Annotated in this window: 47 protein-coding genes and 2 pseudogenes (1 of these 49 running past the window's edge); 25 read left to right on the top strand and 24 right to left on the bottom strand. The window is 73.3% G+C overall.

What is annotated here, in order from left to right:
- From AC3EVP_RS16010 to AC3EVP_RS15990, 5 genes and pseudogenes are all read right to left on the bottom strand, one after another.
- Positions 1-190: the 5' portion of a right-handed parallel beta-helix repeat-containing protein gene (locus AC3EVP_RS16010; RefSeq protein ID WP_435130615.1), read on the bottom strand. Its footprint begins 1832 nt before the window's first position; 190 of the gene's 2022 nt are visible here — the first part of the coding sequence; the start codon lies at positions 188-190; the stop codon falls past the left edge of the window.
- Between the two features lie 49 nt (positions 191-239).
- Positions 240-1151 carry a carbohydrate ABC transporter permease gene (locus AC3EVP_RS16005; RefSeq protein ID WP_335972266.1) on the bottom strand — a complete coding sequence of 304 codons (912 nt, stop codon included), beginning with the start codon at positions 1149-1151 and terminating at the stop codon, positions 240-242.
- A gap of 9 nt (positions 1152-1160) precedes the next feature.
- Positions 1161-2135 (bottom strand): carbohydrate ABC transporter permease, encoded by a 975-nt coding sequence (locus AC3EVP_RS16000; RefSeq protein WP_435130613.1) that lies wholly within the window; start codon positions 2133-2135, stop codon positions 1161-1163.
- On the bottom strand, positions 2114-3310 hold the full coding sequence (locus tag AC3EVP_RS15995; RefSeq protein ID WP_435130611.1) for an ABC transporter substrate-binding protein: 1197 nt from the start codon (positions 3308-3310) through the stop codon (positions 2114-2116). Before AC3EVP_RS15995 ends, AC3EVP_RS16000 begins: the two co-directional genes overlap by 22 nt.
- 369 nt (positions 3311-3679) lie before the next feature.
- Positions 3680-4948 (bottom strand): annotated as a pseudogene (locus AC3EVP_RS15990) (alpha-L-fucosidase); the annotation flags it as partial.
- Between the two features lie 138 nt (positions 4949-5086).
- On the opposite strand from AC3EVP_RS15990, the gene AC3EVP_RS15985 reads away from it, so the two are divergent.
- Entirely contained in the window at positions 5087-5857 is a 771-nt protein-coding gene (locus tag AC3EVP_RS15985; protein WP_335972263.1) for an RraA family protein, read from the top strand.
- A gap of 53 nt (positions 5858-5910) precedes the next feature.
- On the opposite strand, the gene AC3EVP_RS15980 is transcribed toward AC3EVP_RS15985, so the two are convergent.
- Positions 5911-6792 (bottom strand): SDR family oxidoreductase, encoded by an 882-nt coding sequence (locus tag AC3EVP_RS15980; protein WP_435130609.1) that lies wholly within the window; start codon positions 6790-6792, stop codon positions 5911-5913.
- Positions 6793-6881: 89 nt separating this feature from the next.
- Here AC3EVP_RS15980 and AC3EVP_RS15975 point away from each other — a divergent pair, with 89 nt between their 5' ends.
- The 11 genes from AC3EVP_RS15975 (at position 6882) to AC3EVP_RS15925 (ending at position 19776) form a co-directional block, all read left to right on the top strand.
- Entirely contained in the window at positions 6882-7463 is a 582-nt protein-coding gene (locus AC3EVP_RS15975; protein WP_435130607.1) for a TetR/AcrR family transcriptional regulator, read from the top strand.
- Positions 7464-7689: 226 nt separating this feature from the next.
- The gene (locus tag AC3EVP_RS15970) at positions 7690-8445 is read left to right on the top strand and encodes a (5-formylfuran-3-yl)methyl phosphate synthase (protein WP_335972260.1); all 756 of its coding nucleotides are present in this window, start codon (positions 7690-7692) and stop codon (positions 8443-8445) included.
- A 467-nt stretch (positions 8446-8912) separates the two neighbouring features.
- Positions 8913-10301 carry an aldehyde dehydrogenase family protein gene (locus AC3EVP_RS15965; RefSeq protein WP_435130605.1) on the top strand — a complete coding sequence of 463 codons (1389 nt, stop codon included), beginning with the start codon at positions 8913-8915 and terminating at the stop codon, positions 10299-10301.
- 10 nt (positions 10302-10311) lie between these two features.
- Positions 10312-11415, top strand: coding sequence for an NAD(P)-dependent alcohol dehydrogenase (locus AC3EVP_RS15960; protein ID WP_435130752.1), 1104 nt, complete (start codon positions 10312-10314; stop codon positions 11413-11415).
- Positions 11416-11496: 81 nt separating this feature from the next.
- Entirely contained in the window at positions 11497-12405 is a 909-nt protein-coding gene (locus tag AC3EVP_RS15955) for a class I SAM-dependent methyltransferase (protein WP_435130603.1), read from the top strand.
- A 78-nt stretch (positions 12406-12483) separates the two neighbouring features.
- Positions 12484-12660 (top strand): hypothetical protein, encoded by a 177-nt coding sequence (locus AC3EVP_RS15950; RefSeq protein WP_335972257.1) that lies wholly within the window; start codon positions 12484-12486, stop codon positions 12658-12660.
- Between the two features lie 680 nt (positions 12661-13340).
- Positions 13341-14276: a carbohydrate ABC transporter permease gene (locus tag AC3EVP_RS15945; RefSeq protein ID WP_335972256.1), complete on the top strand. Its 936-nt coding sequence runs from the start codon at positions 13341-13343 to the stop codon at positions 14274-14276.
- A gap of 48 nt (positions 14277-14324) precedes the next feature.
- Positions 14325-15212: a carbohydrate ABC transporter permease gene (locus AC3EVP_RS15940; RefSeq protein WP_335972982.1), complete on the top strand. Its 888-nt coding sequence runs from the start codon at positions 14325-14327 to the stop codon at positions 15210-15212.
- A 74-nt stretch (positions 15213-15286) separates the two neighbouring features.
- Positions 15287-16624, top strand: coding sequence for an ABC transporter substrate-binding protein (locus AC3EVP_RS15935; RefSeq protein WP_435130600.1), 1338 nt, complete (start codon positions 15287-15289; stop codon positions 16622-16624).
- 257 nt (positions 16625-16881) lie between these two features.
- Positions 16882-17874 (top strand): LacI family DNA-binding transcriptional regulator, encoded by a 993-nt coding sequence (locus AC3EVP_RS15930; protein WP_435130751.1) that lies wholly within the window; start codon positions 16882-16884, stop codon positions 17872-17874.
- A 141-nt stretch (positions 17875-18015) separates the two neighbouring features.
- Positions 18016-19776, top strand: coding sequence for a glycoside hydrolase family 35 protein (locus AC3EVP_RS15925; protein ID WP_435130598.1), 1761 nt, complete (start codon positions 18016-18018; stop codon positions 19774-19776).
- Between the two features lie 22 nt (positions 19777-19798).
- Here the strand turns inward: AC3EVP_RS15925 and AC3EVP_RS15920 are convergent, their stop codons facing one another.
- The gene (locus tag AC3EVP_RS15920) at positions 19799-20740 is read right to left on the bottom strand and encodes an alpha/beta hydrolase family protein (protein WP_435130596.1); all 942 of its coding nucleotides are present in this window, start codon (positions 20738-20740) and stop codon (positions 19799-19801) included.
- A gap of 127 nt (positions 20741-20867) precedes the next feature.
- Between AC3EVP_RS15920 and AC3EVP_RS15915 the strand changes: the two genes are divergently transcribed.
- The 3 genes from AC3EVP_RS15915 (at position 20868) to AC3EVP_RS15905 (ending at position 24961) form a co-directional block, all read left to right on the top strand.
- Entirely contained in the window at positions 20868-21275 is a 408-nt protein-coding gene (locus AC3EVP_RS15915; protein ID WP_335972252.1) for a MerR family transcriptional regulator, read from the top strand.
- Positions 21276-21471: 196 nt separating this feature from the next.
- Entirely contained in the window at positions 21472-23853 is a 2382-nt protein-coding gene (locus AC3EVP_RS15910; RefSeq protein ID WP_435130594.1) for a helix-turn-helix domain-containing protein, read from the top strand.
- 73 nt (positions 23854-23926) lie between these two features.
- On the top strand, positions 23927-24961 hold the full coding sequence (locus AC3EVP_RS15905) for a DUF6801 domain-containing protein (protein ID WP_435130592.1): 1035 nt from the start codon (positions 23927-23929) through the stop codon (positions 24959-24961).
- Between the two features lie 47 nt (positions 24962-25008).
- Here the strand turns inward: AC3EVP_RS15905 and AC3EVP_RS15900 are convergent, their stop codons facing one another.
- The 3 genes from AC3EVP_RS15900 to AC3EVP_RS15890 all read right to left on the bottom strand — a co-directional run bounded on the left by AC3EVP_RS15900 (position 25009) and on the right by AC3EVP_RS15890 (position 29632).
- Positions 25009-25761, bottom strand: a complete 753-nt coding sequence (locus tag AC3EVP_RS15900; RefSeq protein ID WP_435130590.1) for a thioesterase II family protein — start codon at positions 25759-25761, stop codon at positions 25009-25011.
- Positions 25762-25893: 132 nt separating this feature from the next.
- Entirely contained in the window at positions 25894-27120 is a 1227-nt protein-coding gene (locus AC3EVP_RS15895) for an MFS transporter (protein WP_435130588.1), read from the bottom strand.
- A gap of 115 nt (positions 27121-27235) precedes the next feature.
- Entirely contained in the window at positions 27236-29632 is a 2397-nt protein-coding gene (locus AC3EVP_RS15890) for a LuxR C-terminal-related transcriptional regulator (protein WP_435130750.1), read from the bottom strand.
- A 485-nt stretch (positions 29633-30117) separates the two neighbouring features.
- Here AC3EVP_RS15890 and AC3EVP_RS15885 point away from each other — a divergent pair, with 485 nt between their 5' ends.
- From AC3EVP_RS15885 to AC3EVP_RS15860, 6 genes are all read left to right on the top strand, one after another.
- Positions 30118-30357, top strand: a complete 240-nt coding sequence (locus AC3EVP_RS15885; RefSeq protein ID WP_435130586.1) for a hypothetical protein — start codon at positions 30118-30120, stop codon at positions 30355-30357.
- Between the two features lie 194 nt (positions 30358-30551).
- A complete protein-coding gene (locus tag AC3EVP_RS15880; RefSeq protein ID WP_435130584.1) occupies positions 30552-31469 on the top strand; it encodes a TIGR03619 family F420-dependent LLM class oxidoreductase in 918 nt (305 codons plus the stop codon).
- Positions 31470-31878: 409 nt separating this feature from the next.
- Entirely contained in the window at positions 31879-32088 is a 210-nt protein-coding gene (locus AC3EVP_RS15875) for an acyl-CoA dehydrogenase family protein (RefSeq protein ID WP_435130582.1), read from the top strand.
- Complete coding sequence (locus AC3EVP_RS15870; RefSeq protein ID WP_435130580.1) at positions 32085-33362, top strand: CaiB/BaiF CoA transferase family protein; 1278 nt, start codon at positions 32085-32087, stop codon at positions 33360-33362. Before AC3EVP_RS15875 ends, AC3EVP_RS15870 begins: the two co-directional genes overlap by 4 nt.
- Positions 33359-33907 carry a phosphotransferase gene (locus AC3EVP_RS15865; protein WP_435130578.1) on the top strand — a complete coding sequence of 183 codons (549 nt, stop codon included), beginning with the start codon at positions 33359-33361 and terminating at the stop codon, positions 33905-33907. Before AC3EVP_RS15870 ends, AC3EVP_RS15865 begins: the two co-directional genes overlap by 4 nt.
- 5 nt (positions 33908-33912) lie before the next feature.
- Complete coding sequence (locus tag AC3EVP_RS15860) at positions 33913-35004, top strand: NAD(P)-dependent alcohol dehydrogenase (RefSeq protein WP_435130576.1); 1092 nt, start codon at positions 33913-33915, stop codon at positions 35002-35004.
- Between the two features lie 23 nt (positions 35005-35027).
- Here the strand turns inward: AC3EVP_RS15860 and AC3EVP_RS15855 are convergent, their stop codons facing one another.
- From AC3EVP_RS15855 to AC3EVP_RS15840, 4 genes are all read right to left on the bottom strand, one after another.
- A complete protein-coding gene (locus AC3EVP_RS15855; protein ID WP_435130574.1) occupies positions 35028-35732 on the bottom strand; it encodes a TetR/AcrR family transcriptional regulator in 705 nt (234 codons plus the stop codon).
- 101 nt (positions 35733-35833) lie between these two features.
- Complete coding sequence (locus AC3EVP_RS15850; RefSeq protein WP_435130572.1) at positions 35834-36997, bottom strand: acyl-CoA dehydrogenase family protein; 1164 nt, start codon at positions 36995-36997, stop codon at positions 35834-35836.
- 66 nt (positions 36998-37063) lie between these two features.
- Positions 37064-37543 carry a DUF4334 domain-containing protein gene (locus AC3EVP_RS15845; protein ID WP_435130570.1) on the bottom strand — a complete coding sequence of 160 codons (480 nt, stop codon included), beginning with the start codon at positions 37541-37543 and terminating at the stop codon, positions 37064-37066.
- The gene (locus AC3EVP_RS15840) at positions 37540-39168 is read right to left on the bottom strand and encodes a succinic semialdehyde dehydrogenase (protein ID WP_435130568.1); all 1629 of its coding nucleotides are present in this window, start codon (positions 39166-39168) and stop codon (positions 37540-37542) included. Before AC3EVP_RS15840 ends, AC3EVP_RS15845 begins: the two co-directional genes overlap by 4 nt.
- A 241-nt stretch (positions 39169-39409) precedes the next feature.
- Here AC3EVP_RS15840 and AC3EVP_RS15835 point away from each other — a divergent pair, with 241 nt between their 5' ends.
- Positions 39410-40594 carry an oxygenase MpaB family protein gene (locus AC3EVP_RS15835; protein ID WP_435130566.1) on the top strand — a complete coding sequence of 395 codons (1185 nt, stop codon included), beginning with the start codon at positions 39410-39412 and terminating at the stop codon, positions 40592-40594.
- A gap of 108 nt (positions 40595-40702) precedes the next feature.
- Here AC3EVP_RS15835 and AC3EVP_RS15830 read toward each other — a convergent pair whose 3' ends face one another.
- The 4 genes from AC3EVP_RS15830 to AC3EVP_RS15815 all read right to left on the bottom strand — a co-directional run bounded on the left by AC3EVP_RS15830 (position 40703) and on the right by AC3EVP_RS15815 (position 47512).
- A complete protein-coding gene (locus tag AC3EVP_RS15830; RefSeq protein WP_435130564.1) occupies positions 40703-41866 on the bottom strand; it encodes a TetR/AcrR family transcriptional regulator in 1164 nt (387 codons plus the stop codon).
- A 538-nt stretch (positions 41867-42404) separates the two neighbouring features.
- Entirely contained in the window at positions 42405-44648 is a 2244-nt protein-coding gene (locus AC3EVP_RS15825) for a 3-hydroxyacyl-CoA dehydrogenase NAD-binding domain-containing protein (protein ID WP_435130562.1), read from the bottom strand.
- A 63-nt stretch (positions 44649-44711) separates the two neighbouring features.
- Positions 44712-45923, bottom strand: a complete 1212-nt coding sequence (locus AC3EVP_RS15820; protein ID WP_435130560.1) for an acetyl-CoA C-acetyltransferase — start codon at positions 45921-45923, stop codon at positions 44712-44714.
- 236 nt (positions 45924-46159) lie between these two features.
- On the bottom strand, positions 46160-47512 hold the full coding sequence (locus AC3EVP_RS15815) for a TetR/AcrR family transcriptional regulator (RefSeq protein ID WP_435130558.1): 1353 nt from the start codon (positions 47510-47512) through the stop codon (positions 46160-46162).
- Between the two features lie 431 nt (positions 47513-47943).
- On the opposite strand from AC3EVP_RS15815, the gene AC3EVP_RS15810 reads away from it, so the two are divergent.
- Positions 47944-49779 carry an AMP-dependent synthetase/ligase gene (locus AC3EVP_RS15810; RefSeq protein WP_435130749.1) on the top strand — a complete coding sequence of 612 codons (1836 nt, stop codon included), beginning with the start codon at positions 47944-47946 and terminating at the stop codon, positions 49777-49779.
- Between the two features lie 182 nt (positions 49780-49961).
- Positions 49962-50558, top strand: coding sequence for a TetR/AcrR family transcriptional regulator (locus AC3EVP_RS15805; RefSeq protein ID WP_435130748.1), 597 nt, complete (start codon positions 49962-49964; stop codon positions 50556-50558).
- 72 nt (positions 50559-50630) lie between these two features.
- Here AC3EVP_RS15805 and AC3EVP_RS15800 read toward each other — a convergent pair whose 3' ends face one another.
- Together AC3EVP_RS15800 and AC3EVP_RS15795 are read right to left on the bottom strand one after the other, a co-directional pair.
- Complete coding sequence (locus AC3EVP_RS15800; RefSeq protein ID WP_435130556.1) at positions 50631-51539, bottom strand: oxygenase MpaB family protein; 909 nt, start codon at positions 51537-51539, stop codon at positions 50631-50633.
- Between the two features lies 1 nt (position 51540).
- The gene (locus tag AC3EVP_RS15795; RefSeq protein ID WP_435130554.1) at positions 51541-52440 is read right to left on the bottom strand and encodes an enoyl-CoA hydratase-related protein; all 900 of its coding nucleotides are present in this window, start codon (positions 52438-52440) and stop codon (positions 51541-51543) included.
- 442 nt (positions 52441-52882) lie between these two features.
- Here AC3EVP_RS15795 and AC3EVP_RS15790 point away from each other — a divergent pair, with 442 nt between their 5' ends.
- A complete protein-coding gene (locus AC3EVP_RS15790; RefSeq protein ID WP_435130747.1) occupies positions 52883-53338 on the top strand; it encodes an NUDIX domain-containing protein in 456 nt (151 codons plus the stop codon).
- Between the two features lie 60 nt (positions 53339-53398).
- Here AC3EVP_RS15790 and AC3EVP_RS15785 read toward each other — a convergent pair whose 3' ends face one another.
- The 4 genes and pseudogenes from AC3EVP_RS15785 to AC3EVP_RS15770 all read right to left on the bottom strand — a co-directional run bounded on the left by AC3EVP_RS15785 (position 53399) and on the right by AC3EVP_RS15770 (position 57079).
- Positions 53399-53866, bottom strand: a complete 468-nt coding sequence (locus AC3EVP_RS15785) for an HIT family protein (protein WP_435130552.1) — start codon at positions 53864-53866, stop codon at positions 53399-53401.
- Between the two features lie 59 nt (positions 53867-53925).
- Positions 53926-55077, bottom strand: a pseudogene (locus tag AC3EVP_RS15780) (ISL3 family transposase); the annotation flags it as partial.
- Between the two features lie 450 nt (positions 55078-55527).
- The gene (locus AC3EVP_RS15775; protein WP_435130550.1) at positions 55528-56097 is read right to left on the bottom strand and encodes a CGNR zinc finger domain-containing protein; all 570 of its coding nucleotides are present in this window, start codon (positions 56095-56097) and stop codon (positions 55528-55530) included.
- Positions 56098-56386: 289 nt separating this feature from the next.
- Entirely contained in the window at positions 56387-57079 is a 693-nt protein-coding gene (locus tag AC3EVP_RS15770) for a hypothetical protein (protein ID WP_435130548.1), read from the bottom strand.
- Positions 57080-57167 lie beyond the last annotated feature (88 nt).

The raw sequence follows: 57167 nt of genomic DNA, 5'->3' as shown, positions 1-57167 counted from the left end.
CGGTGTCGCTGCCCGACGGCGCGACGTAGTAGGTCTGGCCGGTGGCGGCCGCGTGCCGGTGGCCTTGGGCGGCGGCCGGCGAGGCCGCCGCGGCCATCGACAGCACCGCGATGGCGCCGGCCGCGGCGGACAGCAGGCCCCGGCGGGCCCTCGTGCCCGATATACGTGATCTGTACAGGATGTTCAGCACTCCATTGTCCTTACTCCTGACGGGACCGATGGGAACCGGACGGGCGGCGTCATCCCTTGACCGCGCCGACCGTGAGACCGCTGATGATGTGGCGCTGCATGTAGAGGAAGAAGATGACCACGGGGGCCACGGCGAGCAGCAGGTTCGGGAAGACCTTCGTGAGGTCGGTCGAGTACTGGCTGATCCCCGCGTAGATGGCCGTCGTCACCGTGTAGTGGCCCGACGACGGGCTGAGCAGGATCTGCGGACTGATGAAGTCGTTCCAGATCCCGATGGAGTTGAGGATCAGCACGGTCACCACCGCCGGGCGCATCAGCGGGAAGATGATCGTCCAGAACGTGCGGTAGCGGCCCGCGCCGTCGATGGTCGCCGCGTGGTCGATGTCGACCGGGATGGTGCGGATGAACCCGACGAACAGGAAGATGCTCACCGGCAGCGTGGACGCCACGTCGTGGGCGACCAGCCCGGTGACGGTGTTGGCGAGCCCGAGGTCGCGCAGCACGTAGATCACCGGGATGATCACCGCCGCCCCCGGGATGAAGGTGCCCGCCAGGAAGTACAGCAGCACCAGCTGGGTGCGCCGCTTCAGGCTGCGGGCGATCGCGTACGCCGCCGGCCCGGCCAGCGCGATGCACAGCACGTCCACCGCCACGACCAGGAACAGCGTGAAGCCGTAGCCGCCGATGACGTTGTACTGCGGGCTGTGCACCGCCGCCGACAGGTGGGACAGCGTCAGCCGGCCCGGTACCAGCGAGAACGGGTTGTTCAGGATGTCGTCCTGCGACTTGAAGCTGTTGACCACCAGCAGGTACAGCGGCACCACCATCACCACGAACAGCAGGCCCAGCAGCACCCACCGCAGCGGGGAGCGCGCCTCCCGCCGCTCCGCCAGGGACAGCGTGCCGCCCCCGCCCCGCCGGCCCTTGCGCCTTTCCTCGGTCGCCGCCTCCAGCACGGCCATCGCCGCCTCCTAACCTGTCGCTGCTTGGTCTTGGCGGTTGCGCAGTGCCGTCACCACGAGGGCCAGCACGGCGGAGACGACCATCAGGAACACCGCCTGAGCAGTCGCGTAACCGACCTTGGTGCCCTCGAAGGAGCGGGCCAGAATGAGATACGAGAACGTCTGGGTGGAGCCGGCCGGGCCGCCCCCGGTCAGGCTGACCACGATGTCGTAGGCGCGGATCAGCCCCACCAGGTTCAGCACGGTGGCGATGGTGACCACCGGCGCGATCATCGGCACCACCACCCGCAGGTTCGTCTGCCGCCGGTTCGCGCCGTCGATCGCGGCGGCCTCCAGCAGCTCGGCGGGCACCGTCTGGAGCGCTGCCACGAACAGCACCACGTTGAAGCCGAAGCCGGCCCACACGATGACGCCGATCAGCGACATCAGCGCCATGTGCTCGTCGAAGAGGAACCCGACCGGGCCGAACCCGAACTTCGCCAGCGTGTTGTTGATGGCGCCGTTGGTGCCGAGGATCGCCGCCCACAGGTAGCCCAGGATCAGCGCGCTGATCACGTGCGGGAAGTACGCCACCGCGCGGAAGAAGGAGTTGCCGCGCGAGCGGCCCTTGAGGATCAGCGCGTAGGCCAGGCCGAGCCCCACCTCGAAGACGGTGCCGACCGCGGCGATCAGCGCCGTGACGTACCAGGACTGGGTGGAGTTGGGGTCGTCGAACAGGTGCCGGTAGTTGTCCAGGCCGATGAAGTCGGCCGAGGAGAAGCCGTTCCAGTTCGTCAGGCTCAGATAGACCGCCACGCCGACCGGCACGACGGTGAGCACCGTGTACAGCACCACCGCCGGGCCGATCATGGCCAGCGAGACCGCCGCCGCCTTCAGCCGGGCGGCCTGCCGGCTGGTCCCCGGTCCCTTCGGGGCCGGCGCGTCGGGGGCGGGGGGCGCGCCGGAGCGCTGCCCCCGCCGGGTCAGCTCTGCGAGTTCCACCACTTGTCCAATCCGGACGCCGCGCTCTTCGCGGACTTGCCCGAGAACAGCGACTGGACCGTCGTGTTGAGCTGGTCGCTGTAGCCGCTGAGCGGCTGGCGCTCACCGGACTTCACGATCACCGACGGCGCCTTGTCCAGGATCTGCTGGACCGCCGTGCCCAGGCTCGACATCGGGTACGTGAAGCCCTGCCGCAGGTTGCCGTCGGCCGCGAGCTGGCTCTTGACCGCGGCCGGGTCGGTGACCAGCCACTTGACGAAGTCGATCGCCGCCGCCTTGTGCTTGGAGCGGTTGACCACCACGTACGGGTCGGAGATGTTGCCGAACTGGCCGGAGGGGTAGGCGCCGTCGGTCGGCATCGTGAACACGCCGATCCCGTCGCTCTTCTTCGCCTGGTCCGCGGCCGGCACGAAGTACGAACCCATGATGTACATCGCCGACTTGCCGTTCAGGAACGCCGTCTGGCCGTCCGCGTACGTCAGTCCGAGCGCGCTCTTGTTGAGGTACCCGGCGTCGATCCAGTTCTTGTAGTCCTGGAAGTAGGCGGTGTAGCCGCTGTCGGCGAAGCTGACCTTCTTGTCCTTGCGCTCGACGGTCCAGTTGGGGTCGGCGGTCATCACCCCGGCGTCGGCCATCATCGAGAACTGCGCGCCGGTCACCCACTGCCCGGCGGTCTGGAGCGGGGTGTAGCCGGCGGCCTTCAACCGGCCCATGGCGGCGGTGAACTGCGCCATCGTCTTGATGGCGGACGCGTCCACGCCTGCCTTGGTGAAAGCGGCCTTGTTGTAGAAGACCAGCGACTGGATCTGCTCGCCGACGCCCACCACATAGCGCTTGCCGCCGATCGCGTACTGGTCGGCGAGCGGGGTCTTGGCGGTCCAGGGCTGGTCGCTGAGGTCGGTGTACAGGTCCGCGTCGTCGGCGGTCGGGGTGATCTGCTGGGCGATGTCCGGTGGGTCGCCCGCGGCCAGGTCCTGGGTGAGCTTGGCGTTCGCGGAGATGGTGCCGGTCAGCTCCAGCTTCACCTTCGTACCCGGGTGCGCCTTCTCGTACCGGTCGAAGAGCGTGTTCCAGTACTGCTCGGTGAGGTTGGGGGTGATGTTGACGATGACGCGCAGCGTCGTGCCGTCGGCGGAACTCCCGGAACCGCTGCCGCCGCAGGCCGCGGCCGATGCCATTACCAGAGGGGCCGCGGCGAGAGCGCAGGTGCGGCGCCAGATCTTTCTCATTTCGGGACACGCTCCGTTGCGTAGTCATGGATCACGAACGGCCGAGATCGCGGGCACACGAGGTCGGCGGGTCGACAAACGGCGGAAGACCCGGATACGGGACCCGGATGACGTTCCGCTGCCCGGGGCGCGGCGCCGGGGTCAGGTCCAGGCCGCGCCCGCGGGAGGCGGTGGCCCGACGGCCCGGATGGGGCCGCAGGAACCCTCACTCCCGAGGATTATCGTCTATCGATTACTGATGCTAGGTGCGGTGCCGCGCATGTTCAAGAGTCGTGCGGCAAGCGCTTGCCCGCAGGACGCCCGGCCGTTCCGCCGCGGTCACGACTCCTCCGTCATGACCAGCTCGATCACCGGAAGCAGCACGTCAGGACGGGTGACCGGGACGGTCAGCGTGAGCGTGTCGGCGCTGCGGCCGGGCGGGGCGAGGTTGTTGTGCTCGTGCTGGGCGCCGTCCAGCTGCTGGAAGCGGACCTCCGAGCCGTCGTGCAGGAACTGCGCGTAGCGCACCCGCCCGGCCAGCCCGCGCAGATGGACGTGCTTGAGCGGCCACACCGGCAGGTGCAGGTAGAGGCGGTCGCCGGCCCGGGTGTACAGCGCGCCCGGCGGGGGTTCGTACCCGCTCGGGCCCGCGCCGTGCACGGCCCGGGCGTGCGGCCGCATCCAGTCGGCGATCTCCCGCAGGGTGCGCCGCGCCCGCGGGTCCAGTGCGCCGCGGCCGGTCGGGCCGACGTTGAGCAGCATGTTGCCGCCGCACGCCACCGACTGCACGAGCATCCGCACCAGCAGCGCCGGGTCCTTGTAGTCGTGGTTGTCCCGGTCGTACCCCCACGACCCGTTGAGGGTGTGGCACGCCTCCCACATCACCGGCACGCCGTCGCGCTCCAGCGGCGCGTCCGGCTGGTACTGCTCGGGGGTCACGTAGTCGCCGCCGGTGCCGAGCCGGTCGTTGACCACGATGCCCGGCTGCAACTCCCGCACGGTGGCGAGCAGTTCCTCGGCTCCCCACTGGGCGGGCCCCATGCCGGGGTAGCTGAAGTCGAAGAAGAGCAGGTCGATCGGGCCGTAGCCGGTCAGCAGCTCCCGTACCTGGCCGTGCAGGTAGGTGCGGTAGCGGGCCAGGTCGCGGGGCTCGCGCTCGGCGGGCGTGCCGCGCAGCGGGTGGTGCCGGTCGACGGGGAAGTCGCCGTGGTGCCAGTCGAGGAGCGAGTGGTACAGGCCCACCCGCAGCCCCTCGGCCCGCATCGCGTCGGCGAACTCGGCCACCAGGTCCCGGCCGACCGCCCGCGCGGAGGTGTAGTCCGTGAGCGCGGAGTCGAACAGGCAGAAGCCGTCGTGGTGCTTGGTGGTCAGCACCGCGTACCGCATCCCGGCCTCGCGGGCGGCCCGCGCCAGTTCGCCCGCGTCGAACAGGTCCGGGTCGAAGTGCTCCAGGTAGCGGTCGTACGCCTGCTGGGACATGGCCTCCCGGCTGCGCACCCACTCGTGCCGGGCGGCCATGCTGTACAGCCCGAAATGGACGAAGAGTCCGAAGCGCGCGGCCCGGAACCACTCGATGGATGGCGTGGGCACTGAAGTCTCCTGCCGTGGTTGACAGCTCTTGTCGGTCGGCTGTTATCTACCATCGATAGGCGATAATGTCACTGAGGGTTGCGTGCAGAGCTGTGCGCGGAAAGGCGTGGCGGGATGAACCCGACAGGGGATCAGGGAGCGCCGGAAGCAGGGGACATGCGGACGTACGGCTCGATGCGGGCGCCGGTGCACACCGCGAGCTACGTCCGGCCGACCGAGCGGATGCTCACGGCGCTGAAGGGGGTGAGCGCCGCGACCGCCTGCGCGAAGCTCCACCAGAGCGGCATCACGCGGACCTTCATCGACGGCCCGGTGCCGCTGCACCGCGAGCCGGACGTCACGGTCGTCGGGGGCGCGGTCACCTTGCAGTTCCTGCCGCAGCGCGAGGACGTCTTCTCCGGCGCGGAGCAGGAGGACATCGAGCGCAAGACCGCGCTGTGGGGGGTGCTGGAGTCGATCCAGCCCGGCGACGTGCTGGTCGTGTCCGCGTACGGCAGCCACTTCACCGGCTGCCTCGGCGACATGCTGGTGCGCTACTTCAAGCTGCGCGGCGGCGCGGGGATCGTGGTGGACGGGCGGGTGCGCGACGCGGCCCGTATCCGCGCGCTGGGCGTGCCCGTGTGGTGCACCGGGGTGACCCCGCACTACGCCTCGCAGACGGAGCTGTTCCCGTCGGCGTTCAATGTGCCGGTCGGCGTGGGCGGGGTGCTGGTCACCCCGGGGGACGTGATCGTCGCCGACGAGGACGGGGCGGTCGCGGTGCCGCAGCCGAACGCGGTGCCGCTGGGGGAGGACGCGCTCGCGCACCAGGACCGCGAGGTCTTCGCCCGCCGCCGGCTCGACGAGGGCGGGCGGCTGTCTGACTACTACCCGCTCACCGGCGCGGGCCTGACGGAGTACCTGGCCGCACGCGGCGGCGAGGGGTAGCGCGCGGCGCCCGGCCCGGGGTGCCTACCGGGCCGGGCGGGCGCGGGCGGGGCTTATGGCTGGATGTTCTCCAGGTCGGCCAGCAGGTTCGGGTGCTTCGGCTCCCAGCCCAACACCTGGCGGGTGTGGGCGCTGGAGGCCGGCTGGTCGGCGGCGAAGATCGGGCCGAACGGGCCGAAGGTCTCCTGCGGCACCGGCTGGACCGGCAGCCCCAGGCGCCGGCCGATGACCTCCGCGATGTCCCGCACGGCGTCGCCCTCGTCGTCGACCGCGTGCCAGGCGGTGCCGGGCGGCGCCGACTCCAGGGCGAGCCGGAACAGGGCGGCGGCGTCGCGCGCGTGCACCGCCGGCCAGCGCTGGGTGCCGTCGCCGGGGTAGCCGGCCACGCCGCTGCGGCGGGCGGCCTGGACCAGCAGCCCGGCGAACCCGCCCGCGCCGTTGTTGTGGACCGTGCGCGGCATGCGGACCGCCGAGCTGTGCAGGCCGCTTTCGGCCAGGCCGAGCAGCGCGTTCACGGTGCGGCTGCGGCCGCCCACCGGCCCGTCGGTCGGCAGCGGGTCGGCCTCGGTGGCAGGGCGCCCCGCGGCCAGCGGCGTGCCCGAGACCACCACGATCGGGCGGTCGCTGCCGAGGAGCTCCTGCCCGAGCGCGGCCACCGCGGCGCTCTCCTCGGCGATGCCGCGGGTGAGCGCCTCGGGGCTGGCGTAGTCGCGCCCGAAGGCGAGGCTGATCACCCCCTCCGACTGCGCGGCGCCCGAGCGCAGGGTGTCGAGGTCCGCCAGCTCCCCGCGCAGCACCGAGGCGCCGGCGTCCTGGAGGGTGCGCGCGGAGGCGTCGGAGCGGGCCAGCGCGAGGACGCTGTGCCCGTGGTCGAGCAGTTCGGCGACGACGGCGGAGCCGATGGTTCCGGTGCCGCCGGTGACGAAGACGTGCATGAACTCTCCCTCAAAGTGATGGGACCGTTGTCCCGTCATCGACGATACACCGTGATGGGACAACAGTCCCATCGCCTTATCCTGGTGTCATGGCTAGATGGCAACCAGGTGCGACCCAGCGACTCGTCGTCGCGGCCGTGGACCTGTTCAGCGAGCAGGGCTACGACGCGACGACGGTGGCGCAGATCGCCGAGCGCGCCGGCGTCACCAAGAGCACCTTCTTCCGGCACTTCGCCGACAAGCGCGAACTGCTGGTCGCCGGGCAGGAGACCCTCAGCCGGCTGCTGGCCGACGGCATCACCGACGCCCCCGCCGACGCCACCCCGCTCCAGGCGGTGGCCGCGGGCCTGGCCCGCGCCTCGGACGCCATGGGACCGGCCAACCGCGACCTCGGCCCCCGGATCAAGGCCGCCGTCGCGGCCAGCACCGAGCTCCAGGAGCGCGACGCCCTCAAGAGCGTCGGCCTGGCCGCCGCCATGGCCACCGCGCTGCGCGGGCGCGGCATACCCGACACCACCGCCCAACTCGCCGCCGAGGTCGGCATCCTCGCCTTCAAGCGCGGCTACGCCCGCTGGTCGGAGACCGGCCGCGAGGACGACGCGGCCGAACTCGCGCCCTACGCGCTCGCCGCACTGGAGGACCTGCGGGCCGCGACCGCCGAACTCGGCTGAGGCTGAAACATCGGCCCGCCCACCCGCCCTGACCAGCCCCGGGCGTGGCGCGGCGGGTCGCGGACCGGCGGCGTGGGCGGCGCGTTCGGGGGGCGCGGGCCCGCCGGGGCAGTGACCCGTACAGGTGCCGAGCGCTCTGCCGGAGCGGGCCGGGGCGCGGTGATGATGAGCAGGCCGCGCCGGACAGCTGCGCGGCGGATGACCGCTGCGAGCCAAGGAGTCCGCGTTGCTGCTGCTCATCTCCCCGGACAGCGTCGAGGAGGCCCTCGACTGCGCCAGGGCCGCCGAACACCTCGACATCGTCGACGTGAAGAAGCCCGACGAGGGATCGCTCGGCGCGAACTACCCGTGGGTGATCCGGGAGATCCGCGAGGCCGTGCCTGCCGACAAGCCGGTCTCCGCGACCGTGGGCGACGTGCCCTACAAGCCCGGCACCGTCGCACAGGCCGCACTCGGCGCGGTCGTCTCCGGCGCCTCCTACATCAAGGTCGGCCTCTTCGGCTGCACCACGCCCGAGCAGGCCGTCGACGTGATGAGCGGCGTGGTCCGCGCGGTCAAGGAGTACCGCCCCGACGCGCTCGTGGTCGCCTCCGGATACGCCGACGCCCACCGGATCGGCTGCGTCAACCCGCTCGCGCTGCCCGACGTCGCCCGGCGCGCCGGCTGCGACGCGGCCATGCTCGACACCGCGATCAAGGACGGCCGCGGCCTGTTCGACCACCTGCCGCACGAAGCCTGCGCCGAGTTCGTCCGCCGCTCCCACGACGCCGGACTGCTCGCCGCCCTCGCCGGCAGCGTCAAGGCCGGCGACCTCGGCGCCCTCACCCGCATCGGCACCGACATCGTCGGGGTGCGCGGCGCCGTGTGCGAGGGCGGCGACCGCAACACGGGAAGGATTCAGCCCCGCCTGGTGGCCTCCTTCCGCGCCGAGATGAACCGGCACGCCCGCGAGCACGCCACCACCGCCGCCGCGGCGAGCTGACCGCGCCCATGGCGACGCACCCGCCCGACGAGGCGACCCTGCTCCCCGCCGCACCCGCTCCCGGCCCCGAGCCCGGGGCGGGGACCGGGGCGGCGCCCGCGGCTCGCGCCGAACCCGGTGCCGGGGCCCACCCCGAGCCCGCAGCCGAAGCCTTCCGCGCAATCGGTCCCGGCCCCGAGCCCGCACCCGATCCCGTGGCGGGGACCGGGGCGGCGCCCGCGGTTCGCGCCGAATCCGGTCCCGAGGTCCACCCCGAGCCCGCAGTCGAGGCCTTCCGCGCAACCGGCGCCCATGGTGGGGCGACGGTCCAAGGCGGTCCCGGGGCGGGGACCGGTGGTGAGCCCGGGTCCGGCGTCTCCGCCGGCTCCGCATCCGCGTCCGGACCCTGCTCCTGCGCCGCATCCGAACCGGCGGCCGCTGCGGCGGCCGGTGCCCGTACCGGCGCAGGGCCGGGAGACGGACTCCCCTTGGCGGCCCGCGCCCGGCGGCCCCGCACCCTCGCCGTCCACGACCCCGCGACCGGAGAGGTGTTCGACCACGCGCCCGACCAGCACCCGGCGGAACTGGACCGGATCGTGGCCCGGTCCAGGGCGGCCTGGCCCGGCTGGCGGGCCGACGCCGCCGCCCGCGCGCAGGCCCTGCGCGCCGCGGCCGACGCGGTGCAGGGGGCCGCCGCCGACCTCGCCCCGCTGCTCACCCGCGAGCAGGGCAAGCCGCTCGCGGAGGCGTACGCGGAGGTCACCCGCACCGTGGCGCGGCTGCGCTACTTCGCCGAACTCGCCCCCCAGCCGCAGCCGATCAGCGACGGGCGCCCGGTGCGCAGCCAGCTCCGGTGGCGCCCGCTCGGGCCGGTCGCCGCGATCGTCCCGTGGAACTTCCCGATCCAGCTGGCCGCGGCGAAACTCGCGCCCGCGCTCGCCGCGGGCAACACCGTCATCCTCAAACCCTCCCCGTACACGCCGCTTTCGACCCGGCTGCTGGCGAGCGTGCTCGACGGCGTGCTGCCGCCGGACGTGCTCACCGTCGTCACCGGACGCGAGCCGCTCGGCGCGCGGCTCGCCGCCCACCAGGGCATCCGCCACGTCACGTTCACCGGCTCGGTCGCCACCGGCCGGGAGGTGGCCGCGGGCGCGGCGGGATCACTGGCCCGGGTCACCCTGGAACTCGGCGGCAACGACGCCGCGATCGTGCTGGACGACGCGGACGTCGACGCGATCGCCGACCGGCTGTTCTGGGCAGCCTTCCGCAACTGCGGCCAGGTCTGCATGGCCGTCAAACGCGTCTACGCCCCCGCCCGCCTCTACCCCCGCGTGGTCGACGCGCTCGCCGAGCGGGCCCGTACCGCCGTCGTCGGCAGCGGGCTCGACCCCGCGGTGCGGCTGGGACCGCTGAACAACGCCGCGCAACTGGCGCACGTCCACCAGGTCACCGCCCGGGCGCTCGCCGATGGCGCCAGGGTGGCGGCCGGCGGGCGGCCCTTGGACCGGCCGGGCTGGTTCCACGCCCCGACGGTCCTGGCCGACGTGCCGCCGGACAGCCCGGTGGTGACCGGGGAGCAGTTCGGCCCGGTGCTGCCGGTGCTGGCCTACCGCGACCTGGACGAGGCGGTCGAGGCCGCCAACGCCACCGGGTACGGCCTCGGCGGCTCGGTGTGGGGCACCGACACCGACCGCGCCGAGCAGGTCGCCGAGCGGCTGGAGTGCGGCACCGCCTGGATCAACCACCACGCCGAACTGTCCCTGGCCCAGCCGTTCGCCGGCACCAAGGACAGCGGCGTCGGGGTGGCCGGCGGCCCCTGGGGGCTGTACGGCAACCTCCAGCCGTTCGTCGTGCACCGCCCGGCGCGGGAGGGGTGACCGCGTGGCGCTGACGTTCGACGCCGCGGTACTGCGCTCGTACGAGAGCCGGTTCGCCGTGGAGGAGGTGGTGCTGCGGTCCGGGCCCGCCGACGGCGAGGTCCTGGTCCGGATCGCCGGGTGCGGGATGTGCCGCACCGATCTGGCCGTGCGCGGATCGGCCGGCCGCTCGCCGCTGCCGGCCGTGCTCGGCCACGAAGGCGCCGGGGTCGTGGTGGAGACCGGCGGCCCCGACACCGGGCTGGACCCCGGCGACCACGTGGTGCTCAGCTTCGACTCCTGCGGCCGGTGCCGCAGTTGCGCCGGCGGCGCGCCGGCCTACTGCGACTCCTTCGCCGCGCTCAACCTCTTCGGCGGCCGCCGCGAGCACGCGACGCGCTTCACCGACGCCGCCGGCGGCACGCTCGCCCCCCGCTGGTTCGGCCAGTCCGCGTTCGCCGAGTACGCGGTGGTCGCCGCCCGCAACGCGGTACGCGTCGACCCCGCGCTGCCGGTCGAACTGCTCGGGCCGCTCGGCTGCGGCTTCCTCACCGGCGCGGGCGCGGTCTTCCACACCTTCCGGGCCGGACCCGGCGACAGCGTCGCGGTACTCGGCGCGGGCGCGGTCGGCCTGGCCGCGGTGATGGCCGCGGTCGCCGCAGGGGCGGATGTGGTCGCCGTCGACCGGCACCCCGAACGGCTCGCGCTCGCCGAGCAGTTGGGCGCGACCGCGCTGCCCGCCACCGCCTCCGACCTGGCCGGGCGCATCCGGCGGCTGACCGGCGGCGGCGCGAGCTGCGCCCTGGACACCACCGCCTCGGCCCGGCTGATCAACAACGCGCTGTGGGCACTGCGCCCGACCGGCCACCTCGGGCTGGTGGCACGGCTGCACCGCACCCTGCCGCTGGAGGTGGGCGCGCTGGACCGCGGCCGGCGGATCTCCCACATCTGCGAGGGCGACGCGGTGCCCGGGGTGCTCATCCCGCGGCTGATCGGGCTGTGGCGCGCCGGCCGCTTCCCCTTCGACCGGCTCATCCGCCGCTACCCGCTCGCCGCGGTCAACGACGCCGAACGCGACTGCGACGCGGGGCGCGTGGTCAAGCCCGTGCTGATCCCGGAGGGCCGCGGCCGCTGAACCGTACGCGCCCGGCGCCCGCCGCCGTACGCCCCGCCCGCACCGCCGCCCACCCGTCCGCTCACCCCAAGGAGCACCCATATGGCCAGCACCGCACTCCGGCACAGCGCCGGGGGAGACGTCGAGGGAGGCGTCGGCCGCACCGCGCTCCTGGTCGCCGCCTCCCGCGCGATCGAGACCCACCGCCGCGACAGCCTCGCCCAGGACGTCTTCGCCGAGTACTTCGTGCGCGCCGCACCCGCCTGCGCGGACTGGCCGCTGCGCATCGGTGAGGTGCCCGACGGCGACGCCGACCCGCTGTGGGGCCGGTTCGCCCGCTACTTCGGGCTGCGCACCCGGGTCCTGGACGACTTCCTGCTCAGCTCGGTGCACGCCGGCGGCGCCCGGCAGGTGGTGCTGCTCGGCGCCGGGCTGGACTCGCGCGCCTACCGGCTCGACTGGCCGGAGGGCTGCACCGTCTACGAACTCGACCGGGAGGGCGTCCTCGCGTTCAAGCACGAGGTGCTCGCGGGGCTCGCCGCCACCCCGCGGGCCGCCCGCGTCCCCGTCCCGGCGGACCTGCGCGGCGACTGGGCCGGCGCGCTGACCGCCGCGGGCTTCGACCCCGCCGCCCCCAGCGCCTTCCTCGCCGAAGGGCTGCTGTTCTACCTGCCCGGCGCAGCCGAGACCGCCCTGATCGAGACCGTGGACCACCTGACCGCCCCCGGCAGCGCGCTCGCCTTCGAGGTCAAGCTCGAACCGGACCTGCTGGAGTACCGCACCAGCCCGCTCTACGTCGCCACCCACCGGCAGATCGGTATCGACCTGCTCGGCCTCTTCGCCCGCGAGCAGCGCCCCGACTCCGCCGGCGCGCTCGCGGCCCGGGGCTGGCACACCTCGGTCCGCACCCCGTTCGAGTTCACCCGCGAGCACGGCCGCGGACCGCTCCCCGAGTCCAACGACGCGCTGGAGGGCAACCGCTGGGTCTTCGCGACCAGGCCCCGCGCATGAGGGCGGCCGCGCAGGGTTGCCGGGGCCGGCGGCGGGTATGACGCGGGTGATCGGCACATCGAGGAAACGGGGGGGACCATGAAGGAGTGGCTCGCGCGGAAGGGCAGCCGGGTGCTGGACATGATGTCGCAGCGGCGGCGGATGGCGAAGTACGACGACCCGGACGCCCACCGGCGGGGTGCGCCCGACCGGGACGCACTTCTGCCGTACAACCACACGCAGACGCCGATTCCGCCGATGAACAGCATCAACTGAGGTACAGCGAACCGATCCTCGCGGCCCGCACCTGACGCGGCGGCCGCAATAGGGATGATTGCGTAAACACCTCTGGTCAACGGCTCGACCGCATCCCCGACTTCACCCCGGCTCCGGCCGCCGGGTGAGGCAACGCCCCTCGTCAGGGCGGTGATCGGGGGAGCGGTCGGGCCTTTGTGCTGCCCCGGGAACGCGCTTCCGGCGGCGCCCCCTGCGCCCGGCCGAGGTCGTATCGCCGTCATATCACCGCTCTATCACGGTCATATAACGGACATTCGCCCGGGCTCGCCGCTGCCGCCATTCCACGATGATCACGCAACCATCACGGCCGGGCCGCATGCGCCCCCGAGCCCGACCGCGCGGCCCCGCACCCTGTGACCTCGGACGTTGCCGCTTCCACCGCCGCGCGACACCCCAAGGACGATGGCGGACCCGGGCCGCGCCCGGCGCCCCGGATGGGCTCGGACCGCCGGTGAAGCCCCTTGTCAAGAGGGCCTGGTGGCGCCTCGGGGGAGTGCCGAGGCGCCCCCGACGAGCAAAACGCACGAGATTTTGTCCGCTTTGGAGCGAATGTGGAAAATTTCATGCCGGCCAAGGGTTGCCAGATGCGCAATGGTTGCGTAACCATCGGCGTGCGACGACGGACACGATCGTCTGCTAAGACGTCAGGGGATTTCGACATGGCCAGTAGTGCACCCGCAACGGCGCGGAGCGGCCCGGCGCCCGCGCGTTCTCGCCCCCGGGGGCCGGCGCGCAGCAGGCGCTGGATCGGCTGGGGCTTCGTGGCCCCGTTCGTCGCGGTGTTCGCGCTGGTCTTCCTCGCCCCGATCGCCTACTCGATCTACCTGAGCCTGTACCGCAACCAGTTGATCGGCGGCAACCACTTCGTCGGCCTGGACAACTACACCCAGGCGCTGCACGACCACGAGTTCTGGTCGGGCCTGGGCCGGGTGGGCCTGTTCCTGGTCGTCCAGGTGCCGATCATGCTCGGCATCGCCCTGCTGGTGGCGCTGGCGCTGGACAGCGGCCGGCTGTACGGCAAGAACTTCTTCCGGATCTCGATCTTCCTGCCCTACGCGGTGCCGGCCGTGGTCGCCACCTTGATGTGGGGCTTCATGTACGGCAAGCAGTTCGGCCTGGTGCAGAGCATCAACGACCACCTGCACACCTCGATCCCCGACCCGCTCGGCCCGCACTGGGTGCTGCTGAGCATCGGCAACATCGTCACGTGGGAGTTCGTCGGCTACAACATGCTGATCTTCTACGCGGCCCTGCGGGTGGTCCCCTCCTCCCTGTACGAGGCCGCCGCGATCGACGGCGCCGGCCAGTGGCGGGTCATCCGCTCGATCAAGATCCCGGCGATCCGCGGCGCCCTGGTGATCGCGACCGTCTTCTCGATCATCGGCAGCTTCCAGCTGTTCAACGAGCCGAGCATCCTCAAGAGCCTGGCGCCGAACGCGATCACCACGTTCTTCACGCCGAACCTCTACACGTACTCGCTGTCCTTCGGCGGCCGCCAGCACAACTACGCCGCCACGGTCGCGATCCTCATGGGGATCGTCACCATGATCGTCGCCTACGCCGTGCAGCTGCGCGGCATGCGCAAGGAGAACTGAACCGTGGCCGCCGACACCGCCCCCGCCCGCCGCGACCAGCCGGTCCCGCTGCGCGTGCGACCCCGCCCCAAGCGGCGCGGCTACTCCTCCGACAAGCCCCGGCGCAGCGTGCTGATGACGGTGCTCACCTCCCTGGTGGTGCTGTACACGCTGGTCCCGCTGGCCTGGCTGGTCATCAACGCCAGCAAGACCCAGCCGAAGCTGATGAGCTCCTTCGGCCTGTGGTTCAGCGGCCACTTCGCGCTGTGGGACAACATCCACCAGACGCTCACCTACGACCACCACATCTTCGTCCGCTGGCTGCTGAACACCCTGCTGTACGTGGTGGTCGGCGCGGGCGGCGCGACGTTCCTCGCGGTACTCGGCGGGTACGGCCTGGCGAAGTTCGACTTCACCGGCAAGCGCGCGGTCTTCGCCGTCGTCATCGGCGCGGTCGCCGTGCCCGGTGCGGCGCTGGCCGTCCCCACCTTCCTGATGTTCAGCAAGCTCGGGCTGACCGACACCCCCTGGGCGGTGATCATCCCGTCGCTGATCTCGCCGTTCGGCCTGTACCTGATGTGGGTGTTCGCCTCCGAGGCGATCCCCGACGAGCTGCTGGAGGCCGCCCGCATGGACGGCTCGGGCGAGATCCGCACCTTCTTCCGGATCGCCCTGCCGCTGCTGGCCCCCGGCATCGTCACGGTGCTGCTGTTCACCGTGGTCGCGACGTGGAACAACTACTTCCTGCCGCTGATCATGATCAAGAACCCGCACTGGTACCCGCTGACCATCGGCCTCAACGCCTGGAACGCGCAGGCCGCCACCGCCGGCGGCCAGCCCGTCTTCAACCTGGTGATCACCGGCTCGCTGCTGACGATCATCCCGCTCATCGCGGCCTTCCTCCTCCTCCAGCGGTACTGGCAGTCCGGCCTGGCCGCCGGAAGCGTCAAGGAGTGACCCGCCCGGGTCACCCCAGGACCAGCACGTCCGCACGCCTCAGCACCCTCATCACGCACAACGGAGTGACAACAATGAGAACCAAGCTCTCCCGCTACGCCGGGGCGGTGGCCCTGGTCTGCGCCGCCTCCGTCGGCCTGGCCGCCTGCGGCTCGTCCGGCTCCAGCTCGTCCGGCGGCAAGACGTCCGCCTCGGACGTGAAGTCCGCGCTGGCCAAGGGAGGGACGATCACGGTCTGGGCCTGGGAGCCCACCTTGAAGCAGGTCGTCACCGACTTCGAGAAGAAGTACCCCAAGGTCCACGTCAACCTGGTCAACGCCGGTACCGGCAACGACCAGTACACCGCGCTGCAGAACGCGGTGGAGGCCGGCAAGGGCGTCCCGGACGTCGCGCAGATCGAGTACTACGCGCTCGGCCAGTTCGCGCTGTCGAAGTCCCTCACCGACCTGAGCAGCTACGGTGCGAAGGACCTCAAGAGCACCTACTCCACCGGCCCGTGGAACTCGGTCAACGTAGACGGCGGCGTCTACGCGCTGCCGATGGACTCCGGCCCGATGGCGCTGTTCTACAACAAGAAGGTCTTCGACAAGTACGACCTGCCGGTGCCCACCACCTGGCAGCAGTACCTCGACGACGCGCGCAAGCTGCACAAGGCCAACCCGAAGGCGTACATCGCCAACGACACCGGTGACGCCGGCGAGACCACCAGCCTCATCTGGCAGGCCGGCGGCAAGCCGTACACCGTCGACGGCAGCAACGTGTCGGTCGACTTCTCCAAGGACTCCGGCACCGCCACCTACACCAAGGTGTGGCAGCAGCTGATCTCCGAGCACCTGCTCGCCCCCACCACCGGCTGGACCGACCAGTGGTACAAGGGCCTGGGCGACGGCACCATCGCCACCCTGGCGACCGGCGCCTGGATGCCGGCCAACTTCGCCTCCGGCGTCAAGGACGCCGCGGGTGACTGGCGGGTCGCCGCGCTGCCGCAGTGGCAGTCCGGCGCCAACGCCAGCGCGGAGAACGGCGGCAGCTCGCTCGCGGTGATGAAGGCCGGCACCAAGAAGGACCTGGCCTACGCCTTCCTGCAGTACGCCAACCAGGGCGCCGGGGTGAAGACCCGCATCGACGCCGGCGCCTTCCCGGCCACCACCGCGGACCTGAACTCCGCGTCCTTCCAGGACCAGAAGTTCCCGTACTTCGGCGGCCAGCAGGCGAACAAGATCTTCGCCCAGTCCGCGAAGAACGTGGTGTCCGGCTGGACCTACCTGCCCTACCAGGTCTACGCCAACTCCGTCTTCAACGACTCCGTCGGCAAGGCGTACACCTCCGGCACCCCGCTGAAGTCCGCGCTCGAGGCATGGCAGAACAAGTCCATCGCCTACGGCAAGGAGCAGGGCTTCACCGTGAAGTGACGTCACGTCGGCAGCGGCGCTGCGGAGCCCGGCCCGAACGGCGGGCTCCGCAGCGGCCGGAGCGGCCCGCGAAGGCGGCCGCCCCGGCCGGGCGCCGGCGCCATCCGTAGACTGTGACATCGGCCATTCGTAAGAGCCCGGCCAGCGGGTGAAGGTGCAGGCAGCAAGTGACCGAGAGCGAAACAGCCGAGCAGGGCGGCAGCGCCCCGCTCCGGACCGGGCCGGCGGCCGGCGGACGGCGCCGCCGCAGCGCGTCCATGGCGGACGTGGCCCGGCTCGCGGGGGTCTCCGCGCAGACCGTCTCGCGGGTGTCCAACGGCGCCCCCGGCGTCGTGGACGCCACCCGCGAGCAGGTGCTGGCCGCGATGAAGGAGCTGGGCTACCGGCCCAACTCCGCTGCCCGCGCCCTCAAAAGCGGCCGGTTCCACACCATCGGCGTCATCCTGTTCAACATCTCCACCACCGGCAACACCCGCACCCTGGAGGCCATCGCGACCTCCGCGGCGGCCGAGGGCTACGCCATCACCCTCCTGCCGGTCGCCGCCGCCACCCAGGACAGCGTGCGCGGCGCGTTCACCCGGATGGGAGAACTCGCCGTCGACGGCATCATCATGCTGATGGAGGCCCACCTGCTGGACGCCTCCACGGTGACGCTGCCGCCGCGCGCGCTGGCCGTCGTCGCGGACTCCAACGCCGGCGACCGCTACCGGGTCGTCGACACCGACCAGGTCGGCGGCGCCCAGGCCGCCGTCCAGCACCTGCTGCAACTCGGCCACGACACCGTCTGGCACGTCGCCGGCCCGTCCTACTCCTACTCCGCCGAACGCCGGGTGGAGGCGTGGCGCTCCGCCCTGGAGTCCCGCCGCCGCCAGGTGCCCGAGCCGCTGCGCGGCGACTGGACGGCCGACTCCGGCTACCAGGCCGGGCTCCAGCTCGCCCAGGAACCGGACTGCACCGCCGTCTTCGTCTCCAACGACCAGATGGCCCTCGGCGTCCTGCGCGCCCTGCACGAGCACGGCCGCCGGGTGCCGGAGGACATCAGCGTCGTCGGCTTCGACGACGTGCCCGAGGCCGGCTCCTACCTGCCCCCGCTCACCACCGTCCACCAGGACTTCTCCGAGGTCGGGCGGCGCTGCGTGGAGGAGCTGCTGAAGCAGATACGGGACGACCGGGAGGCCACCGGCACCACGCTGGTGCCGACCCGGCTGGTCACCCGCGCCAGCACCGCCCCGCCGCCCAGCGCCCGCTGAGCCGCACCCGCCCCGAACACCCCGAAACCCCAGCAGGCGCCGCCCGGCCCCCGTGCGCGCCCGGCCTGTCCCACCCCGGTGATGGTTACGCAACCATCGCCCCCTTGCTTCGACTACGCTCCACGGAAGGAGCAGGACACCATGCCCAAGGAACTGCGGATCGAACCCGACGGCTTCCGCCTCGACGGCGAACCGTTCCGCATCATCTCCGGTGGCCTGCACTACTTCCGGGTCCACCCCGAGCAGTGGGCGGACCGGCTGCGCAAGGCCCGCCTGATGGGCCTGAACACCATCGACACCTATGTGCCGTGGAACCTCCACCAGCCCCGCAAGGGCGGCGAGCTGGACCTGACCGGCATCCTCGACCTGCCCCGCTTCCTCGACCTGGCCGCCGCCGAGGGCCTGCACGTCCTGCTGCGCCCCGGGCCGTACATCTGCGCCGAGTGGGAGGGCGGCGGCCTGCCGTCCTGGCTGCTGGCCGAGCCCGACATCCGCCTGCGCACCAACGACCCCGCCTACCTGGCCGCCGTCGAGCACTTCTTCCAGGCGCTGCTGCCGGCCGTCACCCCCCACCTGGCCACCAGCGGCGGCCCGGTCATCGCCGTCCAGGTCGAGAACGAGTACGGCGCCTACAGCGACGACACCGGCCACCTGCGCCGGATCGCCGACCTGCTGCTGGCCGGCGGGATCGACGTGCCGCTGTTCACCTGCGACCAGCCCGGCGACCTCGCCCGCGGCGCCCTGCCCGGCGTGCTCGCCACCGTCAACCTCGGCAGCCGCGCCGCGACCGGCCTGGCCGCGCTGCGCGCCCACCAGCCCCAGGGCCCGCTGATGGTCACCGAGTTCTGGAACGGCTGGTTCGACCGCTGGGGCGGCGTCCACGTCGTACGCGACGCGGCCGGCGCCGCCGCGGAACTCGACGCGATCCTCGCCTCAGGCGCCTCGGTGAACCTCTACATGTTCCACGGCGGCACCAACTTCGGCTTCACCAACGGCGCCAACGACAAGCACACCTACCGGCCCACCGTCACCTCCTACGACTACGACGCGCCGCTGGACGAGGCGGGCGACCCCACGCCGAAGTACGCCGCCTTCCGCGAGGTCATCGCCCGCCACGCCCCCGTCCCCGACGAGCCGGCGCCGCAGCCGGCGAAGAAGCTCAGCGCCCTGGGCGTCACCCTGGACCGCACCGCCCCGCTGCTCGCGCAGGCGCCGCTGCTCGGCCAGGCGGTGGCCGGCCCGCGCCCGCTGACCATGGAGGAACTCGGCCAGGACTTCGGCTTCGTGCTCTACCAGGCGCAACTGCCCGCGCCGGGCCCCGCGGTGCTCACGCTCGACGCCGTCCGCGACCGCGCCCAGGTCTTCGTCGACGGGCAGCCGGCCGGCGTCCTGGAGCGCGAGGGCCACGAACCGGCCCTGGCCTTCACGGTGCCGCGGGCCGGCGCCCGCCTGGAGGTGCTGGTGGAGAACCAGGGCCGGGTCAACTACGGCCAGGCGCTGCACGACCGCAAGGGCCTGCTCGGCGAGGTCCGGCTGGACGGCGAGGTACTGCGCGGCTGGACCAGCCGCCCGCTGCCGCTCACCCCCGCCGACCTGGAGCGCCTGGAGTTCGCCGCCGCCGTCGGCCCGGTCGTCGGCCCGGCCTTCCACCGCGGCGTGTTCGACGTGGAGACCCCCGCCGACACCCACCTCGACCTGGCCGGCTGGACCAAGGGCAACGCGTGGGTCAACGGCTTCCCGCTCGGCCGCTTCTGGTCCCGCGGCCCGCAGACCACCCTCTACGTGCCGGCGCCGGTGCTGCGCGCGGGCGCCAACGAGGTCGTGGTGCTGGAACTGCACGCCGCCGCCCGGACCACCGTCGCCCTGCGCGAGTCCGCCGACCTCGGCCCCGTCGAGGAGTGAGGCGGTCGGGCCGGCCCCGGGGTCACTTGGACTCCAGCCGGCCCAGCGGATGCGACGCGCCGGCCAGGGCGGCCCGGGCCACGGCCCAGTCGTCATGGCCGGCGCCGGTCACCTCCCGCAGGTAGGCCAGGGTGACGTGCTGCACGAGCGCGACCCGGTCCGGGTTCTCGTCGGTGGTCTCGGCCGCCGCGTAGCCGGAGATGCCGCCCAGCGAGTGCCGGCCGCCGTACACCGTGAGCAGGCTGCGGCCGGCCGGGGCCAGCGTGTACGGGTCGGTGGTCCAGGCCGGGCCGAGGGTGGACAGCGGCAGCTCGTCCGCGTCGCCGGCGACGACCAGCGAGGGCGCGGCCAGCGCCGAGAAGTCCTGCTCGCGCAGCCACGGCAACTGCTCGCGGGCGTAGGGCGTCAGCGTGTCGCCGCCGCGCCCGGCGGTGGCGATCTGGATGCCGGCCGTCACCCGCGCGTCGGACAGGTCCGGCACCTCGCCGGTCAGCGGGTCGGTCACCCGCAGGCCCATGAGCAGGCCCGCGGTCTGCCCGCCGAAGGAGTGCCCGGCCGCCACGATCCGGGTGCGGTCCATCCGCCCCATCAGGCCCGGCACCGCCGCCTCCAGGGTGCCGAGCGCGTCGAGCACCACCCGCATGTCCTGCACGCGCTGCCGCCAGAGGCCCGGGCGGCGCGGGTCGTCCGGCGCCAGTCCCAACCGCCGTGCGTCCAGGTGGGTCGGCTGGACCACCACGAAGCCGCCCGCGGCCCAGTGGGCGGCCAGCGGCGCGTAGCCGTCGAGATCGGAGCCGAAGCCGTGGGCGAACAGCACCACCGGCAGGCCGCTGCCGGTGACCGGCGCGGTGACGCGGACCGGCAGGTCCGCGCCGCGGTGCGGCGCGGGCAGCGCGACGGGGCTGACCGACACGGTCGGGACCAGGGCGGGACCGGTCAGACCGGTCGCGGCGTACGTGGGCATGGGAGGGCCTTTCCTCGGTGCGGACCCCGGCCGCGCACGGAATGCGGCGAGGCGTGGTTACGCTAAAACCTGACGTCGGCGTGAGAGGCAAGCCGCCGGAGCGCCCGCGGCCGCGGAAGGAGCAGCCATGCGTGTCGGAGACCTCGCCGCCCGGACCGGTGTCAGCGTCCGGGCGCTGCGCTACTACGAGGAGCAGCAGCTGCTCACCGCCGAGCGCAGCCCCAGCGGCCAGCGCCACTACCCCGACAGCGCCGTCGACCGGGTCCGGCTGATCCAGGAGCTGTACGCCGCCGGGCTGTCCAGCCGCACCATCCTGGAACTCCTGCCGTGCGTGGTCGACGGCCGCGCCACCCCCGAACTGCTCGGCCGCCTCGCCCAGGAGCGCGCCGAGGTCGACCGGCGCGTCACCGACCTGCTGCGCACCCGGGACCGGCTCGACGCGGTGATCGGCGGCGCGACCGGCAACATGCGCACCGGGGTCTCCTGCCGCGACGCGACCCGCGACAGCCGCCCGGCGGCTCCGCCGTCCCCCTGACCGCCGTCCCCGACCGCTGCCCCCGACGGCCGCCCCCGACCTGCGCCCCGGGCCGGTCCAACGCCCGTACCTACCAGGGCCGTTCACCCTTTCGACGGGCGGCCGGAACGCCTGCTCCCGGGTGGGCGGCGGTCGGGGTAGGCTCACCGTCCCGGAGCGCGGGGCCAGGTCACGGGGGGAGACGAAGGGCGACGTGGTGGCGGAGACACTCGGAGCGCTGGTGCGTCGGCTGCGCAAGCAGGCGGGGATGACGCAGTTCCAGCTGGCCGAGCGCGCCGGGCTGGGCGAGCGGACCATCGGCCGGATCGAGAACGACAAGCCCTTCGACCACCGCAGCGGCACCTTCGCCCGCCTCGCCGACGCGCTGGAGGCCGGCCCCGAGGACCGCCGCCGGCTGATGGCGGCCTCCATCGGCTCCGGCGACGAACCCCCGCCCGTACCGGCGCAGCAGGCCGCACCCGCGGGGGCGCGGGTGCCGGGCCCGCTGGCCGACGAGGCGGACGGGCTGGCCCGGGAGAGCAAGCGCCGCTGGCGTGAGGAGGAGGCCCAGCGCCGGGTGCACCACCCCTACGCGCTGCCGGTGCGCTGGCACCACGTGGCGACCGGCCTCGCCGACCGGACGGAGAACGCGCAGGGCACCGCCCCCGGCGACGTCCTGCCGGACATCGACCTCAGCGGCGACCTGCGCCGGGTCGCGGGCGTCTACCGGCGGATCGGCTCCGGGCGGCTGGTGGTGCTGGGCCGGGCCGGCTCGGGCAAGTCGATCCTGGCGGTGCGGTTCGCCCTGGACCTGCTGGACACGCGCGAGGACGCCCAGCGGGTGCCGGTGATCTTCAGCCTCGGCTCCTGGGACCCGACCGCGATCGCCCTGCGGGACTGGCTGGTCGACCGGCTGGTCCGCGACCACCCGCACCTGGCCCGGGTGCTGCCCAGCGGCAAGCCGCTCGCCGCCGACCTCTTCGACGCCGACCTGATCCTGCCGGTGCTCGACGGCTTCGACGAGATCGCGGAGGAACTGCGCGGCGAGGCACTCCAGGAACTGAACCGCACGGTGCTGCCGCTGGTGCTCACCAGCCGCCGCGACGAGTTCGCCGGGGCGGTGGCCGCGGCCCGCGCGCCCCTCGCCTCGGCCGTCGTCATCGAGCTGTGCGACCTGGAACCCTCGGACCTGCGCGACTACCTGCCCCGCACCGTGCCGGTGCCGCCCGGACCGCTCGACCCCGCCGCCCCGCGGGGCTGGAACGACGTGCTGGACCGGGCGCGGGCCGCGGGCCCGGCCGGCGCCCACCTGACCGAGGCGCTGAGCACCCCGCTGATGACCGCGCTGGCGCGGACGATGTACAGCGACAACCCCGACCGCGACCCGGCCGAACTGCTCGACACCGCGCGCTTCCCCGACGCCGCCGCGATCGAGGCCCACCTGCTGGCCGGCTTCGTACCGACCGTCTACCGGCGCCGCGCCCCGCAGCGCCCCGACGCCGGCGGCCCGGCCGCGGCGCGCCGCGGCACCGAGCGGCAATGGGAACTGGCCGACGCCCAGCGCTGGTTGGGCTACATCGCGCACCACCTGGCCGCCCTGGACGGCGAGCGGCAGGACATCGCGTGGTGGGAGCTGGGCACCAGCATGAGCCGGCTGGCGCGGACCGTGATCGTCGGACTGCTGGCCGGCACGGCCTTCGGGGTGACCGCCGGTGTCGGGAACATCCCGGTGGACCTGGTCGCGACCTCCCACGGCCCGGCGTTCGCGCTGCTGCGCGGCCTGGCCGTCGGGGTGCTGCACGGCCTCGCGGCCGCGGTGCTGTTCGGGCTGGTCTACTGGTACGCGACCGCGCGCGACGGCCTCAAACCGTCGCCGGTGCGGATCAGGTTCACCGGGTGGGGCCGGCGCGGCGGGCGGCTGCGGCGCACCGGCCGCAGGGTCCGGGTCCGCGTCGCGGTCGGCCTGCTGTGCGGACTGTCGGTCGCCGCCGCGCTGGAACTCATCGACCAGGGCCTCGTCGGGCCGCTCGGGCTGGACGACGGGCAGGGCGGGGGAGCACTGGCCCGGGTGGTGTTCATCGCCGAACTCGGCCTGGGCGCCGGGCTGGTGTTCGCGCTGACCGCGGTGCTCGAAGCCCCGGTCCGCCCCGAGTCCGTGGTCAGCCCCGCCGACCTGCTCGGCATCGACCGCCGCAACGTCGCCTACCACCTGCTGGTGTGGGCGCTGGCCATCGGCCCCGCCGCCGGCCTGCTCAACGGGATCGTCGACGGGCCGGTACGCGGACTGGAGGTCGGCGTCGTCTTCGGCCTGGAGGCCGCCTTCGGCGCCGGACTCGGATACGGGGTCTGCATGACGGCGTGGGGCCAGTGGGTGGCGCTGACCCGCATCTGGCTGCCGCTGACCGGACGGCTGCCCTGGGCGCTGGTCTCCTTCCTGGACGACGCCCACCGGCGCGGCGTGCTGCGCCAGGTCGGCGCGGTGTACCAGTTCCGCCACAGCCGCATCCAGAGCCAGCTCGGCCACGCCTTCCGGGAACACCATGGGAAGCGGCGCCCATCGCGGCCGGACACCGCACCCGCGGTGGCGCCGGGCGCCTGACCATCACCCGCCCACCCCCGGTCGCCGGGCAGGCACACGACCACGGCCACGCGTCTCATAAGGAGGCAGACCCATGGATTCCAGCTACGGCGCGGGCAGTGCGCGGCGGCGGATCGGATTAGCGGCAGGCGCGGCGCTCACCGCGGCCGGCGCCGCCGTCGCCGGCCCGGGCGCCGGGAGCGCGGCCGCCGCACCGGTGGCCGCGACCCTGCACTACACCTGCACCTTCCCCTACATCGGGGGTCAGCAGATCACCGCGCGGATCTCGGCGGACTTCCCGTCGTCGGTCGCCGCCGGCACCTCCAGCCCCCGCTTCGCCGTACACGCCGCGGCCGACGTCGACGGCGCCTTCACCGCCGGGCTGCGCCAGGTCCTCGGCGTGCGCGTCATCGAGGGCAGCGTGGACGCGCGGACCAGCGTCGCCGCGCCGCAGGGCACCAGGACCGTGTCCGTCCACCTGGCCATCACGCCCACCACGGTGCCCGCGTCGGGCACCTTCGCCATCCCCGCCACCGGCACCGCCCCCGCGCTCGGCTTCACCGCACCGGGCCACGGCACGGTCAGCGCGGGCGACTTCACCCTGCACCTGGTCCCCGAGGACGCAAGCGGCGACCTCGTTGCGGTCGGCAAGGTCGACGTGCCCTGCACTCTGAACGCCGGGCAGTCCGGCACCGTGGCGGCCTTCCGCGTCACCCCGTCCGCGACGAAGACCACCCCGCCCGCCGCCCCCGGCTCCCCGTCCGCCCCGGGCACCGGCGGCCACGGCAGCAGCGCCTCCGCGCACCCCGGCACCTCCGCCCCCGCCACGGCGACCCGGACCCCCAGCACCTCACCCAGCACCTCACCCAGCACCGGCGCCAGTACGGCCGCCGCCTCCGGCACCCCGTCCGCCACCGCGTCCGGCGCCGCCCCGGGCACGAGCGGCCCGGGACAGCGCCCGGACACCGCGACCGACGTCGCCGCCGCGGACACCGCGAAGACCGGCAGCAGCAGCGGGCACCTGGCCGCCCTCATCGCGGGCATGCTGGCCGCGGCCGCACTCGCCGCCGCAGCCGCCCTGCGCCTCGTGCCCCGCCTGCGCAACCGCCGTACCGGCGGCGGTGCCTGACGCGTCATCACCGGCGCCGACCCCGTACCCGGGCGCCGGGCCCCGGCTCACGCCTCGCGCAACCGCGCCCCCAGGACCGCCAGCACACTGGCCGGGTCGGTGTCCAGGAAGAAGTGCCCGCCGTCCATGCCGAGCACCTCGCTGCCCGGGCCGCCGACCCGCGCCCAGCCGCGCATGGCGGCCTCGCCGTCGGTCCGGTCCTGCCGCCCGTACATCGCGGTGACCGGCATGGGCAGCGGCCCGTCGTGCTCGTCCTGCCACAGCTCCGCGAGCCGGATCTGCGCGCGCAGCGACGGGAAGAGCGTCCGCATCAGGGCCGGGTGGTCCAGCACCTCCTGCGGGGTGCCGCCCAGCTCCCGCAGCCCCGCCACGAACCCGTCGTACGGCTCCTCGTGCAGATACGGCCGCTGCTGCGGCCATCGGGGGCTGCGGCACCCGCTGACGAACAGCCGCCGGGTCGCCCCCGGGCACTTCTCGGCCGCCAGCCGGGCCAGTTCGTAGCCCAGCCGCGCGCCGAGGCTGTGCCCGTAGAACGCGTGCGGCCGGTCCAGCAGCGGTGCGAGCGCGGCGAACGCGTCGTCCCGCAGCGCCGGCCACTGCTCGTACGGCTCCTCGTAGACGCGGTGGCCCTGGCCGGGCGGCGCGATCGCGAGCACCTCGACGTGCGGGGCGAGCGCGGCGGCCCACGCACCGAACGCGTGCGGGCTGCCGCCCGCGTACGGCAGGCAGAACAGCCGCACCGGCGCGTGCGCGGGCGGCTCGTCGAACGCCAGCACCCAGGGGTTGCCGGACTTCACCATCTGCGGGCCCTTCGCTGGTCGGCGGCGCCGCCGCGGTGAAGGCCCGCGGCGGTCTCCCGCACCGAACTCGCTCCAGCCTGACGGCTGCCCGCCGATCTTCGCAACCGCCCACGGCACCGACCGCGGCACCGCTCACGACTCCATGGTGCGCACCTGCCGGTCCAGCAGCGGCAGGAGACAGGAGGCGATGCAGCCGATCCCGCACAGCGTGCAGACCTCCCTCGCCCCGGCCGCCCGGCCCAGCGGCCCCGCCAGGAGCTGCGAGAGCGGAATGGCCAGGAAGGACAGCAGGTCGTCGTAGGCGGTGACCCGGGACAGGCTCTGCTGCGGCACCGCCTCCTGCAACGTGCTCTCCCAGGTGATCGCCGCCACCGAGAACCCCAGCCCGCCCACGAACGCCGCGGGCGCCACCACCCACGCCGTGCCGGACCACCCCAGCGCCAGCAGCGGCAGCCCGGCGAGCGCGCCCCAGATCCGGCCGTCCCGCAGCGGCCGCCGGAAGACCAGCCGGACCGCCACCACGCTCATCACCAGCAGCCCCGCCGCCCGCACGGCCTGCACCGCCCCCCACCCCACGGCGCCGTCCTGCCCCATCACCACCTCGGGCCCCAGCACGTTCCACGGGCCGACGTTGAAGGCGTTGACCAGCGCGAAGGACATGGCCATCAGCACCACCCAGCGCAGCGACCTGAAGACCGCCCAGCCGTCGGCGAGTTCCCGCAGGAGCCGCTGCCCCGAGGCCGGCGGCCGGCTCCCGCCGGGCAGGCGCAGGAAGGCCAGCGCCGCCAGCCAGCAGCTCAGGCCGTCCACCGCCAGCGCCCACCCGCCGCCCGCGGTCGCCACCAGCACACTCGCCACGACCGGCCCCACGATCCGTACCGTGTTCTGGCTGCTGGCCAGCAGCGCGTTCGCACGGAACAGGTCGTGGCGCGGCACCAGTTCGGGCACGATCCCGCGCAGCGCCGGCGCGGTGAAGGCGGACACGGCGCCGGTGCCGAAGGACAGCAGGGCGAGCGCGGGCAGGCGGTAGGCGCCCGCGAGCAGCAGCGCGGCCATCCCCGCCAGCAGCGCGCCCGAGATCAGGTTCGCGGCGACCAGCAGCCGTCTTCGGCGCATCCGGTCCGCGACGGTGCCGCCCACCAGCAGCAGCGTCAGGTTCGGCACGATGTTCGCCGCGAGGACCACGCCCAGGTCCGAGGCGCTGCCGGTGGCCTGGAGCACGGCGAGCGACAGCGCCACCGTGGTCATCGAGGAGCCGGCCAGGTCCACCGTCCGCCCCGCGAGGAACCAGGCGAACCGGCCGGTCAGTAACTCCCGTACAGGCGTGGGCAGTTCGCTGGTGCGCACCGTGTCGGTCACGCGCCAAGTATCGGCCACGCCCCGCGCCCAGACCAGGCACGGAACCGGCCCCGCAGGCGGGAAACGGGCCCACTTCGCACCGCCCGGGGCGGCCCGGCCCGGACCGGAACGGTCCCTACCGGGCGCCGCCCCCGGCCGCGGACGCGTCGGACTCCTCGGCGGGCGTGCGCGGAGCCGGCGGGCGGGGGAGCGCGCCCTCGGCGGCCGGCGCGGCGGCGGTGGCCGGCGCGGAGCCCAGGAAGGCGGCGATCTGGCCGCGGCGCGAACAGCCCAGCTTGTTGAGGATGTGCTCCACATGCGAGTCGGCCGTCCGCTTGGAGATGACCAACTGCTCGGCGATCTCGCGGTTGGACATGCCCGTGCCGATCAGCTCGGCGATCTCCCGCTCGCGGCGGGTGAGGGCGTCCGCGCCGGCCGGCCCGCCCGGACCGGCCGGCTGCTCCGGCAGCGGCTCCTCGGCGTCCTCGGCGGCGAGCGTCACCGCCAGCTCGTCGTCCAGCTCCATGCCCTGGCGGAACAGCTCGCTGAACCGCGCCTGCCCGAGCTGCTCGGTGACCTGCGCGACGATCCGCTGGTGGTCCCGGCCCAGGCTCTCCCGACCCCACATCAGTATCACGTCGCCGGCCCGGAAGTAGGCGTCGGCCGCGCCCAGCAGCCAGGCCGCCCGCACCGGGCGCCCGGCGGCCGCGGCCTCCCACGCCAGCACCTCCAGGCAGGTCGCGATGCCGTCGGCCTCGTCCTGCTCGGCCTTGAGGCGGATCGCCCGGCGGATCACCGGCCCGCACTCCGCGGGCCGCCCCTGCACCCACAGCGCCAGCCCGATGAACTCCTGGATGAACGACCGGAAGAACGACTCGCCGCTGGCCCCGAACTCCTTGCGGTACGCCCGGTCGGCGGCCATGGCCCGCTCGGAGTCCCCGGTGAAGGCGGCGATCATCGCGTCGTGCATGTGCACGAAACCGATCCCCAGCTCGTACCCGCTGCGCAGCGTCAGCTCCCGCGAGCGGGCGAAGTGCCCGTCGGCCTCCGCGTCCTGGCCGGCCAGCAGGTGGCCCAGGCCCGCGACCTGGTGCGCGTAGCCCAGCAGCCGGTCGTCGCCGAGCCGGCCGGCCAGGTCCAGCGCCTGCCGGACCGCGTCCTGCGCCGCGGGCCGGTCGCCCTGCACGAACGACAGGTGGGCGTGGTGCGCGAGCGCCTCGGCCCGCTCCGGCAGCGGCCGGCCGACCCGCTCCAGGCTGCGCTGCAACCACAGCCGGCCCTCGCTGAAGCGCGACGTGCACAGCCAGTACGGGACCAGCCGGACCGTCAGCCGCAGCGCCTCCACCGGATCGCCCTGGCCGGCGCCGTGCGCGCGCTCCAGCGCGGTGCGCACATTGGCCCAGTCCCGGGCCAGCTGCTGCACCTCGTCGACCTGGCGGTCGGTGTACGCGGTGCGCTCGAAGGCCGCGGCCGTCTCGGCGTAGTGGGCCAGGTGCCGGTTGCTGGTGGCCTCCTGCTCGCCGGTGCGCTCCAGCCACTCCGCGCCGTACTCCCGCATCGTGTCCAGCAGCCGGTAGCGGACACCCGAGGGGGCGTCGACCCGCAGCACGATCGACTTGTCGACCAGGCTGATCAGCAGCTCGATGACCTCCTCCTGGTAGATGTCGCCGCCCGCGGTCACCTTCTCCGCGGCCGAAAGGTCGAAGGTGCCGGCGAACACCGACAGCCGCGCCCACACCAACCGCTCCTCGGGGGAGCACAGTTCGTGGCTCCAGCCGATGGCGGTGCGCAGCGTCTGGTGGCGCGGCAGCGCGGTGCGGCGGCCGCCGGTCAGCACCCGGAACCGGTCCTCCAGCCGGGCGGCGAGCTGGTCCAGCGGAATCGCGCGCAGCCGCACCGTCGCCAGCTCGATGGCCAGCGGGATGCCGTCCAGCCGGCGGCACAGCGCCTGGACGTCGTCGCGGTTGTCGTCGGTGATCCGGAAACCGGGGACGATGGCCGCGGCCCGCTGGGTGAACAGCAGCGCCGCGTCGCCGGACTCCACGTCCAGCGGCGGGACGGTGAGGGTGTGCTCGCCGGGGACCTCCAGCGGCTGGCGGCTGGTGGCCAGCACCTGGACGTGCGGGGTCTCCCGCAGGATCAGGTCGACCAGCAGCGCGCACTCGTCGACCAGGTGCTCGCAGGTGTCCAGCACCATCAGCATCCGGCGGGTGCTCAGGTGGTCCACGACGGCCGCGAGCGGGTCGCCCGGGTCGCGGATGCCCAGCAGGTCCGCCAGGGTCTGCGGGAGCAGCTCGCCCTGCTGCAGGCCCGACAGCTCCGCCAGGCACACGCCGTCCGGGTACTCCCCGGAGCGGTCGCCCGCCGCGCGCAGCGCGATCCGGCTCTTGCCGACCCCGCCCGGGCCGATCAGGGTGACCAGCCGCACCTCGTCCAACAGGCGCCGGACGTCGGCGAGTTCGGTGTCCCGCCCGACGAAGGAGGTGACCGCGCTCGGCAGCCCGGACCGGATCTGGCCGAATCGTGTGGCCATGCTCACGCTGCTGTACTCCTTAAGCGGTGCGTACGCGGACGCTGACGCATTGCGTTCGGTCCAGGCTAGAGGGTGCGGCTGCCGGGCCGGGGGAGATGGCGCCAATTCGCCGACGGGCGAGCGTCCCTGATCGAAAACGGTCGCCTTGATGGCGCCGATGCGGGCCCGCCGCGGACCGTCCGAGGCGGTTCCGGTCCGCGCCGCCTGGACTACCGAGGAGGGAATCCGGCGGGGAGCGCCCGCGATTCTAGGTATACGGATCTCGCACGTGTCGGCGCGGGCCGGGCTTTCCCGTTCGGCAGACTCGTAAGCGGCCGTGCGGAGAAAGCCGTTCGCCGACGGCTTTCCCCGCGTTCCCCCTTTCCCCCGCTACCCCCACCCTTTCCCCGCACCCACCGCCCGCCCGCCCGGACCGGCCCACCTGCGCGTCACCCCTCCCGCGCAGGTGGGCCCCGCGCACCGCCGAGCAAAGGACCCCCACCAGCATGTCCGCACTCGTGCCGCCCCCCGCGGCCGTACCACCGAGTGACCCGACTGCACCCCCCGGCGCCGGTGTCTCCGGCGTCCGGCACGAGCCGCCGTGGAGCGGCGGCCCGGGCGGAACCCCCTCACGCCACCTCCTGGTCCTCGCCGGGCGCGGATTCCGCCGCTTCCTCGAACGCGGCGCGCCCCCCGACACCTCGCCGCCCGACGGCCCCCGCGGCGACGCGGCGCCCCTGAACTGACCACCGGCGCCCGTCCCCGGACCGGGCCGGAGGTGGTCGTGGATGAGTCACCCTCAAGGCGGTTGCACGCGTGCGGGCGTCCCCTGGTGGAGGGTGTCCAGTACGCCCTTGAGCTGTCGGCCGTCCGGGAGAAACATGTGTGGGGAGCGCTTCCCGCACATGTTCGCCCACCCCCGACTCGAAGGGCACCACGCATGCGACTGGGCCTGGCCCTCCCGACCTTCGGCGCCGACGCCCACGCGGAGGCGATCACCACCGTCAGCCGTACCGCCGAGGAGCTGGGGTACGACTCGCTGTGGACGGGCGACCGGGTGCTCGCGCCCCGCACGCCCAGCGTGCCCTACCCGGGCAAGGACCCGGTGATGCCGCGGTCCTACGAGAACTTCATGGACCCGCTGGTGAGCCTGACGCTCGCCGCCGCCCGCACCGGCCGGGTCCGCCTGGGCACCAGCACCCTCAACGGGCTGTGGCACGCCCCGATCATGCTCGCCCGGTCGCTGACCACCCTGGACCTGCTCAGCGGCGGCCGGCTGGACGTCGGGCTGGGCCTGGGCTGGATGCCCGAGGAGTACACCGCGGTCGGCGTGCCCTGGCGGGGCCGGGGCGCCCGGCTGGACGAGACGCTCGACATCCTGGACGCCTACTGGGCCGGCGGCGAGTTCGCCCACGACGGGCCGCTGTTCACCGTGCCGGGGACCGTTGTCGGACTGCGCCCGCGCCAACGCCCGCGGCCCCCGGTCCTGCTGGCCGCGTTCAGCCCCGTCGGCATCCGCCGGCTCGCGCGCCGTGCCGACGGCTGGCTGCCGGTGGGCATGCCGCTGCCCCGCCTTACCGCGCAGTGGTCGGCCATCCTGGACGAGGCGGACCGGGCCGGGCGGGACGGCGCCGGCCTGCGGATGGCGCTGCGTATCAACCCGACATTGACCCGCACGCCCGCCGACCCGGACCAGGTCCCCTCGCAGGGCACCCTCAACCAGTACGTCGCCTACGCGCGCGCCGCCGAACAGGCCGGTGTCCACGAGCTGTTCATCGATTTCCAGCAGACCCCGGCCACCCTCGCCGAGCGGCTGGACCTCGCCGCCCGCTTCATCGACGGCGTCCGCGCCGGCTGACGCCGCACCGGGTACGGCGGCCCCCTGCCGGGGGCACCTGGCTTAACGATCGCTAGGTCCGGGACGGTGGGCTCGCCGACCGACCAGGTCGCGGCGCGGAGATCCGGAGCGCCGATCAGCCGTATTGCGGTGATATCCCGCGTGATTTCTGGGAGATCGGGCCTCGGCGTATTGACCGCTCGCCCCAGCGGCTTCTAGCGTCTGAACGAGCTGAACGAGCGTTAGGTAGACGCCCCTCCGACAGCCGCGAGGTCCGTATGGCGATCGATTTCACCTTTGAGCCCGATCTCGTGGAACTCCGCGAGCGCACCGCCGACTTCGTCCGGGCGGTGGTCCTGCCGGCCGAGCAGGAGCTGCTGCGCCAGGCCGCCTGGACCTCGACCAGGGCGGCGGCAAGCACGAGTGGTCCGTGGCGAAGACCTTCACCGCCGAGGCGGTGGGGCGGGTCGTCGACCGCGCGGTGCAGGTGTGCGGCGCGCTCGGCATCTCCGGGGACCTGCCCCTGGCGGCCTACCTGCGCGAGGTGCGGCCGTTCCCGATCTACGACGGCCCCTCCGAGACCCACCGCTGGTCGATCGCCCGGCGCGCCCTGCGCCGCATCGGGACGGCGGACGCGTGACGGCGCCCGCCGCCGGCCCGCTGGCGGGGCTGCGCGTCCTGGAGATCGCGAGCATGGCGCCGGCGCCCTTCGCCTGCACCCTGCTGGCCGATCTGGGCGCGGAGGTGTTGCGGGTCGACCGCGCCGCCGACGTCGACCCCGCGGTGTCCACCTCCGCCGACCTGCTGGCCCGCGGCCGCCGCTCCCTGGCCGCGGACCTCAAGCACCCCGACGGCGCCGCGCTGGTCCGGCGGCTGGCCGCGCGGGCGGACGTGCTGGTGGAGGGCTTCCGCCCCGGGGTCGCCGAACGCCTCGGGATCGGCCCCGAGGACTGCCGGGCCGCCAACCCCCGCCTGGTGTACGGGCGGATGACCGGCTGGGGGCAGCACGGGCCGCTCGCACCGCGCGCCGGGCACGACATCACCTACCTCGCCGTCTCCGGAGCCCTCGGCCTGATGGGCCCGCCCGACCGGCCCCCGGTGCCGCCGGTGAACCTGGTCGCCGACTTCGGCGGGGGCGGCATGCTGCTGGCCGTCGGCATCCTCGCCGCGCTGTACGAACGGGAGCGCTCGGGCCGCGGCCAGGTCGTCGACGCGGCCATGGTCGACGGCGCCGCGCTGCTCACCACCGCGCTGCACGGCCTGCACGCCGCGGGCGGCTGGGCGGGCGGCCGCGGCGAGAACCTCCTCGACGGCGGCGCGCCCTTCTACCGCACGTACGAGACGGCCGACGGCGGGTACATGGCGGTCGGCGCGCTGGAGGAGCGCTTCTACGACCAGTTGCTCACCGGACTCGGACTCCGCGGCGAGCCGGACCTGCCCGCGCAGTACGACCGGGAGCGCTGGCCGGAGCTGGAGCAGCGGCTGGCCCGGGCGTTCGGCACGCGCACGCGCGCGGAGTGGACCGCGGTGTTCGCCTCCACCGACGCCTGCGTGGCCCCGGTGCTCAGCCCCTGGGAGGCAGACCGGCACCCGCACAACGCGGCGCGCGCGGCCTTCACCGAGACCGGCGGCGTACGGCAGCCCGCCGCGGCGCCGCGCTTCGGGCGCACCCCCGGCGCCGTCCAGGGGCCGCCCCCGGTACCGGGGCAGCACTCCCGTGCCGCCCTCGCCGACTGGGGCGTGGACGAGGACGAGTCGGCCCGCCTGCTCGCGGCGTCGGCCGTCGTCCAGCACCCGGCCGGGCAGCCCCGCAAAGACCGGGCCTGCGACGACCGGTCCCGCGACGACCGGTCCCGCGACGACCGGGACCGCGACGGACGGCCCCGCATCCGCGCGAAGGAGCACACGCCGTGACAGCGGTGGGCAAGGCACCGGGCACCGCGGGGCGGCACGGGAGCGGTGCGGCGATCGTGCACGGGGACTTCCGCGTCGACAACACCATCCTCGCCCCGGCCGACATCGGGCGGGTGCGCGCCGTCGTGGACTGGGAGCTGTCCACCCTCGGCGACCCCCTCGCCGACCTCGGCACCTTCCTCGCCTACCGCGACCCGGCGGTCGACGCCCTCCTGGGCACCCCCGCCGCCACCGCCCCCGGCTTCCCCGGCCCGGACGAACTCGCCGAGCGGTACGCGCTGTTCAGCGGCCGCGACCTCAGCGCGCTGCCCTTCTACCGGGCCCTGGCCCACTTCAAGATCGCGGTGATCGCCGAGGGCGTGCACGCCCGCCACCTCAAGGGCGTCACCGTCGGCGACGGCTTCGCCGGCCCTGGTCCGGGCCGGACGCGCCGCCCTCGGGCGCGGACGGTGACCGGCACCCGGCCCGCGCACGCGCCGCGCCGGACCGTAGGACGGCCCCAAGGCGCCGGACCACCCCGGCACGGCACCCCAGGAAGGCAGTAGCCCGCATGGAGATCACCGCCGCACTCTCCCGCCACCCCGAGCAGCCGTTCTCCCTCGAGACCGTCACACTCGACGCGCCCCGCGAGGGCGAAGTGCTCGTCCGCATGGCGGCCAGCGGCATCTGCCGCACCGACCTGCACTACCGCGCCCTGCTGCCGCCGGCGAAGGGGCCCTACGTCCTCGGGCACGAGGGCGCCGGCGTCGTCGAGGAGACCGGCGCCGGCGTCACCGGCATCCACCCCGGCGACCGGGTGCTGCTCAGCTACCGGCACTGCGGCGCCTGCGGCACCTGCCGGGCCGGCCACCCCGCCTACTGCGCCCGCCTGGGCCGGCTCAACGCGCCCGGCCCGCGCCCGGACGGCACCCCCACGCTGCACCAGGACGGCACCCCGGTCGCGGGCGCCTTCTTCGGCCAGTCCAGCTTCGCCACCCACGTGCTCGCGTCCGCCGGCAACACGGTGGTCGTCGCCCCCGGCACCGACCTGGTGACCGCCGCGCCGCTGGGCTGCGGGGTGCAGACCGGCGCGGGCGCGGTGCTCAACGTGCTGCGCCCGGCGCCCGGTGCCCGCCTTGCGGTCTACGGCGCCGGCGCGGTGGGCTGCGCCGCGCTGATGGCCGCGCGCGCCGCCGACGCCGGCACGATCGTCGCCGTCGACCCGGTACCGGGCCGGCGCGCCCTGGCGCTGCGGCTGGGCGCGACCGCGGCGCTCGACCCGGCCGCCTGCGACGTCGTCGCCGCCGTACGGGACCTGACCGGCGGGGGAGCCACCCACGCGCTGGACACCACCGGCAGCCCCGATGTGATCGCCCCGGCCGTACGGGCCCTGGCGCGCACCGGCACCCTGGTCCTGGTGGGCCTGGGCGAGCCGCGGCTGACCCTGGACGCCGAGGACCTGCTGTGGGGCGGCAAGACCGTGCGCGGCTGCGTCGAGGGCGACGCCCGCCCCCAGGAGTTCATCCCGCGCCTGCTGGCGCTGCGGGCCGCCGGACGCCTGCCGCTGGAGGAGATCGTCACGCCCTACCCCTTCGCCGACATCGACCGGGCCGCGGCCGACTCCCGCTCGGGCGCCGCGGTCAAGCCGGTCCTGGTGTTCTGACCGGCCGTCACCTCCGCCGGGCCTCACACCGCCCGTGCGGTGCGGGCGCGCGGCGCCGGCCGCACCCGCGCCCCCACCGTGCGCAGGGCGATCGCCGCGTAGCGGTCGGCGATCTCCGCCGGCGGCAGCGGACCGCCCTCGTGGTACCAGCCCGTCACCGCCTGGCACATGCCCAGCAGCGCCCGGGTGGTGTCCGGCGCCCGGTCCACCTCGAACAGCCCCTGCGCCACGCCCTCCTCGACGATCTCCCGCAGCAGGTCCTCCAACTCCTTGCGCAGCGCCGCGTACTTCCGGCGGTTGGCCGGCTCCAGGTAGCGCAGCTCGCAGTCCAGCCCCGCCGTCGCCACCCGGTGGGTCATGTGCAGCACCACGCACTCGACGACGTTGGAGAACCGCTCCAGCACCCGCCCGCCCGCCTCCGCGTCGGCGAGCCGGGCCCGTTGCAGCACCTCGCCCACCGCGCCTTCCAGCAGCGCGACGAGCAGCCCCTGCTTGTTGGCGAAGTGGTAGTAGATCGTCGGCACGGTGATGCCCGCCCGGCGGGCGACGTCCCGCACGGAGGTGCCGTGGTAGCCGTGCTCGCGGAACTCCGCCAGCGCGGCCGCCAGCACGGGATGGAGGTCCAGCGGCGCGAACTCCCGCCAGTCGCCGACGGGTCCGGCCGGGTCCGCGGCAGGGGCCGAAGCCGTGTCCGCCCCGGACCCGCCGCCGGTCGTCTTCGTCGCCATGCGCCTGCTCCTCGTCGCTGCCGGGCCGACCTGTCGCGACGAAGTCTAGCGAACGTTAGGTAGCTGTCGAAGTGGTCGAAGGGGCGGCAAGGGCACCGGTGCTACAGGCCCAGGTCGCGGCCCACGATCTCCTTCATGATCTCCGTGGTGCCCCCGTAGATGGTGGAGATCCGCGAGTCGAGGTAGTCGTGCGCGATCCGGTACTCCAGCATGTAGCCGTAGGCGCCGTGCAGTTGCAGGCAGCGCCCGACGACGTCGACGTACCGCTCGGTGGCCCAGAACTTCGCCGCCGCGGCGTCCACCGCGCTCAGCTCGCCCCGGGAGTGCCGCCCGAGCAGGTCGTCGACGTAGGCGCGGCCCACCCGGGCGGTCGTCACCATGTCGGCGAGCTGGAACCGGGTGTTCTGGAAGGACCCGATCGCCTGGCCGAACGCCTTGCGCTCCTTGACGTACGCCACGGTGCGCTCCAGCACGCCCTCCATCGAGGAGACCGCGCCGGCGGCGATGGAGATCCGCTCCTGGGGGAGGTTGCGCATCAGCGCCTTGAAGCCCGAGCCCTCCGCGCCGAGCAGGTTGGCGGCGGGCACCCGCACGTCGGAGAAGAACAGCTCGCTGGTGTCCTGGGCGTGCAGCCCGACCTTCTCCAGGTTGCGGCCGCGGGAGAAGCCGGGGCGGTCGCTCTCCACGACCAGCAGGCTGATCCCGCGGTGCCGGTCCGGGCCGGTGCGCACCGCGGTGACGACCAGGTCGGCGTTCTGCCCGTTGGAGATGAACACCTTGCTGCCGTTGACCACGTACTCCTCGCCGTCGCGGACCGCGGTGGTGGCGATACCGGCCAGGTCGCTGCCGGTGCCGGGCTCGGTCATCGCGACCGCGACGACGAGGTCCCCGGCGGCGATGCCCGGCAGCCACCGGGCCCGCTGCTCCTCGTCGGTGAGGTCGGTGAAGTAGGGGATGACGATGTCGTTGGACAGCGAGATCCCCGCCATGCCGTCGGAGACCGGGTGCCGCGAGAACTCCTCGCCGATCACGGCGTTGAAGCGGAAGTCGCCGACCCCGGCGCCGCCGTACTCCTCCGGGATGGAGAAGCCGAGGATGCCCGCCCTGGCGGCTTCCCTGAACAGCCAGCGGTCGACGCGGCCCTCCTGCCGCCACCGGTCGGCGTGGGGCACGGTGTGCTTGTCGACGAAGGCGCGCACCGTCTCCCGCAGGGCCTCGTGGTCGTCGTCGTACAGGGAGCGCCGGGCGGTGATCACATCGGTCATCAGAACTCCAGATCCGGGAGACGGGAGACGGGAGACGGGAGACGGAGGGGTGAAGGCCCGGGCGTGTCACTCGCGTTCCAGCCCGAAGTACAGCAGCCGCCCGTCGGCGGGCGCCCCGGCTCGCTTGCCGTTCATCACACCCATCAAGGTGCCCTCGTCGAGCTGCTTGAAGTGGTCGAGCACCGGCATGCCGTCGTAGACCATCGTGGCGGTCACCTCGCCGCGGAACTCCACGTTCCACAAGCTGGCCTCGCCGCGGCCGCCGGCCGTGTCGGAGTACAGGCTGCCGTCGCCGGCCCGGCAGATCAGCGGCTTGGCGTCGTCCAGCGCCAGGAAGTGCTTGCCGTGCCAGCGGCTGCGCTCCAGCACGCCTTCCACCGGGTGGCCGGTGGGGAAGACGAAGCCCCGCCACGCGCCGAGCACCGCCTCGGCCCGCACCACCGCGAGCCGCGCCCACAGCGCGTCCAGCTCCCGGGGCCGGATCGGACCGGTGGCGGCGCGCAGCGCGAGCCAGCGTGCGCGGACGGCGCGCTCGGCGCCGCTCACCGCGCGCCCAGCCGGCGCAGCAGCGCGAGCCGGCCGTTGGTGCGGCGCACGAAGTCCGCCACCGGCTTGCCCGGCGGCGGGCCGAGCGGCATCAGGCGCTGCTCGGCGAGCGTCTGGCCGTCGGTGAACTTGCGGATGCCCTCGGCGCCGTGGCGCCGGCCGGCGCCGCTGTCGCGCATCCCGCCCATGCCGGCCTCGATGCTGCCGGCCGCCGCGGCGGCGCCGTCGTTGATGTTGACCGCGCCGCACCGCACCAGCCGCGCCATCCGCCGGGCCGCGCGGGTGTCCCTGGACCAGATCGACGCCGACAGCCCGTAGTCGCCCTGGTTGGCCAGCTCCACCGCCTCGGCGTCGGTGGCGTAGGAGTACAGCGACAGCACGGGGCCGAACGTCTCCTCGGCGCACACGGCCATCGCGGGTGTGACCCCCTCCAGGACGGTGGGCTCGTAGGCGAGCGGTCCGACGTCGGGCCGGGCCCGCCCGCCGGTCAGGACGGTCGCGCCCTTGGCGACGGCCTCCTCGACGTGGGCGGTGACGGACGCCAGCTGCGCCGCGGAGACCAGCGGCCCCAGATCGGCGCCGTAGTCGTAGCCCTGGCCCAGCCGCAGCGCGCGCGTCGCCGCCACCAGCAGGTCGCGGAAGTCGGCGTGGACGCAGGCGTGCACATAGACGCGCTCGGTGTGGATGCACATCTGGCCGCTGTTGGCGAAGGCGGACGCGACGGTGCCGGCCGCCGCGGCGGCGAGGTCGGCGTCGGCGCGCACGATCAGCGGGTTCTTGCCGCCGAGTTCCAGCGAGGCGCCGACCAGCCGGCGTGCCGCGCGCTCGGCGACCACGCGGCCGGTCGCGGTCGAACCGGTGAAGCAGACGAAGTCGGCGCGGTCGACCAGCGCCGAGCCGACCACGGGCCCGTCGCCGGTGACGACCTGCCACAGACCGGCCGGCAGACCCGCCTCGGCCATCAGCGCGCGCGTCCACAGCATCGTCAGCGCGGTCTGCTCGTCGGCCTTGGAGACCACCGCGTTGCCCGCGCACAGCGCGGGCAGCACGTCGCCGACCCCGAGGTAGAGCGGGTAGTTCCAGGGGGAGACGATGCCGACGACCCCCTTGGGCACTCGCGCCTCCACGACCCGGGTCAGGCCGGGGACCATCCCCCGTACCCGGCGCGGCGCCAGGTAGCGCGCGCCGCGCCGCGCGTAGTGCCGGGCGATCGCCGCGACCTGGGCGACCTCCTGCCAGGCGTGCAGCCGCGCCTTGCCGGTCTCCCACTGGATCAGGTCGAGCACCTCCTCCTGCCGGTTCAGCAGCAGGTCGTGGAAGGCGAGCAGCAGGTCGCGGCGGCGGCGCGGGGAAGTGGCCGCCCACGTGTGCTGTGCGGCCCGGGCGCCGGTGACGGCGGCCGCGACGTCCTGCGGATCGCACGCGGGGACGGCGGCGGTCGGCGCCAGGTCGTACGGCGCGAGGGCCGGCGCGCAGGTCTCCGCCTCCCGTCCGGGCCGCGCGCCGTCCCGGCAGACCCACCCCGTCCACCGGGCGATCAGCTCGTCGCCGACCCACGCGGGGCGCGCGCCGGGCGCCGCCCGGTCCGCGGGCGCTGGGGCCACCTGGTCCTGTTCCGTACTCATGCGGGCTCCTCGAGGTACCGGACCGGTGGGGCGGCGGTGCGTCGCGCCACTGCGGGAAACAGCGTCGAAACACATCTTGCCGTCCCCGACACAGCTCGCTATGTTAATCGAAAATCGCGTCGTCGGACAACCTTGAAGTGCGCTGGTTCCGTCCGAGTCAGCGGCTAACCGGCCACGGTTCAAGGCACTGCCTGGCTGCCTGGAGGTTGGTAAGTAAATGGAGAATCTCAGTAGAAGGCACATGCTCTCAGTCGGTGCCGCCATGGGCCTGGCCGCCGTGGGCCTCAACGTTCCCCGAGCGTGGTCGTGGTCGTCCGCCGGCTCGATCGCCAAGACCGACACCGTCACCGACCCGTTCACCGTGTGGGACCCCGCCGCGGACCAGGTGGCGGCCCAGATCCTGGCCGACGGCGCGACCGCCTCGGTCAACACCGCCTGGCAGAAGTGGGTCGACAACAGCGACGCACTGCCGTCCGGCATGCCGAGCTACGTCACGTCCTACCTGCAGGGCGTCAACAAGGTCCCCTCGTGGGCCGACCCGACCCTGCTCGCCGCGTCCGAGGAGCTCTACAAGCGGATCAGCCTGTACCTGTTCCTGTCACTGAGCCTCGGCAGCGGCATCCTCAGCACCGTCATCCCGCGCGAGGCCCGCGCGGTCTACTGGTCCGCCGGCGGCGCCGACATGAAGGCCCGCGCCGCCAAGACCTTCACCTTCGGCTACGACATGGCCGCCGCCGACGCATGGAGCCCGGACGGCCACTTCGTCGTCACCGCGAACAAGACCCGCCTGGTGCACGCCACCGTACGCAACCTGCTGCCGACCTCACCGCAGTTCGCGGCGAGCGCCGACCAGCCCTCGCCCATCAGCAACGGCGACATCCTGCGCACGTTCCACTCCACCGGCACCTTCACCCACCTGAACCTGGCCAAGTGGAACATCAAGCTGTCCACCGCCGAGCAGAACGCCGACCTGCACGCCTGGCAGGTGGCCCTCAGCCTGCTCGGCGTGCAGGACCAGTTCATCCCCGCGACCTGGTCCGACGCCGTCGCCCAGGCCGAGCAGATGCTCTGGCCCGACCTCGCCGCCACCACCGAGGGCAACAGCCTGGCGTCCACCCTGCTCGGATACGTCGAGACGCCCGTCCTCGGCGTCGACACCGGCTTCGTCAGCGAGATGGTCCGCTACCTCATCGGCGACACCTACGCCAACTGGCTCAAGCTGCCGCAGGACCTGGTCTCCCGCGGCATCATCGAGATCGGCTGGCCGCTGTACGTCGCCTTCCGCGAGGGCACCGCGGGCGTCCCGCCGGTGAACTACTACCTGTTCGACCAGTTCATCCGCGGCGTCGCGATGCTCTTCCTCAACAACGGCACCTCGGCGACCCAGACGCCGATCGTGCTGCCGTCGGCTAACCGGCCGTCCTGAGCCGCTCGCCGCAACACGCAAGGCCGCGAAGACGGCGCCCCGCGGCCAGGGGCCACCCGGCCGCAGGGCGCTCGCCGCTTCACCCCCGGCCGCTGCACCCCCGCCGCCTCACACGCCCAGCGCGCCCACCACCAGCGCGGTCACCGCCGACCGGTGCTCCGGGGTGTCCCGCCACCGCAGCAGCCGCCCCACCTCGACCACCACCCCCAGGCCCGCGTGCACCAGCAACCGGGCCTGCCGCGGGTCCAGTTCCGGCCGCGCCGACCGCAACTGCCGCTCCCACACCGCGATGTGCTCGTGCTGCGCGAGGATCACCGGCTCCCGCACGTCGTCCGGCAGACCGCGTACCTCCGCCTCGGCGACCCGGGTCAGCTCGGTGTTCTCGAAGCTGTACGCCACATACGTCGCCGCCAGCACCGCCACCGACGCGCGCGGCTCGCGAACACCGTGCAGGTTGTGGTTGACCGCCTGCGCCAGCAGCTCCGCCGCCTGGAGGCACGCCGCCACCAGGATGTCGACCTTGCCCTGGTAGTGGCGGTAGAGCGCGGACGGGGCGAGCCCCGCCGCCTGGCCGATCTGCCCGTTGGAGACGCCCGCGAACCCGTCCCGCGCGAACAGCGGCACCGCGGCCGCCAGGATCTCCGCGCGCCGGGTGCGCGGCACCGGCTGCACCGGCAGGCTGACCGGCCGCGCACCCGCGACGGCCGCGCGCGGATCGGTGCGGGCCGCGCCGAGCGCGGAGTGCACCAGCGCGTCCTCCAACCGGCGTTGGGCGATCGGGGTGCGGTGCGTGGTCACCGAGCCGATCACGCCCAGCGCCGCCACCGCCCGCAGCTGCTCGTCCGGCAGCGGCCGGTCGCGCCGCACCGCCCCGGCGACCCGGCCGACGACGGCGTCGAACTTCGCCCGCAGGCGCCGCCGGTCCTCGCCGGCCAGATACCGCGCCTCCCACCGGTACACCCCGCCCGAGGCCCGGTGCGCCACCGTCACCCGGGCCAGCGCGGTCAGCACCTCCGCAAGGCCCGCCTCGTCCGGGACCGCTGCCAGCGCCGCGACGAGCCCGTCCGCCAGGCCGCCCGCGCACTCCGCGAAGAGCGTGTACTTGTTCGGGAAGTGCCGGTACAGCGCGGCCGCGGTGATGCCCACACCGGCGGCGATCTCCTCCATCGAGGCCGCGTGGTAGCCGCGTTCGCTGAAGACCCGGCCGGCGGCCTCCACGATGAGCTGCCTGCGGTTGCGCGGCCGGGCGGCCGCGGCCGGCTCGGCGCTCACCGGCACACCCGGGCGGAGACCAGCGCGGACAAGGGCATGGCCCAAGTCAATCACAACGCCGCCCCCCGCACGGGGGTCCGCCAGGGCCGCCATACGCTGACCGGCCCGGCTGCCCCGCCCCCGTACCGGGCTTGCCGTACGCCGATCGGGGCGGCCTGCCTGCCTTCGCCGTACCGGGCCGCCGCAGGTTGCCTTGCCCTCGCCGTACGGGGTTTGCCGTATGCCGATCGGGTCGGCTTGCCTGCCTTCGCCGTACCGGGCCGCCGCAGGTTGCCTTGCCCTCGCCGTACGGGGTTTGCCGTATGCCGATCGGGTCGGCTTGCCTGCCTTCGCCGTACGGGGTTTGCTGTATGCCGATCGGCTCGGCTTGCCTGCCTTCGCCGCACCGGGGCCGCCGCAGGTTGTCCTGCCCTGCCCTGCCCTGGTCGTACGGGGCCGTCGTATGTTGACGGGCCCGGTTGTCCCGCCCGCTGCTGCGGGTCGGCCGCCTTGGCCCGTCGTCGCTGCGGTCCGTCGCTGTGGTGCGTGGATGGGTTGGTTACTCGTAGCGTTCGCCGCGTTGGGCCTTTGCTGCCAGTGAGTTCGGGACGGTGAAGACGGTGCCGTAGCGGGCGTGCAATTCCCGTGCGCGGGTTGTGAATCCGGCTATGCCCCCCTCGTAGCCGTTGATGTACTGCAGGACGCCGCCGGTCCAGGCTGGGAAGCCGATGCCTAGCAGCGATCCGATGTTGGCTTCGGCGACGGAGCGCAGCACGCCGTCGTCCAGGCAGCGCACTGCCTCGAGTGCCTCGGCGAACAGCATGCGCTCCTTCATGTCCTCGAATGGGACGGCGGTGCCCGCAGCGCCCGCAGCGCCCGTAGTGCCCGTAGTGCCCGTGGTGTCCGCGGTGCCTGCGGTGCCTGCGGTGCCTGTGGTGTCTGTGGTGTCGAAGGCGGTGGTCAGTCCGGGCCATAGGCGGGTCCGTCGGTCGTCGGTGTATGTGTAGAACCCGGCGCCTGTGGAGCGGCCGGTGCGCCCGAATTCGTCGATCATCCGGTCGAGGACTGCCTCGGAGCCGTGGGTGTCCCATGTGCCGCCTGTCGCCAGCACCGCTGCCTTCGTTTCTTGCTGGATTCTGCGCGGCAGGGTCAGGGTCAGTTCGTCCATCAGTTGGAGCGGCGCGGCTGGGTAGCCGGCCTGCGACCCCGCCTGTTCGACCGACGCCGGTGCGGCGCCCTCGCCGATCATGGCCATGGCCTCGTCCAGGTACCGGCTGATGACGCGGGAGGTGAAGAAGCCGCGGCTGTCGTTGATGATGATCGGGGTCTTCCCGATCTGCTGGGCGAGGTCGAAGGCTCTGGCGACGGCCGCGTCGGAGGTCTTCGCCCCGGCGATGATCTCCAGCAGCGGCATCCGGTCCACCGGCGAGAAGAAGTGCAGGCCGATGAAGTTCTCCTGCGCGTGCACCGTCTCGGCCAGGCCGGTGATCGGCAGGGTGGAGGTGTTCGATCCCAGTAGCGCGCTGGGGGCGAGGAGTTCCTCGATTTCCCCGAAGACCTTCGCCTTGAGCTTCGGGGACTCGAATACCGCCTCGATGACGAGGTCTGCGCCTGCGGTGTCGGCGGCGTCGCTGGTCGGGCGGATACGGGCCAGGACCGTGTCGGCGGCCTCGCGTGTCGTGCGGCCTCGGGTGACGGCCTTGTCCAGCAGGCCTGCCGAGTAGGCCTTGCCCCGGGCGGCGGCCTCGATCGTGATGTCTTTGAGGACCACTTCGATTCCGGCGAGCGCGCACACGTACGCGATGCCCGCGCCCATCATCCCTGCGCCGAGCACGGCGACCCGTTCCGCCCGCCAGGGCGCGTATCCGGGCGGGCGCGATGCGCCGCTGCCGATCTGCTGCATGTCGAAGAAGAACGCCTGCGTCATGTTCTTCGCGATCTGCCCGGTGGCCACCTCGACGAAGTAGCGGGCCTCGACCAGCATGGCGCTGTCGATGTCGACGCGTGCGCTCTCCACCGCCGCGGCCATGATGGCGCGCGGTGCCGGGTAGGGTGCGCCCTTCAGCCGCTGCCGCAGCGCCGCCGGGAACACCGGTAGCTGCGCGGCCAGTGCCGGGCTGCTCGGTGAGCCGCCCGGCATCCGGTAGCCGGCGGTGTCCCAGGGCTGCGCCGCGTGCGGGTGCGCCAGCACCCAGGCGCGTGCCGCGGTGAGCACCTGTGCGGGGGAGTCGGCGAGTTCGTCGACGAGCCCGTGCCCGAGGGCGGTCGCCGGGTTGTGGCGCTGCCCGTGGAGCAGGACGTTGGTCAGCGCGTCGGTGACGCCGAGCAGCCGCACGGTCCGCACTACTCCGCCGCCGCCGGGCAGCAGCCCGAGCGTGACCTCGGGCAGGCCGATCCGGGTGCCGGCCGCGTCGAGGGCGACCCGGTGGTGGCAGGCCAGGGCGATCTCCAGGCCGGCGCCGAGCGCGGCGCCGTTGATCGCGGCGGCCACCGGGCGGCCCAGTGTCTCCAGGCGGCGCAGGTTCCGCTTCAGGGCGAGGTTGGACGTCATGGCGGCCGCGGCGTCGGCGGGCCGGAGGGCGATCAGCTCGCCCAGGTCGCTGCCGGCGAAGAAGGTCTTCTTCGCGGAGGTCACGACCACGCCCCGGTAGGTGTCCTGCTCGGCCTCCAGCCGGTCCAGCAGTTGCGCGAAGGCGCTGAGGAACGCGGCGTTCATGGTGTTGGCGGACCGGCCGGGGGCGTCCATGGTCAGCAGCAGGACGCCGTCGGCGCCCAGGTCCCAGCCGAAGTACTCGTCGCTCACGGATGAACCCGTTTCTGTGAAGGAGGAAGTGCGGGGTGGGGCAGGGGCGGCCGGGGCGCGCTGTCAGAGGCGCTCGACGACGGTGGCGATGCCCATGCCCCCGCCCACGCACAGCGTGACCAGCCCGTAGCGCAGGTCGCGGCGCTCGAGTTCGTCGACGACGGTGCCGACCAGCATCGCGCCGGTGGCGCCCAGCGGATGGCCCAGCGCGATCGCGCCGCCGTTGACGTTGACTTTGTCCAGGGGCAGTTCCAGGTCCTGCACGAAGCGCAGTGCGACGGCGGCGAAGGCCTCGTTGATCTCCACCAGGTCCAGGTCGGCCACCGTGAGGCGGGCCCTCGCCAGCGCCTTGCGGCTGGCCGGGGCCGGACCGGTCAGCATGAGCGTGGGGTCGGCGCCGCAGACGGCGGTGGCCAGCACCCGGGCGCGCGGGCGCAGCCCGGCCCTCTCGCCCGCCTGCCGGCTGCCGACCAGCAGCAGCGCGGCCCCGTCGACGATGCCGGAGGAGTTCCCGGCGTGGTGGACGTGGTCGATCCGCTCCACCCAGTGGTACTTCTGGAGCGCCACCGCGTCGAAGCCGGCGTCCGCGCCGAGGGCGGCGAAGGACGGTTTGAGGGCGGCCAGGGCCTCCACCGTGGTGCCCGGCCGGATGAACTCGTCGTGGTCCAGGACGGTCAGGCCGTTCGGGTCGAGCACCGGGACGACCGACTTCTTGAAGTAGCCGCTGGACCGGGCGTGGGCGGCCCGTTCCTGCGAGCGCACCGCGAACTCGTCGACGCGGGTGCGCGAGTAGCCCTCCATGGTGGCGATCAGGTCCGCGCCGATGCCCTGCGGCACGACGTACGTGTCGTATCCGGTGAGCGGGTCCTGGAACATCGCGCCGCCGTCGGAGCCCATCGGCACCCGCGACATCGACTCCACACCGCCGGCCAGCAGCAGGTCCTCGGCGCCCGAGGCGACCTTCTGCGCGGCGGTGTTCACCGCTTCCAGGCCCGAGGCGCAGAACCGGTTGAGCTGGAGGCCCGCGGTGGTGTCCGGCAGGCCCGCGGCGATCGCGGCGGTCTTGGCGATGTCCGCGCCCTGCTCACCGGTCGCGGAGACCACCCCGAGCACCACGTCCTCGATGTCGCGGGGGTCCAGGCCCGGGTTGCGGCGCTGGATCTCCTGCATCAGGCCGACGACCAGGGAGATCGGTCTCACGCTGTGCAGCGTGCCGTTCTGCTTGCCGCGCCCGCGCGGGGTGCGGATCGCGTCGTAGATGTACGCGTTCGCCATGGCGCACTGTCCTTCCCGGCTGCTGGAGGGGGTCGGCGATCGACGGACCGGCGGCGGCCGGAAACCGGCGGCCGCCGGCCGGCGGGCGGATGCGGGGCCTGCGGCGGGCACTCGGGCGGGCATGCGGCCGCACCTCGGCACCGCATCGGCCGAGTTGGCTAATCACCATTAACAATTGCGGCCCGCACCACTCCCCGTCAAGACATCGTCAGATGATGTCCCGCCTTGTCATGCGGCTAGGTGCGGTTAACATCCAGGGCGGCCAGCGCGGCGGCCTGCAACTTCGCGGCGACATCGGCCTGTTCGGCCAGACTGCGGGTGCGCACCGAGTCGTTGATGACGGCGAAGGTCGCGTAGATGCGCATCCTGATCTCCGCCCCGGTCCGGTCCGGCAGGGCCGCCGCCACCGCCTCCTCCCAGTGCCGCGCGTACGTGCCGACCATCCGCCGCGCCTCGGCCCGGTCGCGGTCGGGCAGGTTGTGCGCCTCGGCCTGGAAGGTCGCGACCAGGCCCCGGTCGGCGACGACGGCCGCGACATACCGCTCCACCAGCAACGCCACCCGCCCGGCGGCCCGTTCGGGCTCGGCCGGGACCGGACCGAGCCCGTCGACCGTGCCGAGCAGGCGCTCGCTGAGCCGGCGGACGGCGGCGCGCAGCACATCGGCCTTGCCGTCGAAGTGCTTGTACACGCTCGGGCCCGCGATTCCGCAGGCGGCGCCGATGTCCTCCATGGTGACGCCGTGGTAGCCGAACTCCCAGAACAGGCGCACCGCCTGAGCGATCAGCATCTCGCGCCGCGAGGACGGCGCCGGGCCGCCGCCGTCCGCCTCCCCGTGCGCACCGGCGGCCGCTTCCCCGTGCGCACCGGCGGCCGCTTCCCCGTGCGCACCGGCGGCCGCTTCCCCGTGCGCACCGGCGTCCGCTTCCCCGTGCGCACCGGCGTCCGTCTCCCCGTGCGCACCGGCGGCTGCTGCCGGGCGGCCGGGCGCCGGCAGTGCGACCCGCAGCACATCGACGGCCATGGCGGCCGTCAGGCGCTCCAGCTCCGGCCGCGGCGGGCGGATGCGGTGGTCGGAGACGCTGCCCAGCACGCTCAGCGCCGCCCAGGCGACCAACCGGGCGTCGTCGGCGGTCAGTTCCGGCCGGGCACGGCGCAGCTCGCCGATCATCTCGACCGGACCCGCGCTCATCCGCTCGGCCATCTCCGCGGCGTCCGCCGCCGCCAGGTGCCGGAACTCCCGCCGCCACAGCACCCCGAACTCCGGATGCCGGACGACCCAGGCGGCCAGCGCCCGGACCGCCGCCTCCAGCCGCTCGGCCGGCTGCGCCGACGCCAACTCGGCGAGCGCCGCTGTGCGGATCGCGTCGATCTCGTCGAACCCGGCCCGCATCAGCTCGGCCAGGATCGCCGGCTTGCCCGCGAAGTGGCGGTAGATCGCCGGCCCCGACACCCCGGCGGCGGCCGCGATGTCCCAGACAGTGACGTTGTGGTAGCCGTCGCGGGCGAACAGGGCGCCGGCGGCGTCGGTCAGCTTGCGCCGCCGCGCGGTACCGCGGGCGGTCGCCGCCGGCCGCCTGCCGGTGCTCATGTCGACATCCTCCACCCTCCGATCATGCCGCACCGCAGCCGGCCGCGCCCCAACCGGAGCCCTGTGCCCGGGCCGTTGACGGGTGGTACACCGATACATAGTCTGTATCGCCGCCAGGGTCGGGCGGCTGCCCGCCCCCGCGGGCGCCCCGGCCCAGACCGCCGACCAGCCGGACCGCTGAACCGCCGACCAGTCGGACCGCTGAACCGCCGACCAGCCGGACCGCTGAACCGCCGAACGGCCGGACCGCCGACCAGTCGGACCGCTGAACCGCCGAACGGCCGGACCGCCGACCAGTCGGACCGCCGACCAGTCGGACCGCTGAACCGCCGACCAGTCGGACCGCCGACCAGCCGGACTGCTGAAGACCCGAGCCGCTCAACCGCCTCCAGGACGCACCTCCCGCTCTCCCCGTCGAGAAGAGGTCAGTGTTGACCACGATCCTGCGACTGCCCGCCGATCCGGCCGACGTCACCGTGCCCGCGCTGCTGCACCGCAACGCCGCCGACCACCCCGACCTGCCCGCGCTGTCCTGGCACGCCGACCAGGCCCCCCGGTGGACCACCCTGACCTGGGCCCAGGTCCGCACCCGGGTGCTGCGCCTGGCCGCGGCGCTGGCGGGCCTGGGCGTGCACCGCGCGGACAAGGTCCTGATGATGATGCCCGACATCCCCGAGCACTGGCTGTGCGACCTGGCGCTGGTCCACCTCGGCGCCGTCCCCGTCAGCGTTTACAACACCGCCTCCCCGGACCAGATCCGCCACATCGCCCGGCACAGCGGCGCCGAGATCGCGCTCCTGGACGGACCGGAGGAGGCCGCGCGCTGGGAGGCGGTCCTGGCCGACACCGGTTCCCGGGTGAGCCGGCTGTTCACCGTCCGGCCCGGCACGCCCTTCCCCCGCATCGCCCACCTCGAACGCACCGGGGGAGACGTCGCCGCGGTGGAGGCGGCCTGGCGCGCCGCCCGGGCCACGGACCTGCTCACCGTCGTCTACACCTCCGGCACCACCGGCGACCCCAAGGGCGTGGCGATCACGCACCGCGCCGTGCTGGCCAACGCGCTCGCCCTGGACGGCGCGACCGACCTGCCCGACCACGTCGCGCACGTGTGCTACCTGCCCTTCGCCCACATCGCCGAGCGCATGCTCGGCATCTACCTGCCGCTCTTCCGCGCCGGACACGTCTACCTGTGCCCGGACCCCGCCCAGTTGGGCGCGGTACTGCGCGACGTGCACCCCGTGCAGTTCTTCGGCGTCCCGCGGATCTGGGAGAAGCTGGCCGCCGCGGTGCGCACCGCCCTGGAGCAGGCGCCGCGGAACCGGCGCGAGGCGGTCGCCGCGGCCGGCGCGGTCGCCGTGCGCTACCAGGAGCAGGCCGAGCGCGGGGAGCAGCCCGGCGAGGAACTCGCCGCCGCCTACCGTGCGGCCCGCGAGGAGGTCCTCGCCCCGGTCCTGGCGCTGGGCGGACTGGACCGGGTCGAGCACGCCTCCAGCGCGTCCGCGCCCCTGCCGCCGTCCGTACGGGAGTTCTGGGCCGGCTTCGGCATCCGGATCATGGACGCCTGGGGCCTGACCGAGACGATGGGGGTGGCCACCACCAACCGGCCCGGCGCCTTCCGCGCCGGATCGGTCGGCAGGGCGACCGACGGGATCGAGGTCAAGCTCGCCGCCGACGGTGAGATCCTGGTCCGCGGCGCCTTCGTGACCAGCGGCTACGTCCGGGCCGACGGCGGTCTCGACCCGGTCGCGGACGCCGACGCGTGGTTCGCCACCGGCGACGTCGGACGGCTGGACGACGACGGCTTCCTGTGGCTGACCGACCGCAAGAAGGAACTCATCATCACCTCGCAGGGCAAGAACGTCTCCCCGGCCCTGGTGGAGAACGCCCTCAAGGCCCACCCGCTGATCGGCCAGGCGATGGCCCACGGCGACGGCCGCCCCTACCTCGTCGCGCTGCTCGTCCTGGACGCCGAGGCCGCCTCCGCGTGGGCGGCCGCCCGCCACATCGCCGGCTCCCCCGCCGAACTGGCCGCCCACCCGCAGGTGGCCGCCGAGGTGGCCGCGGCCGTGCGGACCGCCAACGCCACCCTCAACCGGAGCGAGCAGGTCAAGAAGTACCTGCTGCTGCACCGCGAGTGGAGCCCGGAGTCGGGCGAGCTGACGCCCTCGCTGAAACTCGTGCGGCGCGTGCTCGTCCGGCGGTACGCCGAAGAACTCGACGCCCTGTACGCCGACGGCCGAAGCCCGCGAAGCCGCCCCCGGGCGTGAGCGCCGCCTGCGTTGCCGACCCGCCCTGCGCACCCCGGACATCGTGGCCGACCCCGGCCGGCACCGGCCACCGCCCGGTTATCATGATGCACATATCGGAATCTTGTATCTCCCAGGTGGTGGTCGGCATCGCTCCCGAGCCTCCCGGCGCGGCAAGCCCCGCGTCCGGCGCCTTCGCGGCCCTGTTCGGCGACGGCCGTCCGCCGCCCGACGACCCGACCGCCGAACGGATTCTGGACTCCGCGCTCGACCAGTTCATCGCCTTCGGGCTGCGCCGCACCTCCGTCGACGACATCGCCAAGCGCGCGGGGCTGACCCGGGTGACGGTCTACCGGCACTTCCAGAACCGCGACGTGCTGGTCGCCGCCACCCTCTACCGCGAGTACCAGCGCTTCCTGGCGGTCCTGGACCCGGTGGTCAGGGTGGTGCCGACGATGGAGGAGCGGATCGTCGAGGGCTTCCTCGTGGCGCTGCGCCATGTGCAGTCGCACCCCCTGATCGGCGGCCTGCTGCGCAGCGAACCCGAACTGGTCCTGCCGGCCCTGACCGTGGACGGCGGGCCGGCGCTGGTCGCCATGCGCGAGTACCTCACGCGCAGCTTCACCCGCTTCCAGTGCGAGGCGGGGATCAGCGGCGGCGATCCGGCGCCGGCGGCCGAGATCATGGTGCGGGTGGTGATGTCGTTCCTGCTGAACCCCACCTCCTGCGTGGAGTTGGCCGACGACGAGGCCGCCCGCGCCTTCGCCCGCCGCTACCTCGCGCCGATGCTCCGGGCGTGAGCGGTCATCTGACGGCACATCAGGAGAAGCCGGCGCCCCGGCTCACGGCGTCCCGGCTCACGGCGTCCCGGCTCACGGCGACCCGGTCGCCTCGCCGGTCCGTTCGCGGGGCACCGGGCAGCCGTGCTGCCGCTCCCCGGGGGCGAACGTGCCGAGTTCGCCGATCCGGAAGCCGTCCGGATACGACCGGACCCGCCGTCCGTTGCGGGCCAGGCTCGGGGTGCGGCGCGGCGGCAGGTGCCGTACCACCCGGCCGCGCAGGCGCATCCCGGCCCGTACCGCCTTCTGCAAGGCCGCCGGCGGCCGGGGATAGCCGAACGCCTCACGCAGTGGATCGTCGAGCAGGCAGATCGACGACAGGCGCACCTGCCGCGCGAGGACCTTCGGGTACCAGGTCCGCATGAGGTCCAGCGTCGCGTCGGACACCGCGCGCCCGCCCGGCGTGAACGCGAAGTGCGCGCGCTCGTAGGCGTCGAGCAGCTCCTCGAACTCCTCGTACGTCGCCGGGATGTCCCGCAGGCCCATGCGGCGGCCCAGCTCGCGGTAGTAGTTGACGGTGGCGCGGACCTCGTGCGGGCAGTACGGCCGCCAGCCGTAGGCGTCCACCCACCGTCTGGGCACGACGACGAAGGTGGCGAGCACGTAGCGGAAGTCGTCGTCGGCGATGTCGTAGCGCCGGTGCATCCGGTTCATCCGGCGGATGGCCTCGCGCCCCTGCGGCGCGTCGAAGCCGTGCTCCAGCGCCGCTTCGAGGATGAGGACGGTGTCGTCGTAGCGCTTCTGGGCCCGCCGGGTGAACTCGCCGGTCTCGGCGAGGAGGTTGCCGATGGCGGGTACCGCGTAGGTGCGGTAGAGGGCGAACGAGAGCGACTGGCTGGTGTCCCAGGGGAACTCGTGCTGGCCGCTGATCCGGTAGATCTCGGCGAAGTCCGTCTCGGGGTCGAGGGCCTCGATGCGCTCCAGCCACGCGTGTCGTTTCATGTCACTCCTGGCTCCTGCGTGAAGGGCGCCGCGCTCCTTCCGGCGCGGCGGCGTACGCCGGCAGGCCGCCGGGGACGGCCGTCGGGAAGTGCGGTGCGCGCTGTTCGAAGTAGGAGGCCACACCCTCGGCGGCGTCGGGGCCGCGTACGGTCTCGTGGACCAGCCGGGAGTCGGCTCGGTGGACGGGTTCGGGGCTGTCGGCCCAGGCGAGCCGGTAGACCAGGCGCCGGGTCAGCGCCACCGACAGCGGCGCCACCTCGCGGGCCAGTTCGGCCGCCAGCGCGTGGGCGGCCGCGGTCAGTTCGTCCGCGGGGTGCACGGAGGTGAGCAGCCCGGCGGCCAGCGCCTCGTCGGCGAGGAACGTACGGCCGGAGATCAGCCAGTCCATCGCCCGGGTCAGGCCGACGATCCGCGGCAGCCACCACGCCGAGGCGCCCTCGGGCACGACACCCCGGCGGGTGAAGGGGAACGCGAACTTGGTGCCCTCGGCGGCGAGCCGGAAGTCGGCCGGGAGCAGCATGGTGGCCCCCGCCCCGGCCGCGGCGCCGTGGACCGCGGCGATGACCGGCTTGTCCATCCGGTACATCACCGAGGTCACCACGCCCGCGGGTTCCAGGTAGGTGCCGGCCGCCACGGCGGCCTCGGCCGCCCGGTCCGCCTTCGCCCCGAACGCCCGCTCGCCGTCGTCGCCTGCCGTAAGGTCGGCGCCCACGCAGAAGCTGCGGCCGGCCCCGGACAGCACCACGGCCCGTACGCCGTCGTCGGCGTCCGCGGCGCGCAGCGCGGCCGCCAACTCCTCGGCCATCCGCACGGTGAAGCCGTTGCGCGCCTCCGGCCGGTCGAGCGTGACCGTGGCGACGTGCGACGCGACGCCGTAGCGGATCGTGGCGAACTCGGCCATGGCCCCACTCCGAGACATCCGGCCCGTGCCGCCGGCACGCGCCGGGGCATGCGGGAGCTGAGTCGGCGTCAGGCTACATCAGCGCCCGTCCAGTGGCTAGGGAGCATTAACATCCGCCCCCGGATCAGGTCGCCTCGTACTCGACGCCCTCGTACGACCAGGCCATGACGGTGCGCCCGACCATCAGCGTCAGGGCGTCGGTTCTGGCTCCGGCCCCCGGTGGCCGGATGCGCCGTGGGCGGGTTGGTTGTCGCTGGGGGTGTTGTGGGTGGTTGGGGCTGAGTGCGACTGGTCGGCGACTGTGGTGGTGCGTGTCCGGCGTCCCGGTTCTGGTTCTTCTGGGTGGGCCTTTGCGGGAGCGTCAGTGTCAGTGGGCTCTGCCAGGGTGTGTGTCGTGGAGGAACTGGTGGAGCGTGTCGATGATCAGGATCGTGTGCTGGGGATGGTGGTCGGTCGCCGGCAGGCGGTCGAGGAGGGTTGGCTGCACCGGGTCGCGGTGACGGTGTGTCGTGATGGGCGTGGACGGGTCCTCGTCCACCGACGGTCGGCGCGGGTATCGCGCTTCCCGGGGTTCTATGAGGTCGGGGTCGGTGGTGCCGCGAATGTCGGCGAGTCCTACGAACAGGCCGCCGCGAGGGAGTTGGCCGAAGAGCTGGGCATTCGTGCGCTGCCGCGCCTGCTGTTCACGTTCATCAACCGCAGCGGTTTGAGCCCGCACTGGCTCGGCGTGCACGAAGCGGTGGTGCCGGACGCCGTGGTCCTCGATCCCGATGAGGTCGCCTGGCATGGTTGGCTGACCGAGCCGGAGCTGCGGTCGGCCCTGCTGGAGTGGCGCTTCACCCCCGACAGCCACGAAGCCTTCAGTCGGTATGTGGCGTTCAGGGCCGCGGGGTGCTGACCTTGCCCGTCACTGGCTTTGTTCACGAGTTCGGGTTCTGGCTCAGATTCCGTGGTCTCGTCACTGAGTGTTCGGATGCCCATCAAGTTGAGCTCGGAGGGAGTGGGCTATGTGGTCTGCCTGCTCAGTCGTTACTCGTTCCTGCTCTGGTCGAAGAAGCAGCTCGAAAATGCCCGGCCCGCGATGCTCTGGTTCCAGATCTGCCATGCGCGGGACGATGTGGAAGTGCACGTGCGCGAAGCCTTCGGCTTCGGCAAATTGGACGACGTAGGTCTTGGCGCAACCAGTCACGCTCCGAAGAGCGCGGGAGAGCTTGACCTGCCACCCTCCTAGGGCGGATGCCTCAGCGACGGTGAGGTCGTGGACTGCGGTGACGTGGCGTCGAGGCAACAGCACCAGCCAGCCGGGCACTGCGGTGTTGAAGGCGTGGGCCACCCGCCAGTGCTGGTCATGTGCCACGCACTCGCGTGGTGGGAGGTCGTCGAATTCTGCTTCCTTGCTGCATGCGTAGCAGTCTGGGGTCGTCATGGACTGAGATCGTAGAGCAATCGCGCTGCGAAACCCGTGCCAGTTTCAGCTGCAGGGCACGCCAGGAGAACTCTTTTCCGGAGGAGTTGGAAGCCGGCGCGTCCGAACATGTGGCGCTTGAGCATCTTGATGCGGTGGACGTGTCCTTCGACGACTCCGGAGCTCCAGGGAAGGGTAAGGTCGGCGATGACGGCGTGGAGGTCTCGGTCGATGCCGGCGGCGGGAGTGTGGAGGCCGGGCAGGTCGTCTTGGCGGACTGCGTCGAGCCATTCAGGGAGCCGGTGGCCTTGGCGCTCGGTGAGGATCTGAGCGAAGGACCGGACGTGCCCGGTGAGAGCCTCCAGTTCGGGGCAGCGAACCAGGACGGCCTTGAGCCGGAGCTGTTCGACCTCGGAGAGGGAGTCGGGGTGGCGGAGGATCCAACCGGCGACGGTGCGGGGTGAAGGCGGGGGTGCGGTGACCGGGTCGGCCGGGAGGCGCTTGGTGCGGAAGTAGGCGCGAACTCGTTGGTAGCTGCCTTTGTGGCCGAGCGACACGATCTCCTTCCATACCTTCCAAGCGTTGGTGCAGCCCTGGTTCCAGCGGTCGTCCAGATACGGCTTGTACTCGTCGAGGACGGAGGCGCGGCCCTGCCGCTGGCCGTGGAAGAGGTCTTCGGGGGTGGCAGCGTCAGAGAGGAGCTCGACCGTGCGGTAGGTCATGCCGAGCCGGCATTGGATCGCGCGGCGGCTGTGGCCAGCGGCCAGCAATACGTGAACGGCGGCGTGATGGGCTCGTGTCCGGCCGGCGAACCGGTGGCCGGTAGGCCAGGGCGAACCAGTGGGGCCAACTGGCTCTTCGGTTTTCTGGACCCGCCCAGGTGGCTCGGGCACCGTGTTTCGTAGACAGCCGCGGTGGTTGGCAATACACCGTTCGGCGGCTTCGTCGACCTTGTGCCACAGATCCCAGCGATCAGCGACCTGCACGGCCTGTGGCGCCCCGCTGGTGGCGCCCTCGGCGAAGAACGGTGCTCGGTCCCGGCAGACCACCTCGATGCCCGGCCGCTCGACCAGCCAAGCCGCCAGGCTCGACGCCTCCCGGTCCGGCAGCAGGTCCACCGGCCGACGCGTTTCAACGTCGACCAGCACCGTGCCGTAATGGCGGCCCTTGCGAGTCGCGTACTCATCGACATGGAGTGGACGTTGCCGGGCCGCAGGTTGGCGACGCTGCGGGGTGGGGGGCGTGGGGTGTCTGTGTTCCCGGTTGTGGTGGTGTGGTTGTGGGTCGCCGGGTGGTGGGGTGGGTGTTGCCGGTGGTGGTGGGTCTCGTGCTGGGTGGTGCGGTTGCTGCTGCGTAGGGTGCGGCCCGTCCGGGTTGCTGGTTCCTGTCCGGCCTGGCCCCTGCCCTGCCTGGCTGGTGACCCTTCGGGCGCCGGTGCCGGGTGCTGTCTGTCTGAACTGTTGCCTGTCTGGGTCGCCCGGTCGGTGACCGTCTGCTCGCTGTCCGTTTGGGGGCTGGGCTGTGTTCGCCCGGCTGATGGTGTTCGGCTGTTGCCTGTTGTTGGTCGGGTGCTGCGTGTGTGTCTGGGTGCTGCGTGCCTGGCTGTTGGTCTGTTGTCGATGTCGGTTTCGGGTTGTCTGGGTGCTGCCTGTTGCCTGTTGCCTGCTGCTTGTTGGGTGTGGTTATGTGGGTGTGGGGTGGGGTTGTGTGTTCTTTTTGCGGGCGCGGTAGTTGGCGGCTTTGATTTTGTTGCCGCAGGATTGCATGCCGCACCATTGGCGGCGGTTGCCGCGGGAGTGGTCGATGTAGATGCGGGTGCATTCGGGGTTGCTGCATTCTTTGAGTAGGGGGATGTGTGGTCCGGTGAGTAGTTGGATGGTTTGGCGGGCGATGGTGGAGAGTGCTTCTTGGGGGGTGGCGATGGTGTGGCGGTGTCCGTCCGGGGTGATCTGGGGGACGGCTGAGGGGGTGCGTGCGGTGCTGTTGAGCAAGTCCAGTGCTTCGGGTTCGTATGTGTGGTCGTTGCGGCGTGTGGTGATCAGGGTGTAGATGGCTTCTCGCAGGGTGATGGCTTGGTCGAGGTCGGCTTGTTGGCTGGGTGCGATTGCGTCGACGGTGCCGGATTCGGTGTACCAGGCGTCGAGTCGGTCGGGTGTGGGGAACATGTCGAAGCGTGTGGTCCGGCGGGCGCGCAGGGTCGCGGCGAAGTCCAGGGCGGGGTGTTCGCAGACGAAGACGTGGTTCAGGTTCACATCACCATTTTGACAGGTGACGATGGCGTGGGCAAGGGCGACCGCTCGGGGAGGCGCTCGGGGGTCGACCCCTGGGCGGCGCTTTGGGGGCTCGTCGCTGTGCTGGACGGTGTGCCGGTCATCCTTGCCGGCTGCTTCGGCGCAGTCCGCACTACCGGGTCCTCGACCGTGTCGCCTGTCGCCTGTCGCCTGTCGCCTGTCGTCTGTTGTCTGGCCGTGCGTGGCCGCCGCGCCGGCGCCCTGGTGCTCGCCGCCGGCCTTTGGCCCGTCGCTGTCCTGCGTCTGCGTGTCACTGCCGCGGTCGTGGTCGTGGCGGGGTGTCGGGGCCGGGGATGGTGTCTGCGTGGGCGCGCGGGCGCTGCCGTCGAGGATCTGGTCGCTGGTGTCGGCCGTGCTTTCCGGCGAGGGGCGCCTCCAGCAGCGCGGCCACCACCCGTTCGTCTGCCGGCCCGGTCGGGTTCGCGGCGCGGGTGGTGCGGTGGTCGATCAGTTTCCGCGTGCCGTGCTTGCGGTAGGCCAGGCGCATGCGCTGCACTGTGGTGCGCGTCACCCTGGTGAAGCCCAGCGCGGTCATTTCCCTGGCCTTGGCCTCATCCCGCTGCGCCAGCGTCCACCGCTGCGGGTCGTACTCCGCCCGCACACTCTGGCCCTCGCGGCTGCCAGCGGGGTGTTGAAGGCTGGTCTCCACCTCCCGGATGTGCGGCAGCCACGCCAGCGCCCGCTGCTGCGCCGCCAGCGGCACCGTCTCGAACAACCCCCACTGCGGCACCGCGTCCGGGACCCGCCCGCCCACTACCTCGAAGCCGGGATCGGCGAACAGCCGGCCCGCCAGGAGCGTCTTCTCGCTGCCGGCCTCCCGAAGCGGGTAGACCCGCTGGCCCTGTAGCGCGGCGACCTGCCAGGTCTGCCCCAGGTGGACCACGTGCGCGCCGACCTCCACCACCGGCCGCCCGCCGCGGCGCGCGCCTCCCATCGTGCTCACTGCTGGCCATCCCCTCTGCCCTGCCCGCCGTCACCAGTCGGCTGGGCAACTGCACCGCTTGGGCTTCCCGTACTGGCGCGCACCAGCG

The organism is Actinacidiphila sp. bgisy144 (genome assembly GCF_057708105.1).
Note: the sequence above shows the minus strand (reverse complement) of the source record. Positions and strands in the feature narration are given on the sequence as shown.

What these genes read in the sequence shown, in the direction of transcription:
- AC3EVP_RS16005 (WP_335972266.1), bottom strand. Translation starts at nt 1,151, where the DNA reads ATGGCCGTGCTGGAGGCGGCGACCGAGGAAAGGCGCAAGGGCCGGCGG.
- AC3EVP_RS15995 (WP_435130611.1), bottom strand. Translation starts at nt 3,310, where the DNA reads ATGGCATCGGCCGCGGCCTGCGGCGGCAGCGGTTCCGGGAGTTCCGCC.
- AC3EVP_RS15985 (WP_335972263.1), top strand. Translation starts at nt 5,087, where the DNA reads ATGCGGACGTACGGCTCGATGCGGGCGCCGGTGCACACCGCGAGCTAC.
- AC3EVP_RS15980 (WP_435130609.1), bottom strand. Translation starts at nt 6,792, where the DNA reads ATGCACGTCTTCGTCACCGGCGGCACCGGAACCATCGGCTCCGCCGTC.
- AC3EVP_RS15975 (WP_435130607.1), top strand. Translation starts at nt 6,882, where the DNA reads ATGGCTAGATGGCAACCAGGTGCGACCCAGCGACTCGTCGTCGCGGCC.
- AC3EVP_RS15955 (WP_435130603.1), top strand. Translation starts at nt 11,497, where the DNA reads ATGGCCAGCACCGCACTCCGGCACAGCGCCGGGGGAGACGTCGAGGGA.
- AC3EVP_RS15950 (WP_335972257.1), top strand. Translation starts at nt 12,484, where the DNA reads ATGAAGGAGTGGCTCGCGCGGAAGGGCAGCCGGGTGCTGGACATGATG.
- AC3EVP_RS15945 (WP_335972256.1), top strand. Translation starts at nt 13,341, where the DNA reads ATGGCCAGTAGTGCACCCGCAACGGCGCGGAGCGGCCCGGCGCCCGCG.
- AC3EVP_RS15935 (WP_435130600.1), top strand. Translation starts at nt 15,287, where the DNA reads ATGAGAACCAAGCTCTCCCGCTACGCCGGGGCGGTGGCCCTGGTCTGC.
- AC3EVP_RS15930 (WP_435130751.1), top strand. Translation starts at nt 16,882, where the DNA reads ATGGCGGACGTGGCCCGGCTCGCGGGGGTCTCCGCGCAGACCGTCTCG.
- AC3EVP_RS15925 (WP_435130598.1), top strand. Translation starts at nt 18,016, where the DNA reads ATGCCCAAGGAACTGCGGATCGAACCCGACGGCTTCCGCCTCGACGGC.
- AC3EVP_RS15920 (WP_435130596.1), bottom strand. Translation starts at nt 20,740, where the DNA reads ATGCCCACGTACGCCGCGACCGGTCTGACCGGTCCCGCCCTGGTCCCG.
- AC3EVP_RS15915 (WP_335972252.1), top strand. Translation starts at nt 20,868, where the DNA reads ATGCGTGTCGGAGACCTCGCCGCCCGGACCGGTGTCAGCGTCCGGGCG.
- AC3EVP_RS15905 (WP_435130592.1), top strand. Translation starts at nt 23,927, where the DNA reads ATGGATTCCAGCTACGGCGCGGGCAGTGCGCGGCGGCGGATCGGATTA.
- AC3EVP_RS15900 (WP_435130590.1), bottom strand. Translation starts at nt 25,761, where the DNA reads ATGGTGAAGTCCGGCAACCCCTGGGTGCTGGCGTTCGACGAGCCGCCC.
- AC3EVP_RS15890 (WP_435130750.1), bottom strand. Translation starts at nt 29,632, where the DNA reads ATGGCCACACGATTCGGCCAGATCCGGTCCGGGCTGCCGAGCGCGGTC.
- AC3EVP_RS15885 (WP_435130586.1), top strand. Translation starts at nt 30,118, where the DNA reads ATGTCCGCACTCGTGCCGCCCCCCGCGGCCGTACCACCGAGTGACCCG.
- AC3EVP_RS15880 (WP_435130584.1), top strand. Translation starts at nt 30,552, where the DNA reads ATGCGACTGGGCCTGGCCCTCCCGACCTTCGGCGCCGACGCCCACGCG.
- AC3EVP_RS15860 (WP_435130576.1), top strand. Translation starts at nt 33,913, where the DNA reads ATGGAGATCACCGCCGCACTCTCCCGCCACCCCGAGCAGCCGTTCTCC.
- AC3EVP_RS15855 (WP_435130574.1), bottom strand. Translation starts at nt 35,732, where the DNA reads ATGGCGACGAAGACGACCGGCGGCGGGTCCGGGGCGGACACGGCTTCG.
- AC3EVP_RS15850 (WP_435130572.1), bottom strand. Translation starts at nt 36,997, where the DNA reads ATGACCGATGTGATCACCGCCCGGCGCTCCCTGTACGACGACGACCAC.
- AC3EVP_RS15840 (WP_435130568.1), bottom strand. Translation starts at nt 39,168, where the DNA reads ATGAGTACGGAACAGGACCAGGTGGCCCCAGCGCCCGCGGACCGGGCG.
- AC3EVP_RS15835 (WP_435130566.1), top strand. Translation starts at nt 39,410, where the DNA reads ATGCTCTCAGTCGGTGCCGCCATGGGCCTGGCCGCCGTGGGCCTCAAC.
- AC3EVP_RS15820 (WP_435130560.1), bottom strand. Translation starts at nt 45,923, where the DNA reads ATGGCGAACGCGTACATCTACGACGCGATCCGCACCCCGCGCGGGCGC.
- AC3EVP_RS15815 (WP_435130558.1), bottom strand. Translation starts at nt 47,512, where the DNA reads ATGAGCACCGGCAGGCGGCCGGCGGCGACCGCCCGCGGTACCGCGCGG.
- AC3EVP_RS15800 (WP_435130556.1), bottom strand. Translation starts at nt 51,539, where the DNA reads ATGAAACGACACGCGTGGCTGGAGCGCATCGAGGCCCTCGACCCCGAG.
- AC3EVP_RS15795 (WP_435130554.1), bottom strand. Translation starts at nt 52,440, where the DNA reads ATGGCCGAGTTCGCCACGATCCGCTACGGCGTCGCGTCGCACGTCGCC.
- AC3EVP_RS15790 (WP_435130747.1), top strand. Translation starts at nt 52,883, where the DNA reads ATGGTGGTCGGTCGCCGGCAGGCGGTCGAGGAGGGTTGGCTGCACCGG.
- AC3EVP_RS15785 (WP_435130552.1), bottom strand. Translation starts at nt 53,866, where the DNA reads ATGACGACCCCAGACTGCTACGCATGCAGCAAGGAAGCAGAATTCGAC.